57 protein-coding genes, 3 rRNA genes, 1 pseudogene and 1 riboswitch (2 of these 62 running past the window's edge) are annotated in these 56501 nt (G+C 68.9%); of the genes and pseudogenes, 54 read left to right on the top strand and 7 right to left on the bottom strand.

Going from position 1 to position 56501, the window contains the following annotated elements; all coding sequences use genetic code 11:
* On the bottom strand, positions 1 to 549 hold the 5' portion of the coding sequence (locus IE660_RS02530; protein WP_203566719.1) for a GNAT family N-acetyltransferase. Its footprint begins 3 nt before the window's first position; the window shows 549 of its 552 coding nt (coding positions 1-549); it begins with the start codon at positions 547 to 549; its stop codon lies off the left edge, out of view.
* Positions 550 to 590: 41 nt separating this feature from the next.
* On the opposite strand from IE660_RS02530, the gene IE660_RS02525 reads away from it, so the two are divergent.
* The 10 genes from IE660_RS02525 to IE660_RS02480 all read left to right on the top strand — a co-directional run bounded on the left by IE660_RS02525 (position 591) and on the right by IE660_RS02480 (position 9040).
* Positions 591 to 1340, top strand: coding sequence for an MSMEG_4193 family putative phosphomutase (locus IE660_RS02525; RefSeq protein ID WP_203566718.1), 750 nt, complete (start codon positions 591 to 593; stop codon positions 1338 to 1340).
* A gap of 10 nt (positions 1341 to 1350) precedes the next feature.
* Positions 1351 to 1944, top strand: a complete 594-nt coding sequence (locus IE660_RS02520; RefSeq protein ID WP_203566717.1) for a DUF3090 domain-containing protein — start codon at positions 1351 to 1353, stop codon at positions 1942 to 1944.
* 3 nt (positions 1945 to 1947) lie between these two features.
* Positions 1948 to 2727, top strand: coding sequence for an SCO1664 family protein (locus IE660_RS02515; RefSeq protein ID WP_328701808.1), 780 nt, complete (start codon positions 1948 to 1950; stop codon positions 2725 to 2727).
* 20 nt (positions 2728 to 2747) lie between these two features.
* Positions 2748 to 3380: a GNAT family N-acetyltransferase gene (locus IE660_RS02510; protein ID WP_203566716.1), complete on the top strand. Its 633-nt coding sequence runs from the start codon at positions 2748 to 2750 to the stop codon at positions 3378 to 3380.
* 9 nt (positions 3381 to 3389) lie between these two features.
* Entirely contained in the window at positions 3390 to 4685 is a 1296-nt protein-coding gene (mshC, locus tag IE660_RS02505; protein ID WP_203566715.1) for a cysteine--1-D-myo-inosityl 2-amino-2-deoxy-alpha-D-glucopyranoside ligase, read from the top strand.
* A 306-nt stretch (positions 4686 to 4991) separates the two neighbouring features.
* A riboswitch (FMN riboswitch) is annotated at positions 4992 to 5127 on the top strand.
* Positions 5128 to 5273: 146 nt separating this feature from the next.
* The gene (pnuC, locus tag IE660_RS02500; RefSeq protein ID WP_235996935.1) at positions 5274 to 5921 is read left to right on the top strand and encodes a nicotinamide riboside transporter PnuC; all 648 of its coding nucleotides are present in this window, start codon (positions 5274 to 5276) and stop codon (positions 5919 to 5921) included.
* Positions 5922 to 5948: 27 nt separating this feature from the next.
* A complete protein-coding gene (locus IE660_RS02495) occupies positions 5949 to 6215 on the top strand; it encodes a phosphoribosyl-ATP diphosphatase (RefSeq protein WP_203566713.1) in 267 nt (88 codons plus the stop codon).
* Positions 6216 to 6230: 15 nt separating this feature from the next.
* Positions 6231 to 7115, top strand: a complete 885-nt coding sequence (gene hisG / locus IE660_RS02490; RefSeq protein ID WP_203566712.1) for an ATP phosphoribosyltransferase — start codon at positions 6231 to 6233, stop codon at positions 7113 to 7115.
* On the top strand, positions 7103 to 7636 hold the full coding sequence (locus IE660_RS16315; protein ID WP_203566711.1) for a PH domain-containing protein: 534 nt from the start codon (positions 7103 to 7105) through the stop codon (positions 7634 to 7636). Before hisG ends, IE660_RS16315 begins: the two co-directional genes overlap by 13 nt.
* Before the next feature lie 96 nt (positions 7637 to 7732).
* Positions 7733 to 9040: a citrate synthase gene (locus IE660_RS02480; protein ID WP_203566710.1), complete on the top strand. Its 1308-nt coding sequence runs from the start codon at positions 7733 to 7735 to the stop codon at positions 9038 to 9040.
* 18 nt (positions 9041 to 9058) lie between these two features.
* Here IE660_RS02480 and IE660_RS02475 read toward each other — a convergent pair whose 3' ends face one another.
* Positions 9059 to 9571 (bottom strand): hypothetical protein, encoded by a 513-nt coding sequence (locus tag IE660_RS02475; RefSeq protein WP_203566709.1) that lies wholly within the window; start codon positions 9569 to 9571, stop codon positions 9059 to 9061.
* 100 nt (positions 9572 to 9671) lie between these two features.
* Here IE660_RS02475 and IE660_RS02470 point away from each other — a divergent pair, with 100 nt between their 5' ends.
* The 5 genes from IE660_RS02470 to IE660_RS02450 all read left to right on the top strand — a co-directional run bounded on the left by IE660_RS02470 (position 9672) and on the right by IE660_RS02450 (position 12716).
* A complete protein-coding gene (locus IE660_RS02470) occupies positions 9672 to 10181 on the top strand; it encodes an SseB family protein (RefSeq protein ID WP_203566708.1) in 510 nt (169 codons plus the stop codon).
* Between the two features lie 195 nt (positions 10182 to 10376).
* Positions 10377 to 11138, top strand: a complete 762-nt coding sequence (gene infC, locus IE660_RS02465) for a translation initiation factor IF-3 (protein WP_203566977.1) — start codon at positions 10377 to 10379, stop codon at positions 11136 to 11138.
* Positions 11139 to 11241: 103 nt separating this feature from the next.
* On the top strand, positions 11242 to 11454 hold the full coding sequence (locus IE660_RS02460; RefSeq protein ID WP_203566707.1) for a large ribosomal subunit protein bL35: 213 nt from the start codon (positions 11242 to 11244) through the stop codon (positions 11452 to 11454).
* A 70-nt stretch (positions 11455 to 11524) separates the two neighbouring features.
* Complete coding sequence (rplT, locus tag IE660_RS02455) at positions 11525 to 11893, top strand: 50S ribosomal protein L20 (RefSeq protein ID WP_203566706.1); 369 nt, start codon at positions 11525 to 11527, stop codon at positions 11891 to 11893.
* A 13-nt stretch (positions 11894 to 11906) separates the two neighbouring features.
* Positions 11907 to 12716 carry a TrmH family RNA methyltransferase gene (locus tag IE660_RS02450; RefSeq protein WP_203566705.1) on the top strand — a complete coding sequence of 270 codons (810 nt, stop codon included), beginning with the start codon at positions 11907 to 11909 and terminating at the stop codon, positions 12714 to 12716.
* Here IE660_RS02450 and IE660_RS02445 read toward each other — a convergent pair.
* The 3 genes from IE660_RS02445 to IE660_RS02435 are packed head-to-tail and all read right to left on the bottom strand — an operon-like array spanning position 12677 to position 14210.
* The gene (locus tag IE660_RS02445; RefSeq protein WP_203566704.1) at positions 12677 to 12988 is read right to left on the bottom strand and encodes an MFS transporter; all 312 of its coding nucleotides are present in this window, start codon (positions 12986 to 12988) and stop codon (positions 12677 to 12679) included. The genes IE660_RS02450 and IE660_RS02445 overlap by 40 nt on opposite strands.
* Before the next feature lie 9 nt (positions 12989 to 12997).
* A complete protein-coding gene (locus IE660_RS02440; RefSeq protein ID WP_203566703.1) occupies positions 12998 to 13477 on the bottom strand; it encodes a GNAT family N-acetyltransferase in 480 nt (159 codons plus the stop codon).
* Positions 13478 to 13523: 46 nt separating this feature from the next.
* Complete coding sequence (locus IE660_RS02435; RefSeq protein WP_203566702.1) at positions 13524 to 14210, bottom strand: Pr6Pr family membrane protein; 687 nt, start codon at positions 14208 to 14210, stop codon at positions 13524 to 13526.
* Positions 14211 to 14411: 201 nt separating this feature from the next.
* On the opposite strand from IE660_RS02435, the gene pheS reads away from it, so the two are divergent.
* From pheS to recN, 22 genes are all read left to right on the top strand, one after another.
* Complete coding sequence (pheS, locus tag IE660_RS02430) at positions 14412 to 15521, top strand: phenylalanine--tRNA ligase subunit alpha (protein WP_203566701.1); 1110 nt, start codon at positions 14412 to 14414, stop codon at positions 15519 to 15521.
* A complete protein-coding gene (pheT, locus tag IE660_RS02425) occupies positions 15518 to 18028 on the top strand; it encodes a phenylalanine--tRNA ligase subunit beta (RefSeq protein WP_203566700.1) in 2511 nt (836 codons plus the stop codon). The genes pheS and pheT overlap by 4 nt, the downstream gene beginning before the upstream one ends.
* A 175-nt stretch (positions 18029 to 18203) precedes the next feature.
* On the top strand, positions 18204 to 19238 hold the full coding sequence (argC, locus tag IE660_RS02420; protein WP_203566699.1) for an N-acetyl-gamma-glutamyl-phosphate reductase: 1035 nt from the start codon (positions 18204 to 18206) through the stop codon (positions 19236 to 19238).
* Positions 19235 to 20392, top strand: coding sequence for a bifunctional glutamate N-acetyltransferase/amino-acid acetyltransferase ArgJ (gene argJ / locus IE660_RS02415; RefSeq protein WP_203566698.1), 1158 nt, complete (start codon positions 19235 to 19237; stop codon positions 20390 to 20392). Before argC ends, argJ begins: the two co-directional genes overlap by 4 nt.
* Entirely contained in the window at positions 20389 to 21300 is a 912-nt protein-coding gene (argB, locus tag IE660_RS02410) for an acetylglutamate kinase (RefSeq protein ID WP_203566697.1), read from the top strand. Before argJ ends, argB begins: the two co-directional genes overlap by 4 nt.
* Positions 21297 to 22520: an acetylornithine transaminase gene (locus IE660_RS02405; protein ID WP_203566696.1), complete on the top strand. Its 1224-nt coding sequence runs from the start codon at positions 21297 to 21299 to the stop codon at positions 22518 to 22520. The genes argB and IE660_RS02405 overlap by 4 nt, the downstream gene beginning before the upstream one ends.
* On the top strand, positions 22513 to 23037 hold the full coding sequence (locus IE660_RS02400) for an arginine repressor (RefSeq protein ID WP_203566695.1): 525 nt from the start codon (positions 22513 to 22515) through the stop codon (positions 23035 to 23037). The genes IE660_RS02405 and IE660_RS02400 overlap by 8 nt, the downstream gene beginning before the upstream one ends.
* The gene (argH, locus tag IE660_RS02395) at positions 23034 to 24476 is read left to right on the top strand and encodes an argininosuccinate lyase (protein ID WP_407928976.1); all 1443 of its coding nucleotides are present in this window, start codon (positions 23034 to 23036) and stop codon (positions 24474 to 24476) included. Before IE660_RS02400 ends, argH begins: the two co-directional genes overlap by 4 nt.
* Before the next feature lie 10 nt (positions 24477 to 24486).
* On the top strand, positions 24487 to 25743 hold the full coding sequence (gene tyrS / locus IE660_RS02390) for a tyrosine--tRNA ligase (protein ID WP_328701807.1): 1257 nt from the start codon (positions 24487 to 24489) through the stop codon (positions 25741 to 25743).
* A gap of 655 nt (positions 25744 to 26398) precedes the next feature.
* Positions 26399 to 27915, top strand: a 16S ribosomal RNA gene (locus IE660_RS02385).
* A gap of 329 nt (positions 27916 to 28244) precedes the next feature.
* A 23S ribosomal RNA gene (locus tag IE660_RS02380) occupies positions 28245 to 31338 on the top strand.
* A gap of 103 nt (positions 31339 to 31441) precedes the next feature.
* A 5S ribosomal RNA gene (rrf, locus tag IE660_RS02375) occupies positions 31442 to 31558 on the top strand.
* Together the 16S, 23S and 5S rRNA genes form the textbook arrangement of a ribosomal RNA operon.
* A gap of 121 nt (positions 31559 to 31679) precedes the next feature.
* Positions 31680 to 32264 (top strand): hypothetical protein, encoded by a 585-nt coding sequence (locus IE660_RS02370; protein WP_203566693.1) that lies wholly within the window; start codon positions 31680 to 31682, stop codon positions 32262 to 32264.
* A gap of 29 nt (positions 32265 to 32293) precedes the next feature.
* Positions 32294 to 33124, top strand: coding sequence for a tetratricopeptide repeat protein (locus tag IE660_RS02365; RefSeq protein ID WP_203566692.1), 831 nt, complete (start codon positions 32294 to 32296; stop codon positions 33122 to 33124).
* A complete protein-coding gene (locus IE660_RS02360; protein ID WP_203566691.1) occupies positions 33121 to 34113 on the top strand; it encodes an HAD-IIA family hydrolase in 993 nt (330 codons plus the stop codon). Before IE660_RS02365 ends, IE660_RS02360 begins: the two co-directional genes overlap by 4 nt.
* 50 nt (positions 34114 to 34163) lie before the next feature.
* Positions 34164 to 34757 carry a biotin transporter BioY gene (locus tag IE660_RS02355; protein ID WP_235996713.1) on the top strand — a complete coding sequence of 198 codons (594 nt, stop codon included), beginning with the start codon at positions 34164 to 34166 and terminating at the stop codon, positions 34755 to 34757.
* A 1-nt stretch (position 34758) separates the two neighbouring features.
* A complete protein-coding gene (locus IE660_RS02350; RefSeq protein ID WP_203566690.1) occupies positions 34759 to 35463 on the top strand; it encodes an energy-coupling factor ABC transporter ATP-binding protein in 705 nt (234 codons plus the stop codon).
* Positions 35460 to 36098: an energy-coupling factor transporter transmembrane component T family protein gene (locus tag IE660_RS02345; protein ID WP_203566689.1), complete on the top strand. Its 639-nt coding sequence runs from the start codon at positions 35460 to 35462 to the stop codon at positions 36096 to 36098. The genes IE660_RS02350 and IE660_RS02345 overlap by 4 nt, the downstream gene beginning before the upstream one ends.
* Positions 36095 to 36328 carry a hypothetical protein gene (locus tag IE660_RS02340; protein ID WP_203566688.1) on the top strand — a complete coding sequence of 78 codons (234 nt, stop codon included), beginning with the start codon at positions 36095 to 36097 and terminating at the stop codon, positions 36326 to 36328. Before IE660_RS02345 ends, IE660_RS02340 begins: the two co-directional genes overlap by 4 nt.
* Before the next feature lies 1 nt (position 36329).
* A complete protein-coding gene (locus tag IE660_RS02335) occupies positions 36330 to 37055 on the top strand; it encodes a TlyA family RNA methyltransferase (protein WP_203566687.1) in 726 nt (241 codons plus the stop codon).
* A gap of 69 nt (positions 37056 to 37124) precedes the next feature.
* Positions 37125 to 38012 carry an NAD kinase gene (locus IE660_RS02330; protein ID WP_203566686.1) on the top strand — a complete coding sequence of 296 codons (888 nt, stop codon included), beginning with the start codon at positions 37125 to 37127 and terminating at the stop codon, positions 38010 to 38012.
* Positions 38009 to 39748: a DNA repair protein RecN gene (gene recN, locus IE660_RS02325; RefSeq protein WP_203566685.1), complete on the top strand. Its 1740-nt coding sequence runs from the start codon at positions 38009 to 38011 to the stop codon at positions 39746 to 39748. Before IE660_RS02330 ends, recN begins: the two co-directional genes overlap by 4 nt.
* On the opposite strand, the gene IE660_RS02320 is transcribed toward recN, so the two are convergent.
* Positions 39718 to 40743, bottom strand: a complete 1026-nt coding sequence (locus IE660_RS02320) for an ATP-dependent DNA ligase (protein ID WP_235996710.1) — start codon at positions 40741 to 40743, stop codon at positions 39718 to 39720. The genes recN and IE660_RS02320 overlap by 31 nt on opposite strands.
* Before the next feature lie 185 nt (positions 40744 to 40928).
* Between IE660_RS02320 and IE660_RS02315 the strand changes: the two genes are divergently transcribed.
* Genes IE660_RS02315 through IE660_RS02270 form a run of 10 tightly spaced genes read left to right on the top strand, consistent with a single transcriptional unit; the run spans position 40929 to position 50246 of the window.
* Positions 40929 to 42587 (top strand): CTP synthase, encoded by a 1659-nt coding sequence (locus IE660_RS02315; RefSeq protein ID WP_203566974.1) that lies wholly within the window; start codon positions 40929 to 40931, stop codon positions 42585 to 42587.
* Positions 42584 to 43270, top strand: a complete 687-nt coding sequence (locus tag IE660_RS02310; protein ID WP_203566683.1) for an NUDIX domain-containing protein — start codon at positions 42584 to 42586, stop codon at positions 43268 to 43270. The genes IE660_RS02315 and IE660_RS02310 overlap by 4 nt, the downstream gene beginning before the upstream one ends.
* Positions 43248 to 44195 (top strand): site-specific tyrosine recombinase XerD, encoded by a 948-nt coding sequence (locus tag IE660_RS02305; protein ID WP_203566682.1) that lies wholly within the window; start codon positions 43248 to 43250, stop codon positions 44193 to 44195. The genes IE660_RS02310 and IE660_RS02305 overlap by 23 nt, the downstream gene beginning before the upstream one ends.
* Positions 44196 to 44252: 57 nt before the next feature.
* Complete coding sequence (locus IE660_RS02300) at positions 44253 to 45182, top strand: ParA family protein (protein ID WP_203566681.1); 930 nt, start codon at positions 44253 to 44255, stop codon at positions 45180 to 45182.
* A complete protein-coding gene (locus IE660_RS02295; RefSeq protein ID WP_203566680.1) occupies positions 45167 to 45496 on the top strand; it encodes a hypothetical protein in 330 nt (109 codons plus the stop codon). Before IE660_RS02300 ends, IE660_RS02295 begins: the two co-directional genes overlap by 16 nt.
* Positions 45493 to 46326: a segregation and condensation protein A gene (locus IE660_RS02290; RefSeq protein WP_203566679.1), complete on the top strand. Its 834-nt coding sequence runs from the start codon at positions 45493 to 45495 to the stop codon at positions 46324 to 46326. The genes IE660_RS02295 and IE660_RS02290 overlap by 4 nt, the downstream gene beginning before the upstream one ends.
* Positions 46323 to 46964, top strand: coding sequence for an SMC-Scp complex subunit ScpB (scpB, locus tag IE660_RS02285; protein WP_203566678.1), 642 nt, complete (start codon positions 46323 to 46325; stop codon positions 46962 to 46964). Before IE660_RS02290 ends, scpB begins: the two co-directional genes overlap by 4 nt.
* Positions 46961 to 47713, top strand: a complete 753-nt coding sequence (locus tag IE660_RS02280) for a pseudouridine synthase (RefSeq protein WP_203566677.1) — start codon at positions 46961 to 46963, stop codon at positions 47711 to 47713. The genes scpB and IE660_RS02280 overlap by 4 nt, the downstream gene beginning before the upstream one ends.
* 13 nt (positions 47714 to 47726) lie before the next feature.
* Entirely contained in the window at positions 47727 to 49187 is a 1461-nt protein-coding gene (gene pafA / locus IE660_RS02275; protein ID WP_328701805.1) for a Pup--protein ligase, read from the top strand.
* A 9-nt stretch (positions 49188 to 49196) separates the two neighbouring features.
* The gene (locus tag IE660_RS02270) at positions 49197 to 50246 is read left to right on the top strand and encodes an FKBP-type peptidyl-prolyl cis-trans isomerase (RefSeq protein ID WP_203566676.1); all 1050 of its coding nucleotides are present in this window, start codon (positions 49197 to 49199) and stop codon (positions 50244 to 50246) included.
* Positions 50247 to 50249: 3 nt separating this feature from the next.
* On the opposite strand, the gene gluQRS is transcribed toward IE660_RS02270, so the two are convergent.
* Positions 50250 to 51161: a tRNA glutamyl-Q(34) synthetase GluQRS gene (gluQRS, locus tag IE660_RS02265; protein ID WP_328701804.1), complete on the bottom strand. Its 912-nt coding sequence runs from the start codon at positions 51159 to 51161 to the stop codon at positions 50250 to 50252.
* A gap of 65 nt (positions 51162 to 51226) precedes the next feature.
* Here gluQRS and IE660_RS02260 point away from each other — a divergent pair, with 65 nt between their 5' ends.
* From IE660_RS02260 to IE660_RS02230, 7 genes and pseudogenes are all read left to right on the top strand, one after another.
* Positions 51227 to 52225 (top strand): helix-turn-helix transcriptional regulator, encoded by a 999-nt coding sequence (locus IE660_RS02260; protein ID WP_203566675.1) that lies wholly within the window; start codon positions 51227 to 51229, stop codon positions 52223 to 52225.
* Complete coding sequence (locus IE660_RS16310; protein ID WP_203566674.1) at positions 52222 to 53184, top strand: helix-turn-helix transcriptional regulator; 963 nt, start codon at positions 52222 to 52224, stop codon at positions 53182 to 53184. The genes IE660_RS02260 and IE660_RS16310 overlap by 4 nt, the downstream gene beginning before the upstream one ends.
* A 10-nt stretch (positions 53185 to 53194) precedes the next feature.
* Positions 53195 to 53368, top strand: coding sequence for a hypothetical protein (locus IE660_RS02250; protein WP_203566673.1), 174 nt, complete (start codon positions 53195 to 53197; stop codon positions 53366 to 53368).
* 105 nt (positions 53369 to 53473) lie between these two features.
* Positions 53474 to 53677, top strand: a pseudogene (tatA, locus tag IE660_RS02245) (twin-arginine translocase TatA/TatE family subunit); the annotation flags it as partial.
* Positions 53678 to 53787: 110 nt separating this feature from the next.
* Positions 53788 to 54636, top strand: coding sequence for a twin-arginine translocase subunit TatC (gene tatC / locus IE660_RS02240; RefSeq protein ID WP_203566671.1), 849 nt, complete (start codon positions 53788 to 53790; stop codon positions 54634 to 54636).
* Between the two features lie 18 nt (positions 54637 to 54654).
* Positions 54655 to 55638: a diacylglycerol/lipid kinase family protein gene (locus IE660_RS02235; RefSeq protein ID WP_203566670.1), complete on the top strand. Its 984-nt coding sequence runs from the start codon at positions 54655 to 54657 to the stop codon at positions 55636 to 55638.
* Positions 55635 to 56501, top strand: the start of a protein-coding gene (locus IE660_RS02230; RefSeq protein WP_328701803.1) for a DEAD/DEAH box helicase. The gene runs 1956 nt beyond the window's last position; the window shows 867 of its 2823 coding nt (coding positions 1-867); its start codon is at positions 55635 to 55637; its stop codon lies beyond the right edge, outside the window. Before IE660_RS02235 ends, IE660_RS02230 begins: the two co-directional genes overlap by 4 nt.

The raw sequence follows: 56501 nt of genomic DNA, 5'->3' as shown, positions 1-56501 counted from the left end.
CCGAGCAGCCTCGCCGGCCCAGCGCATCCGCACATCGACCACGTCGAACCCACTGTGTCCCGAGACCTCGATCCGCTCGGTGCGCACGAGCAGGTCGTCCACAGCACCTTCGCGGGCATAGAACGCCCGGCCGCGCAGGTTGTCGCGCAGCACCCAGACCACCACCGGACGACGGCACCGTCGCAGCGCCTCGCGCAGCAGGGTCGAGCCGACCCCCTGCGACCGCACCTCGGGATCGACCCAGAGGTCCCACACTTCGTCCGCCTCGAGGCCCTGGCTGCGGGACGGAGGATCTGCTGTCGGCCCGAACCGGACGAACCCGACCACCCGGCCCTGGCCGTCGGTCGCCACCCACACCGCGGTGGCTCGCTCGCCAGCGGGTCGGGCCAGTTGGGCACGCCAGCGCTGCACGCACGCCATCGCCCGGGCGGGGTCGTCGAGCCACCAGTCGGGCAGCAGCCCGCGGTAGGCCCACCACCCCTGGATGTGCAGGGCAGCCACCGCGTCGGCGTCGCGCGCCTCGGCCTCACGAACCTGCCAGTGGGTCACGCTCCCAGCCTGCCGCATCGGGGTGCGGATAGCCTGACCGGGTGAGCAGCGTCATCGTCGTCCGCCACGGACGCAGCACCTCGAACACCGCCGGCACCCTGGCCGGGCGCACACCCGGGGTGCTGCTCGACGAGACCGGCGAGAAGCAGGCCCGAGCACTCGGTGAGCGGCTGGCCGGGATCGAACTCGCCGCCGTGGTCTGCTCACCGCTGGAACGCTGCCGCCAGACCGCCCAGCTGGCGCTCGAGGCCGCCGGCTCGTCCGCCCAGGTGGTGATCGACGAACGGATCGCCGAGACCGACTACGGCGTCTGGTCAGGACGCCTGCTCAGCGAACTGGCCAAGGAGCCGCTGTGGACGCAGGTGCAGCGCGACCCGGCCAGCGTCCAGTTCCCCGACGGCGAGACCATGGTCGGCGTCGTCGAGCGCGTGGTCGAGGCCGTCGAGTACTGGAACTCACGCCTGCCCGCCGACGCGGTCTGGCTGATGGTCAGCCACGGGGACCCGATCAACGGCTTCCTCGGTTGGGCCCTGGGCCAACCCTTCGAGAAGGTGCAGCGACTGATGGTCGACCCGGCCAGCGCCTCGGTCGTCCACCTGCCCGCCCCCGACGCCACCGAGGCCTTTCCGCGGGTGGCCTGCGTCAACTCCGTCGCCGGCCCGCTCAAGTCGTTCGCCGTCATCCCCAAGCCGACCCAAGCCAGCGTCGGCGGGGGAGTGGGCGCCACCGGCAGCGAGGACGACGCACCCCCGGCCGAGTCGCCCGACGTCCCCACCGCGGACGCCCCCTAAGCTGGTCATCATGGCGAGGCTGACCCACCGCTACCACTTCCCCGACCGCTTCGTGGCCGGCACCATCGGGCGTCCCGGTGAGCGCGTCTTCTACCTGCAGGCCCGCGACGGCAACCGGATCTCGTCGGTGCTGTGCGAGAAGGAGCAGGTGCAGATCCTCGCCGAGCACATCGCCCGGATCCTCGACGGCCTCAGCGAACTCGGCAACGAACCCCCGATCCCGCCGGTGCTCGAGGTCTCCAGCGACCTCGGCCCGCTCGACCAGCCCCTGGTCGAGGACTTCCGGGTGGGGACGATGACCCTGGCCTGGGACTCCGGGCAGCAGTGCGTCGCCCTCGAACTGTTCTCGGTCGAGACCACCGACGACGAGGACGACGACCCCGTGACCAGCGAGGACGACGACATCGACCCGTCGATCAGCCAGGCCCAGCAGTCGATGGAGGTCCGGCTCGGGCCGGTGGCCTGCCGCGAGTTCGTCGCCCGGTCACGTGCCCTGGTCGAGTCGGGACGACCCGCCTGCCCGTTCTGCTCGCAGCCGATGGACCCGGGTGGTCACGTCTGCCCCCGTGCCAACGGCTACCGCACCCCACTGTTCCTGCGGTGAGCCGTGGATGACCACTGGAGCATCGCCGAACCGCCCAGCGGAGAGTTGAACCTGGTCGGACGCCTGGTCATGGCCTCGAACGCCACCTTCCTGGCCGAGGACGAGTTGGGCGCCAAGTGGGTCTACAAGCCGGTGCGCGGGGAGGCCCCGTTGTGGGACTTCCCGACCGCGACCCTGGGCCAGCGCGAGATCGCCGCCCACGACCTGTCACGGGCCGCCGGCTGGGACGCGGTGCCATTCACCTGCCGGGTCGAGGGGCCGTTCGGCCCAGGCTCGGCACAGCGTTGGGTCGAGGAGTCCGAGGACGACCTGGCCGACCTGGTCAGGCTGCACGAGGGGCCCGAGGGCTGGGCCACCATCGTCGCCGGCGTCGACGGCGACGCCCACGAAGTGGTGCTGGTCACCGCCGATCACCCGCTGCTGCGCCGCCTGGCCCTGTTCGACGTGGTCACCAACAACGCCGACCGCAAGGCCGGGCACATCCTGCACGTGCCGGCCACCGACGCCCACCCCGAGGCCGTGCTCGGCGTTGACCACGGCCTCACCTTCCACGCGGAGCCGAAGCTGCGCACCATCCTGTGGGGGTGGGCCGGTGAGATCCTCACCGAAGACGAGCACGCGCTGCTGGAACGCACCCTTGATGCCAGCGAGGACGCGCTGGGCCCCTGGCTCGACGACGACGAGATCCAGGCCACCCAGGAGCGGATCTTCACCCTGATCGGCGACGGCTGCTTCCCGGTGCCGGGGGATGCCTGGCCCGTCATCCCCTGGCCACCGATCTGACCGAGACATCCAGGAGACAGGTGAAAACCATCGCGCCACCGCCGCACGTCGTGCTGGCCGGACGACACGTCGTCCTCGAACCGGTGACCGACGACAACATCGCCGAGATCGCGGGCGCGCTGGCCACGCCGGAGACCTTCGCCGGCGGCTGGGGCGGGGGGCCGGCGGGCACCCTCACCGACCCCGACGCGTTCACCCCCTGGGTGTGCGGCTACCTGCCCTGGCAGCGCGGTGGGCACTCCTACCTGGTGCGGCTGGCCGACGGCGACCAGGCCGGACGATGCGTCGGCACCACCTCGATCGCCGACTTCGAGCCGGACAAACAGAGTTGCCACATCGGCTGGACCGCCTACCACCACAGCGTGTGGGGCACGGCGGTCAACCCCGAGTGCAAGCTGCTGCTGCTCGGCCACCTGTTCGACCACGGCTGGGGCCGGGTGAAGCTGCAGGCCGACGCGGTCAACGCCCGATCCCGGGCGGCGATCAGCAAACTCGGCGCCACCTTCGAAGGCATCGCTCGGCGCGACCAGCGCCGTGCCGACGGCAGTTGGCGCGACGCCGCGATCTTCAGCGTCGTCGTCGACGACTGGCCCCGGGTGAGGGCTGGCCTCGAGGCGCGACTGCTGGACGATCGGGGCGTCGAAGCTGGGTAGGCTTCCCCCATGAAGGCCTGGTCGCACCCCGACGTCCCCACCTTGGCCCCGGCAAGCGGCGACGTGCCAGCGCGGCTGGTCGTCCGTGACACCGCCAGCGGCGACCTGGTCGAGGTCGGACCGCCGGCAGACTCCGAGAAGGCCGGTGCTGCCCGGCTCTACGTCTGCGGGATCACCCCCTACGACGCCACCCACATGGGGCACGCCTTCACCTACGTCACCTTCGACCTGCTCACCCGGGTCTGGCGCGACCAGGGCTGTCAGGTCACCTACGCCCAGAACGTCACCGACGTGGACGAGCCGCTGCTCGAGCGCGCCGAGCAGACCGGCGTCGACTGGCGAGACCTCGCCCAGGAGCAGACCGAACTGTTCCGCACCGACATGGAAGCCCTGCGCGTCGTCCCGCCCGACCACTACATCGGAGCGGTCGAGAGCGTGGGTCTGGTCGTCAACCTGCTCGAGTCGATGCTGCTCGACGACTCGCTGGTGGCCGACGACGGCACTCGTCCGATCTACCAGGTCGACGACCCCGAGTACCCCGACTGGTACTTCGACGTCTCGCGCTCGGCCGGCTTCGGCAGGGTCGGGCACCTGGACGAGCAGCAGGCCCTGGCCAAGTTCACCGAGATGGGCGGCGACCCCGAGCGTCCGGGCAAGCGCAACCCGCTGGACTGCCTGGTCTGGCGCCTCAACCGCGAGGGGGAGCCCACCTGGGATGGAGGCAGCCTCGGCCTGGGGCGTCCCGGTTGGCACATCGAGTGCACCGCGATCGCGCTGGAGCACCTGGGCGCCCACTTCGACGTGCAGGGCGGCGGCACCGACCTGGCCTTCCCGCACCACGAGATGTGCGCCGCGCAGGCCGAGGTGGCCACCGGTGAACCGCTGGCCGACGCCTTCGTCCACAGCTCGATGGTCGCCCTCGACGGCGAGAAGATGAGCAAGTCCAAGGGCAACCTCGAGCTGGTCTCGCGTCTGCGCAACAACGGTGCTGACCCGATGGCGATCCGACTCGCCCTGCTCGACCAGCACTACCGCGACGACTGGGAGTGGACGCCCGAGCTGCTCGAGCGGGCCAACCGGCGTCTGGAGCGTTGGCGTGACGCCGTCGGGCAGGACGCCACCCTCGGCACCGACGACCTGGTCGCCCAAGTGCGCACCGCCCTGCGCACCGACCTGGACGCGCCCGCGGCGCTGGCCGCCATGGATGCGTGGGCAGCGGCCAGCCTCGCCATGGACGGCGACGACACCGAGGGCGGCGCCCGCGCCGCCACCCTGGTCGACGCCCTGCTCGGCGTGCGCCTCTGAACGCGAAGGTCTCGTCGTCGCTCACCCTTCACGCCCGCCCGAGTGGCGGATCACTCCGCGAGTACCCGGAGCGATCCGCCATCCGAGCCTGCGTCGCAATCGATTCGTGGCGTGAATCACGTGGTCGACGGGGCGCTTCACGCCACAAACCGCTCGCGGCCGGCGGGGGGGATCGGCTCTCTTCCCGCGAACACAACCGCGAACCGGGTGCCACCCCACCCACACCTCGGGCGTCGGTGCACACCAGCTGCCGACTCTGGCAGGATGGCCAGCGGTGACCTCGTCCGAGGTCGCCATGAGCAGTTCGCAGTGTTCCGGGGTCGGTGCAAGTCCGAACCGGCGGTGACAGTCCGCGACCCGGGTGATCCCCACGAGGGAGATCTCGGCTGAACCGGTGCAATTCCGGTACCGACGGTGAAAGTCCGGATGGGAGGAACACGAGGGCGACGGTGCGTGCCTGCTGTGCACGCGACGGCGTCCCTTTCTGGTACCCCGGTGTTCTGCGACCGGACGAAAGGGACACCTCAGGTGCTCGACATCCTCTCCCGGTTGCTGGATGCCCAACTCGACGTCGGTCTCGGCAAGCCCATGTTGTGGCGCGAGATCATCGGCAACGGGTTCGGCCTGGCCTCGGCCATCCTCGGCATGCGCCGCAAGGTCGGCGCCTGGCCGATCGGCATCCTCGGCAACGTCATCCTGTTCACCGTCTTCCTCGGCGGTGTCTTCAACACCCCCCAGAACCTCGACCTGTGGGGTCAGGCCGGCCGTCAGGTGTTCTTCCTGATCACCTCGGTCTACGGCTGGGTGGTCTGGGCCGCCTACCGTCGTCACAACCCCGAGTCGGGCGTCGGCGTGGCGCCGAGGTGGGCCGGACGATCCGGGCGCATCCAACTGCTGGTGGGTGCCATCGTGCTGTGGACCGCCAGCTACTTCATCCTCAAGGCGCTCGGCTCGTGGGGTCCGGCCGCCGACGCCTGGATCCTCACCGGCTCGATCCTGGCCACCTACGGCATGGCCCGCGGCTGGACCGAGTTCTGGCTGATCTGGATCGCGGTCGACATCGTCGGCGTGCCACTGCTGTGGAAGGCGCAGTACTACCCGAGCGCACTGATGTACGTCATCTACGGCGTCTTCGTCGCGATCGGCTTCGTCACCTGGGTCAGGGTGCAACGCAGTGGCGGTGAGGTCACCGGGCCGGCGCCCGAACTGGTCGGCGCGGGCGAGGCGAGGGACTAGCCGCAAACCCCGGTAGGGTGGGGCGGCGTGAGCAAGTCCTTCGAAGACCTCTTCGCCCAACTGCAGCACACCGCCACCACCCGGCCGGAGGGCTCGGGCACGGTCAAGCGCCTCGACGCCGGCGTGCACGAGATCGGCAAGAAGATCGTCGAAGAGGCTGCCGAGGTCTGGATGGCGGCCGAGTTCCAGAGCAAGGACGATGCCGCGCTCGAGATGAGCCAACTGCTCTACCACGTGCAGGTGATGATGCTGGCGCTCGACCTCGACCTCGACGACGTGTACCGCCACCTGTGATCGACAAGGACCGAGATGACTGACACCACCCTGCCCGGCGCCGACCAGGTGCCCCTGCTCAGGGTCGCCGTACCCAACAAGGGGTCGCTGTCGGAGGCCGCGACGGTCATGCTGCGCGAGGCCGGCTACCGCCAGCGCAATGACCTCAAGGACCTCGTCCTGGTCGACGAGGCCAACGGCGTCGAGTTCTACTACCTGCGTCCCCGCGACATCGCGGTCTACGTCGGTGAGGGCACGCTCGACTTCGGCATCACCGGACGCGACATGCTGCTCGACTCCGGGGCACCCGCTGACGAGGTGACCGCCCTGGCCTTCGGACGCTCCCGGTTCCGGTTCGCCGCCCCAGTCGGCACCGCCGGTGCGGTCTCCGACCTCGAGGGTCTCCGTGTCGCCACCAGCTATCCGGGCCTGGTCGGTGCGCACCTGGCCCAGCACGGCATCAACGCCCGACTGATCAGCCTCGACGGTGCGGTGGAGTCCGCGATCCGGCTCGGCGTTGCCGACGCGATCGCCGACGTCGTCGAGACCGGGACGACCCTGCGCAAGGCAGGGCTCGAGGTCTTCGGTGAGCCGATCTGTGAGTCCGAGGCAATCCTGATCGAACGCAAGGGGCTCGAGCACACCGCCCGCGCCGAGCAGTTGTTGCGCCGCCTGTCCGGCGTGCTGGTGGCCCGCGCCTACGTGATGGTCGAGTACGACGTGTCGAGTGAGAACCTTGACGCTGCCTGCGCGATCACCCCCGGGCTCGAGGGCCCGACCATCTCGAACCTGGCCCGCGAGGGCTGGTACGCGGTGCGCTCCATGGTGCCCCAGGCCCAAGCCCACCAGATCATGGACCGACTCTGGGACGCCGGCGCTCGAGCCATCCTGGTCACCGACATCACGGCGTGCCGGCTGTGACCGCCCAGGACCACGGGACGACCGACAGCGCGTCCACCAGCAGGGCGGCCCAGCTGACCGGGGACCAGAAGGTGATCTTCCGCTCCGCGCCGGTGCTGCGCACCGCGATCTCGCTGTCGGTGCTGCTGGTGGCCAGCTCACTGTTCGGCTGGTACATGCTCGACGCCTCGATCCGGGCCAAGTTCACCGGCCTGCAGATCGCCACGCTCGCCTTCTTCGTGCTGTTCATGGTCGGCATGATGCTGAGCATCGGACTCTCGACGATCGTCGCCGATGCACGCGGGCTCACCGTCCGCAACACCGTCAGCACCAAGTTCCACCCGTGGAGCGAGGTCGAGGGCGTGACCTTCGGCTCCGGTGACGCCTGGCCCTACCTGGTGCTGCGACCCAGCGCCGACCACCCCGAGGGCAACAACCGGATGATGCTCGGCATCCAACGGGTCGAGGGCGACGCCGCCGTCGAGCGGGTCCGCCGGCTGCGCGACCTCGTCCGCCTGCACGCCCCCGCCACCGCGGAGTGAGGTTCGCCACACCCACGTGACCACGACGTGGGCACAACTCGATCAACGCTGACTCTCAGCGACAGTGGTCACCACCACCGACGTGAAGGAGTGGCCATGACCGACTACGCGACCATCACCATCGACGGGGTTGAGCACCAGTTCCCCCTCGTGACCGGCAGCGAGGGTGAACGGGCGATCGACATCTCCACGCTGCGCTCGACCACCGGTGTTGTCACCCTCGACGACGGCTACGCCAACACCGGCGCCGCCCAGTCAGCGATCACCTTCATCGACGGCGACAAGGGCATCCTGCGCTACCGCGGTGTGCCGATCGAGGACCTGGCCAAGCACTCCTCGTTCATCGAGACCGCCGAACTGCTGATCTGGGGCGAACTGCCCGACCCGGCCCAGCGCGACCGCTTCCGCCAGATGCTCAGCGACCAGGCGCCCCTGCACCGCGACATGCGCAAGCACTTCGACGGCTTCCCCTCCGACGCCCACCCGATGGCGATCCAGTCGGCGATGATCAACGCGATCCAGGCCTACGACCTGCCCGAGATCCACATCAGCGACGACCCCACCTTCGAGCGTGCCGCCGCCGCCCTGATCGCCAAGACCCGCACCATCGCCGCCGCTGCGTACAAGTCGCACATCGGCCAGCCGATGGTTTACCCGCGCCACGACCTGAACTACGTCGAGAACTTCCTGCACATGATGTTCTCGGTTCCCTACCGGCCCTACGAGGCCACACCCGAGGTCGCGCACGCGCTCAACATGTTCCTGGTGCTGCACGCCGACCACGAGCAGAACTGCTCGACCTCGACCGTGCGCATGGTCGCCTCGTCCGGCGCCAACCTGTTCACCGCGGTGTCGGCCGGCGTCAACGCCCTGTGGGGGCCGCTGCACGGCGGCGCCAACATGGCCGTGATCGACATGCTCGAAGACATCCGCGACTCCGGCACCTCACCGCAGAGCTACGTCGACAAGGCCAAGGACCGCAACTCCGGCGTCAGGCTGATGGGCTTCGGCCACCGGGTGTACCGCAACTTCGACCCGCGCGCCAAGATCCTCAAGGAGGCCGCGGACGACCTGCTCAACAAGGTGAAGGTCACCGATCCGCTGCTCGACATCGCCCGCGAGGTCGAGGCCGCAGCGCTGGCCGACGACTACTTCGTCGAGCGCAAGCTCTACCCCAACGTCGACTTCTACTCCGGCATCATCCTGCGCGCCATCGGCATCCCGCTCGACATGTTCACCGTCATGTTCGCGATCGGACGCACCCCGGGCTGGATCGCCCACTGGAAGGAAGTCCACGACAACGCCGCGCAGCGCATCCACCGTCCGCGTCAGGTCTACGTCGGTCCGACGCTGACCGAGTGGGTGCCGCGACCCGACCGCAAGGACAAGCGCAAGAAGCGCTGAGACGGGGAGTGCTGCGGCTCAGTTGATGCCGCGCCGCTTGAGGATCGCCTCGATCTCGGCGTCCTCGTCGCTGAGCCCGTCCTTGGCGGGCTTGGCGGCCGGACGAGCCACCGGCTTCTGGTCGGTGCGCCCGTCCTGGGACGAGGGGAGTGCGCGGCCGGTGCTGCCCTGCGGCGTGGCGCCCACGGGCTGGCGACGGGCCTCGCGCGCGGCGCGGGCCTCGTCCTTGGTGCGGCCCTTGACCAGCATGCCGACCACCACGAGCAGCACGGCGACGGCGACGATCGAGACGCCGATCCAACGCTGCAGGTCCATCGGGGTGCTCATCAGCCATCGGTAGCCGGCGACGGCTCCGCGCCCGAACAACTCCATCAGCCCGATCACCCACAACCCGATCGGCAACAGCACCCAGCCGATGCCTTGGAGGATCGCGCGCGGGCCTCGTCCACGCTGGTGGGCGACCAGGGTGGCGACCAGGGCCACCAGGCTGAGCGCAGCGGTCACCATGATCATGATCATCGGCAGGTCCATGCCCCAAGACTCGCACACCCCGTCGGGCCAACCGCCCAGACGACACCCTGACCCACCCCCAGACGACCCCTCGGGAGGGTCGCCGGTTACGCTTCGGCGCATGAGCCGACTGCACCAGCCCGACCAGCGCTGGGCGGACGACCACGGCGAGGCCGACCCACAGGTGCGGGCGGCCCTGGCCGCCCAGGCAGCCCCGTTGGGCTACCTGCGGGCGATCGTCGCGCTGGGCGGAGCGCGGTTGCTGATGCCGATCGTGGCCACCGGTGACGACCACGCTGACGGGCCCGACCCTGACCGGCAGGCCGAGATGGCGGCGGTGACCATGACCAACGCGGCGGGACAGAGTGCACTCCTCGCCTTCACCGGCTTGGACGCGCTGCAGGCCTGGGACCGGTCGGCCAGGCCCGTCCCCTGCACACTGGACGAACTGGCGGCCACCGTCGGGGAGGCGGGGGCCACGGTGCTGCTGGTCGACGTGGCCGGCCCACAGGCGTGCGTCGTCGGCGCCGACGTGGTCGAGCAGTTGGCCCAGGGGCGACGTCTGGTCGAACTCGAACCCGAGGCTGACGGTGCACCCCAGTTCGGATGGATGCAGCAGCGGCCGGGCTGACTCGACCGTTGCCGCACGATTTCGTCTGATCGGTCCGGGCCGGTAGAATCACTGAGTGCGTGACCAGTTCGTCTGGTCCGATGAAGTGGGGGCCTGACCTCCCACCTGCCCGGCACTGTCGGTCAGGTCAGTTCCGACGGGGCGTTCGTCGTCCCCGGTGCACCGTCAGGCCTTCGCGACCCCGCGAGGGCCTTTCTGCTTGTCAGAGGCTCTTCCAGGGCATCGGGGCGGTCGAGGTGGGCACGCCACCACCACAACCTTGGAGGAACAATCAGCACCGAACAACACCGCATCAATGAGCGGATCCGCGTCCCGGAGGTCCGCCTGGTCGGACCCGCCGGCGAGCAGGTGGGCGTCGTCCCCGTGCAGCAGGCCCTGCAGTTGGCTCGCGAGCACGACCTCGACCTGGTCGAGGTGGCGCCGATGGCTCGTCCGCCCGTGGCCAAGCTCATGGACTACGGCAAGTTCAAGTACGAGAACGCCCAGAAGGCCCGCGACGCACGTCGCAACCAGACCAACACCGTGATCAAGGAGATGAAGCTTCGGCCGAAGATCGACGATCACGACTACGAGACCAAGAAGGGCCACGTCGTCCGGTTCCTCAAGGCCGGTGACAAGGTCAAGATCACCATCATGTTCCGTGGACGTGAGCAGTCGCGTCCCGAACTGGGGGTGAACCTGCTGGGCAAGCTGGCCGAGGACGTCGCCGAGTTCGGCTACGTCGAGTCCGCCCCCAAGCTGGACGGTCGCAACATGCTGATGGTTCTCGGGCCGACCCGCAAGAAGACCGAGGCCCGTGCCGACGTCAAGGCCGAGCGCGACGCCCGGATGGCTGCCCGCAAGGCCAACCAGGACGCCGAGCGCGAGGAGGAGGCCCGGCTGCGGGCCGCCCACGTGCCGCACGAGAAGAAGAAGCGCGGCCCGGCCGACAACCTGGACCCAGACATCGACCTCTGAGTCCACCCAGACCACTGGCGGGTCTCCCGCCACCCCTGAACCGGTCCGCCGGTTCACCCGCCGCGGCTGGCCGCGACGGCACTACCACGAAGGAGCGGCAACCATGCCGAAGATGAAGACCCACTCGGGCGCCAAGAAGCGCTACAAGCTGACCGGCACCGGCAAGCTGCGTCGCATGCAGGCCGGGCGCAAGTCCGGCGCTGCGTTCGCGTCGGCCCCGACCACCGGCAGCCGCAACAAGCACCGCCTCAAGGGCGGCATGGTCGAGGTGTCGGCCGCCGACCGCAAGTCGGCCAAGAAGCTTCTCGGTCTCTGACCAGTCCCCACCGCCCGTCGGTGGTCGCGACGCAACGAGACCACCACCCCGAATCACAAGGAGAAAGACCATGGCACGCGTCAAGCGTTCTGTGAATGCGCACAAGAAGCGCCGCGAAGTGCTCGAGCTGGCCTCGGGCTACCGCGGGCAGCGCTCGCGGCTGTACCGCAAGGCCAAGGAGCAGATGCTCCACTCGATGACCTACGCCTACCGCGACCGTCGCGCCAAGAAGGGCGACTTCCGCAGCCTGTGGATCCAGCGGATCAACGCAGCCTGCCGCGCCGAGGGCATGACCTACAACCGCTTCATCAACGGCCTGAAGACCGCTGGTGTCGAGGTCGACCGCAAGATCCTGGCCGAGCTGGCCGTCAACGACCCCACCGCGTTCTCCGCGCTGGTCAAGGTCGCCCAGGACAACCAGCCCGCCGCCGCTGCCTGATCGGCAGCACCCAGTGACCGACGAGCCGATCGTCAGCCGGACCCTCTCCAGGGCCCAGCTGCGGTCGGCTCGTCAGTTGCTGACCAAGAAGTTCCGCGACCAGAGCGGCCAGTTCTTGGTCGAGGGCACCCAGGCCGTGCGCGAGGCGCTGGCCGACCCCGACCGGGTGGACTGGGTGCTGGTCGACGACCCCGAGGCCCACGCCGAGATCGTCGCCCTGACACCGCCCGACCGGCTGCTGCTGGCCACCACCGATGACGTGCGGCAACTGTCCGACACCGTCGCCAGCCAGGGTGTGTTCGCCCTGTGCCGACAGCTGCGTTCCGGCTGGGACGACCTACCGGCCACCCTGCGACTGGTGGTGGTCTGCGCCCAGGTGCGAGACCCCGGCAACGCCGGCACCGTGATCCGCTGCGCCGACGCGTTCGGCGCCGACGCAGTGGTGCTCACCGCAGGCTCGGTCGACCTGCACAACCCCAAGCTGGTGCGCGCCTCAGTCGGATCGGTCTTCCACCTGCCGGTGGTCACCGGGGTCAGTCTGGACGAGGCCGTCGCCCACCTGCGCGGGCATGGCCTGCAGGTGCTGGCCGCCGACGGTGGCGGCTCGTCCCTGGACGACCTGGCCGCCGAGGGAGCGCTGGCTCGTCCCACCGCGTGGGTGATGGGCAACGAGGCCTGGGGCCTGCCCGAGCACGAACGGTCCCTGGCCGACAGGGTGGTCGGAGTGCCGATGTGGGGACGAGCCGAGTCACTCAACCTGTCGACCGCCGCCGCGGTCTGTCTCTACGCCACCGCCAGCGCACAGCGCGTCAGCGGTCTGTAGGGCGAGACAACTGGTCGAGAAAGCCCAACAGCAACGCCTCGCGAACCCCGGGTGGGGCCGCGTCGAGCAGGGCATTGACGTGCGCCATCCGGGTTCAGGATCACGTCCCAGGCCTTGGGCAGGAACACGACCAGTCCGGCCAGCGCGGCAGTCACGCCGAGGCGATCGGTGAGGTAGGGCAGCAGCAGCAGGCCGGGCACCGTGCCGAACGACCCGGTCGCCACCGATCCCAGTCCGTAACCCCTCCGCGCCGAGGGTTCGAGCCCCGCCATGGCGTGACCCTACTGGAACCCCAGCCGCCGGTAGAGCGCGAATGCCGCTGGCGAGCTGCCCTCACCCACCCGCAGCGACAGTTGGTTGTCGCCTGCGCGGATGCAGGCGTCCATCGCCGCCCGCACCAGGGCGGCGCCGAAGCCTCGTCCCTTCTGGTCGGCGTGGACGAACAGGTCGATGATGAACGGGCCCTCCAGACCCTCGTCCCAGATCGAGCGCTCGGTCACCATCACCGCCCCGACCACCCGTGGGCCGTCGAGGGCGACGAAGGACGCATCGTCGCGCAGCACGCCGTACTGACCGGCGAAGGTGGCATCCATCTCGGTCAGCGCCTCAGCGTGGTTGGCGGCACCGATCTCGGGTGGGTAGGCCGACTGGTAGGCGGCGGCCAGGTCGTCGCGATCGCTGGAGCGCATGGTGCGCAGCCGTGTGTCGCCGTCGGTGGTCGGCAGGTCGCCCAGTGGGCAGGTCAACAGGTCTTGGGGCATGACGGATCCGTTCGTGAACAGGACTGGTGGGCGACGATGAACAGCGTCAGGAACGGGTCATGGACGACGAAGCTACCACCCGGCGGCCGAGCAGTCGGTCGAGGCCGGCGAATGCCGCGGCGATCACCAGGCCGAGCGCGAAGATCACTGCCACCAGGGCGAGCACCGTGACGTAGCCGTGCAGGCCTACATTGGTGAAGCCGTAGGGATAGGTGCCCCCGATCGCTCCGCGGACCAGCATGTAACCCACCCAGACCAGCGGCACCACCAGCGCTGCCGGCACCGTCCGCCACGTGATACACCCCCGCGGCCCCCACACCAGCCAGACCAGCACCGTGAGCGCCGGCACGATGACATGGGTCAACGGGTTGGTCAGGTGCCCCCAACCGCTCACCTCGACATACGGCGACAGCAGCACCCAGTAGACGATCGCGGTGATGGTGATCATCAGCAGCCCCGACAACCGCAGTGCCCGGCGCCAGGGCGTGACACCGTTCGGCTGCAGGGCCAACGACGTGGTCGAGACCGCCACCACGATGTTCGACCAGATCGTGAAGTAGCTCAGCGAATCGAGCAGGCGCACCATCGCCCCCGACCAGCCCGGCGCGGAGTTGCCGTACAACCCGGGCTCTATCGCCACCCGGGCATACCCGTCGACCGTCGAGATGACCACGGTCGCCACCACACCGAGCCAGGCCAGCGCAGCGGTGACGGCGTGGGCGACTCGATCCATGGGTCCAGCCTCTCAGAGCCAGTGAGGCCATCCCCGCAGGGGCTGATACAGTCGCCAGCGTGTGTGGACGGCGATTTCAGTGCCCCCGGCCGGCAGGCCTCGGGGGACGACGCGTCGCGTCCTGATTCCTGAGGTGACCGGTCGGGGGAGCACCGACCAGCACGTCGTCCCCCCATCTGGAACCGAGAGGAACCACCACCCATGAGTGGGCCCAACACCAATTACGACCCTGTGCAGGTCGCTGCCCTCGACGAGGCCGCGATCGCCGAGATGGTCGACCAGGCCGTCACCGCCATCCGTGCGGCCGACAGCATCGCCGGCCTCAAGCAGGCCCGCCTCGACCACCTCGGCGACCGCTCGCCGATCGCCCTGGCCAACCGTGAGATCGGTGCGCTGCCGCCCGAGGCCCGCCGGGTCGCCGGCCAGCGCATCGGCCAGGCCCGCGGCCGGATCACCGAGGTGTTCCGCGAGCGCGAGGCCGAGGTCACCGCCGCCGAACTCGAGGCCACGTTGCGTGCCGAACGCCTCGACATGACACTGCCGGTCGAACTGCACCCCCAGGGTGCGGTGCACCCGGTCACCGCCCTGATCGACCAGCTCAACGACGTCTTCACCGCGATGGGCTGGGAGGTCGCCGAGGGCCCCGAGCTCGAGGGGGAGTGGCTGAACTTCGACGCCCTCAACATCGGGCCCGACCATCCCTCGCGCGGCACCACCGACACCCTGTTCGTCGACCCGATCGACCACGGCCTGGTGATGCGCACCCACACCTCACCGGTGCAGATCCGCGCGCTGCTCAACCGCGACCTGCCGGTCTACGTGGTCTGCCCCGGTCGCACCTACCGCGCCGACGAGTACGATCCGACCCACCTGCCGGTCTTCCACCAGATCGAGGGGCTGTGCGTCGACAAGGGCATCACCATGGCCCACCTGAAGGGCACCCTCGACCACTTCGCCCGTGAACTGTTCGGTGACGTGCGCACCCGGCTTCGTCCGCACTACTTCCCGTTCACCGAGCCCAGCGCCGAGATGGACCTGGAGTGCTTCGTCTGCCGCGGCGAGTCGGTCGGCAACCCCGACCGGCCGTGCCGCACCTGCAGGTCCGAGGGCTGGATCGAGTGGGGCGGCTGCGGTGTGGTCAACCCGCGGGTGCTGGCCGCGGTCGGCATCGACGCCGACGTCTACTCCGGCTTCGCCTTCGGCATGGGCATCGAGCGCACGCTGATGTTCCGCAACGGCGCCGAAGACATGCGCGAGATGGTCGAGGGTGACGTCCGCTACAGCCGCACACTGCGTGGAGGTGCACGATGAGGGCCCCGATGAGCTGGCTGCGCGACTGGGCGCAGCTGGGTGACGACGTCACCGTCGACCAGGTCGCCGAGCAGTTCACCCGGCTCGGTCTGACCGTCGAGCGGATCGAGCGGGTCGAGCCCGGCTGGAGTGGTCCGGTCGTGGTCGGACGAGTGCTGGAGTGCGCCCGCGAACCGCAGAAGAACGGCCGCACCATCTCGTGGTGCCTGGTCGACGTCGGCCACCACAACGCCGACAGCGCCGAGGGTGTCGACACTCACCGCGGCATCGTCTGCGGGGCGCCCAACGTCGATGCCGGCCAGTTGGTCGTCGTGGCGCTGCCCGGTGCCGTGCTGCCCGGTGACTTCGCGATCAGTGCCCGCAAGACCTATGGCCACGTCTCCGACGGCATGATCTGCGCCGAGGACGAACTCGGCGTGGGCACCGACCACACCGGCATCATGGTGCTGCCCGAGACCGTCGACGGCCGGGCCCTGGTGCCCGGCGAGGACGCGACCCCGCTGCTGGTCAGCCCTGACACCGTGTTCGACATCGACGTCACCCCCGACCTGAGCCACTGCATGTCGATCCGTGGCCTGGCCCGAGAACTGGCCGGGGCCCTCGGGGCGCCGTTCACCGACCCGGTCTCACTGACCACGCCCGACCCGGTGGCCGAGGGGTACCCGGTGCGCCTGCTCGACGCGGCCTGCCCGCTGTTCGTCGCGGTCACCGTCGACGACCTCAACCCAACGGCCCAGACCCCGGCCTGGATGAAGCGGCGCCTCGAACTGGCGGGCATGCGCTCGATCTCGCTGGCCGTCGACGTCACCAACTACGTGATGCTCGAGACCGGGCAGCCGCTGCACGCCTACGACGGCGACCGACTGCAGGGATCGATCGTCGTCCGCAAGGCCCACGACGGTGAGGTGCTGACCACCCTGGACGAGCAGGAGCGCACCCTCGACCCCGACGACCTGCTGATCACCGATGACTCCGGACCGATCGGTGTCGCGGGCGTCATGGGCGGGGCCAGCGCCGAGGTCACCGAGACCACCCGCACCATCGTACTCGAGGCCGCCCACTTCGACGCTGCCACCATCTCGCGGGGCATGCGTCGCCACAAGCTGCCCAGCGAGGCGTCCAAGCGGTTCGAGCGTGGCGTCGACCCGGGTGCGGCCTACTCGGCTGCCCACCGCGCCGCTGACCTGCTGGTCAGCCTGGGTGGCGCGCGCAAGCGCACGACCGAGACCGTCACCGGGAAGGTGCCGGTCATGCCCACGCAGACGATCGCTGCGAGCCTGGCCGGTGACGTGCTGGGCGTCGAGGTGCCCACCGAGCAGGTGGTGTCGATCCTGCAGTCCTCGGGTGTGCAGGTCGATGTCGCCGGCGACCGGTTGCACCTGGTGCCGCCCACCTGGCGTCCCGACCTGGTCGACCCCTACGACTACGTCGAGGAGGTCGGCTGCAAGGTCGGCTACGACCACATCCCCTCGGTGGTGCCGCGGGCGCCGGTCGGACGAGGCCTGACCCGTAGTCAGAGGCTGCGCCGGGCGATCAACACCGCCGTGGCCGGTCAGGGACTGGTCGAACTGATCACCATGCCCTTCATCAACGACCGTGATCTTGATCGGATGGGTCTTCCCGCCGAGGATCCGCGCCGTCGGGTGGTGCGGCTGGCCAACCCGCTGGCTGACACCGCGCCCTACCTGCGCACCTCGCTGCTGCCGGGGCTGTTCGCGGCGATCAGCCGCAACACCTCCCGCGGGAACGACGACCTGGCGCTCTACGAGGCGGGCTCGGTCTTCCTCGCCCGTGAGGGCGCCCCGACCGCGCCCAGCCCCTCGGTGGACGCTCGTCCCAGCGACGACGAGTTGGCCCAGTTCGCCGCCGCGCTGCCCGAGCAGCCCCGGCTGTTGGCCGCCGTCTCGTGCGGGGCGTGGACTCGTCCGGGTTGGCGCGGCGCGGGGCTGCCGGCCGACTGGACGACGGTGGTGGCCGCGGCCGACGCCGCCGCCGAGGCCGTGGGGGTGACGCTGGTCCGCCGTCAGGCCGAGGTGGCCCCGTGGCACCCCGGACGCTGCGCCGAACTCCTGGTCGACGGTCAGGTGGTCGGTGTCGCCGGCGAACTGCACCCCAGCGTCTGCCAGGCCTTCGGGTTGCCGGCGCGGACTGCGGCGATGGAACTCGACCTCGATGACCTGATCGCGGCCGACCCCGGACGAGGTGTGCTCGCCCCGCTGTCGTCGCACCCGGTTGCCAAGGAGGACGTGGCCCTGGTGGTCGACGCCGACGTGGCCGCCGAGGAGGTTCGCCAGGCCCTGGTCGAGGGCGGGGGAGCGATGGTCGAGTCGGTCACCCTGTTCGACGTCTACACCGGGCCGCAGGTCGGCGAGGGCAAGAAGTCGTTGGCGTTCGCGTTGCGCATCCGTGCTGCTGACCACACCCTCAAGGACGCCGAGGCCGCCCAGGTGCGGGACGCGGCTGTGGCGGTGGCGGTCGAGCGGTTCGGGGCGGTGCTCCGCGACTGAGGCCCCTCCCGACTGAGGCCCCCTCCCGACTGAGGCCCCTCCCGACTGAGGCCCCTCCCGACTGAGGCACACCTTGTTGGCTGAAGCACAGGCAATTGCCTGTGCCTCACGCAACACCCTGTGCCTCAGCGGGGGCTGGTCGGAATAACTATTCCGGGTATGGCATAGTTATGCCATGACCTACTCCGTGGCCGTCGCCGGGTGCACCGGCTATGCCGGCGGTGAGGTGCTCCGACTGCTGCTGGGACATCCCGACGTCAGCATCGGCGCCCTCACCGCCAACGCCTCCGCAGGAACGCTGCTCGGCGCCCACCAACCCCACCTGGTGCCGCTGGCCGACCGTCCGGTGCTGCCCACCAGCGCCGAGACCCTGCGAGGCCACGACGTGGTCTTCCTCTGCCTGCCCCCCGGCGCCTCGGCCGAGGTCGCCGAGCAGTTGGGTGACGAGGTGCTGGTGGTCGACGCCGGCGCCGACTTTCGTCTGGCCGACCCCGAACTGTGGACGAAGTTCTACGGTACCCCGCACGCCGGCACCTGGCCCTACGGCCTGCCCGAGCTGCCCGGGGCGCGGGACGAACTGCGCTCCACCCGACGGATCGCCGTTCCCGGCTGCTACCCGACCACGGCCACGCTGGCGCTGTTGCCCGCGGTCGTCGCCGGCCTGGTCGACGGCCACGACGTCACCGTGGCGGCGGCCAGCGGATCGTCCGGGGCGGGCAAGGCCGCCAAGCCCAACCTGATCGGCGCCGAGCTGTTCGGCTCGGCCTCGGCCTACGGTGTGGGCGGTGTGCACCGGCACACCCCCGAGATGCTGCAGAACCTGCGCCGCCTGGGTGCCGACGATCCCTCGATCAGCTTCACCCCGATGCTGGTGCCGATGAGTCGCGGCATCCTCGCCGTGGTCACCGCACCGCTGGTCGATCCGGCGACCACCAGCGAGCAGGCCCACGCCGCCTATGCCGACAGCTACGCCGACGAACCGTTCGTCCACCTGCTGCCCCCGGGGCAGTGGCCGCAGAGCCAGCACGTGGTCGGCAGCAACGCCGTGCACGTGCAGGTCACGGTCGACGCCTCGGCAGGCCGGCTGGTCGCGGTCGCCTGCCTCGACAACCTGACCAAGGGCACCGCCGGCGGCGCCGTCCAGTCGATGAACCTCGCCCTCGGCCTGCCCGAGACCACCGGCCTGAGCACCCTGGGAGTTGCCCCATGAGCGTCACCACCCCGAAGGGGTTCACCGCCACCGGTATCGCCGCCGGTATCAAGGCGTCCGGTCGTCCCGATCTCGCGCTGGTCGTCAACGACGGACCGATGCACGCCGCCGCAGGCGTCTTCACCAGCAATCGCGTCCATGCCGCCCCGGTGGCCTGGAGCCGCAAGGCCGTCGCCGACGGCACCCTGCGCGCGGTCGTCCTCAACTCCGGCGGAGCGAACGCCTGCACCGGGGCCGAGGGCTACGCTGACACCGTCGCCACCGCCGAGGCCGTCGCAGCCCAACTCGACGGCGCGAGCGCCGGCGACGTCGCGGTCTGCTCCACCGGGCTGATCGGCGTCCGGTTGCCGATGGACGCGCTGCTGGCCGGCGTGGCGCAGGCAGCCACCCAGCTCGCCGACGACGGGGGAGACGCGGCCGCCGCCGCGATCATGACCACCGACACGGTGCCCAAGCAGGCCGCCGTCACCACCGACGCCGGCTGGAGCGTGGGTGGCATGGCCAAGGGCGCCGGCATGCTCGCCCCGGGCCTGGCCACCATGCTGGTCGTGGTCACCACCGACGCGGTCGCCGAGCCAGCCGTGCTCAACCGCGCACTCAAGCACGGCACCGCCCGCACCCTCGACCGGCTCGACTCCGACGGGTGCATGTCGACCAACGACACCGTGCTGCTGATGGCCTCGGGCGCCAGTGGTGTCGCCCCCAGCGAGGCTGACCTCGCGGCCGCGCTGGTCGGCGTGCTCGACGACCTGGGTCGCCAACTGCTCGCCGACGCCGAAGGTGCCTCGCACGAGATCGAGGTCGTGGTCACCGGTGCCCACAGCGTCGCCGACGCCCTCGAGGTCGGACGAAGCATCGCCCGCAACAACCTGTTCAAGTGCGCCATCTACGGCAACGACCCCAACTGGGGACGCGTGCTGGCCGCGATCGGCACCACCCGCGCCGTCTTCGACGCCGACCAACTCGACGTCAGCTTCAACGGCGTCATGGTCTGCCGGGGCGGCGCCATCGGAGAGCCACGCGACCTGGTCGACCTCACCCCCCGTGCGGTCGAGTTACTGGTCGACCTGCACGCCGGCTCGGCCCAGGCCACCATCCTCACCAACGACCTCACCCACGCCTACGTCACCGAGAACGCGGAGTACTCCTCATGAGCACCATCCGGAGCAGCGACACCGAGGCCCTGCAGGCCAAGGCGTCGACACTGATCGAGGCCCTGCCCTGGCTCGCCCAGTACGCCGGCAAGACCGTGGTGATCAAGTACGGCGGCAACGCCATGGTCAACGACGACCTCAAGCGGGCATTCGCCGAAGACATCGTCTTCCTGCGCCGCTGCGGCGTGCACCCGGTCGTGGTGCACGGCGGCGGGCCGCAGATTTCGTCGATGCTCAAGCGGCTGGAGATCCCCAGCGAGTTCCGCGGCGGCTTCCGGGTCACCTCGGCCGAGGCGATGGACGTCGTGCGGATGGTGCTGGTCGGCCAGGTCGGACGAGAACTGGTCGGCCTGATCAACGCCCACGGACCGTTCGCAGTCGGCCTGTCCGGCGAGGACGGCGGGCTGTTCACCGCCATCCGCCGCGGCGCCCACGTCGACGGCGAAGAGGTCGACCTCGGACTGGTCGGCGACGTCGACAGCGTCCGCCCCGAGTCGATCCGCGACCTGATCGAAGCCGGACGCATCCCCGTGGTCGCCTCGGTCGCCCCTGACGCCGAAGGCCAGGTGCACAACCTCAACGCCGACACCGCAGCCGCCGCGCTGGCCACCGCCCTCGGCGCAGAACGCTTGGTCATGCTCACTGACGTCGCCGGCCTCTACGCCAACTGGCCCGACAGCGACGAGGTCGTGACCCAGATCAGCGCCGACGAACTGCGGGCGATGCTGCCCGCGCTGGAGTCGGGGATGATCCCCAAGATGGAGGCCTGCCTGCAGGCGGTCACCCACGGCGTGCCGCGGGCCACGATCATCGACGGCCGCGTCGAACACTGCCTGCTGCTCGAGATCTTCACCGATGACGGCATCGGCACCCTCGTCCACGACGGAAGCCAGGAGACCAGCTCATGAGCCAACCCGATGCCGCAGCTCTGGTCGGCCCCAGCCACCGCTCGCAGCCCGAGCTCACCAGCCGCTACGGGCAGGTGATGATGAACACCTTCGGCGCACCGAAGCGGGTCTTCGTGCGCGGCGAGGGCGTCCACGTCTGGGACGCCGACCAGAACAGGTACCTCGACCTGCTGTCCGGCCTGGCCGTCAACGGCCTGGGCCACGCCCACCCCGCGGTGCTGTCGGCGATCACCTCGCAGTTGTCGACGTTGGGCCACGTGTCGAACTTCTTCGCCACTCCCGCCCAGATCGCGCTGGCCGAGCGGCTGGTCGACCTCACCGGCCGGGGACGAACCGACCACGCCAAGGTGTTCTTCACCAACTCCGGCACCGAGGCCAACGAGGCCGCTCTCAAGGCCACCCGGCTCACCGGGCGCTCCCGGGTCATCGCCATGGAGGGCAGCTTCCACGGCCGCACCATGGGGGCGCTCTCGCTCACCCACAACCCTGCCTACCGCACTCCCTTCGAACCCCTTCCCGGTGGGGTCACCTTCGTCCCCTACGGCGACGCCGACGCGCTCGCAGACGTGCTGGACGACACCGTGGCCGCAGTCGTGGTCGAGCCGATCCAGGGCGAGAACGGTGTGGTCAGCCCGCCCCAGGGCTACCTGCAGCGGGTGCGCGAACTCACCCGTGAGCACGGTGCCCTGTTGTGGTTCGACGAGGTGCAGACCGGCATGGGGCGCACCGGCCGATGGCTGGCCAGCGAGGGCGTCGAGGCCGACCTGGTCACGCTGGCCAAGGGCTTGGGCAACGGGTTTCCGATCGGTGCCTGCCTGGCCTTCGGGGCGGCGGGGCAACTGCTCAAGCCCGGCCACCACGGCACCACCTTCGGCGGCAACCCGGTCGCGGCCATCGCAGGACTGGCCGTCATTGGCGTCATCGAGCGTGACGGCCTGCTGGCCAACGCCACCGCGGTCGGGGAACACCTGGCCAACTCGGTCGAGTCGCTGCGCCATCCGCTGGTCACCACGGTGCGGGGGGAAGGGCTGCTGCGAGGCATCGTCCTGGCCGTCGACATCGCACCCAAGGTGAGCGACCTGTTGCTCGACGCGGGCTTCATCACCAATGCCCCACGCCCGAACGTGCTGCGGATCGCCCCGCCACTGCTGATCACCCGCGAGCAGATCGACGCGTTCGTCGCCGCCCTGCCCCAGGCGCTGGGGGCCGCCCGTGACTGACGAGGCGCGCACCCCGTCACGCACGGCCCGGCAGGCGCTTGTTCGGCAGTTGCTCGAGAGCAACGAGGTGACCTCGCAGGCCGAGCTCAGCGAACTGCTGGCCGAACGTGGAGTGCACGTCACGCAGGGAACGGTCTCGAAGGACCTGGTCGAGGTGGGCGCGGTGCGGTCGCGGTCGAGCGCCGGGACGATCAGCTACGTGCTGACCAGCGACGAGGCCACCCCCGGCCAGGGGGTGGCCGCCAGCCGGCTGGCCAGGCTGTGCGTCGAGATGATGATCGACGCCGAGGCCTCGGCGAACCTGGTGGTGGCGCGCACCCCACCGGGCGCAGCCCAGTACTTCGCCTCGGCCATCGACAAGGCGGCCTGGCCAGAGCTGCTCGGTACGATCGCGGGCGACGACGCGGTGCTGCTGATCACCCGCGACCCGCTCGGCGGTGAAGCGGTGGCAGAGCGCCTGCGCGGGCTGGCCGACGGTCGGTCAACCCAGACCACGCACGAGACGGAGCAGAAGTGACTCACGACCCCCAGCTCGCCGAGCAGGTCGACGACGCCGGCGATGGACGGCTGTGGGGCGGGCGGTTCGCCGGCGGCCCTGCCGAAGCGATGGCAGCGCTGAGCCGATCGACCCACTTCGACTGGCGGCTGGCCCGCCACGACCTGGCCGGGTCGCGCGCCCATGCCGGCGCCCTGCACACCGCGGGACTGCTCACCGACGACGAACACGCCGCGATGGTGGCTGCCCTGGCCCAGATCGAGGACGACGTGGTCGCCGGGCGGGTGCTGCCGGCAGCGTCGGACGAGGACGTGCACGGGGCCCTCGAGCGGGTGCTGGTCGAGCGAGTGGGCGCCGACCTCGGCGGACGACTGCGCGCCGGCCGGTCGCGCAACGACCAGATCGCCACCCTGATCCGCCGCTACCTTCGCGAGGAACTGCGGCTGCTGGCGGCCGACGTCGCCGACGTGGTCGAGGCGTTGCACGGGCAGGCGACGCGTCACCTGGGTGCCACGATGCCCGGGCGGACCCACCTGCAGTCGGCCCAGCCGGTGCTGCTCAGCCACCACCTGATGGCGCACGCCTGGCCGTTGGTGCGCGACCTGCAGCGGATGGGCGACCTCGACCGGCGCCTCGCGGTCAGTCCCTACGGGTCGGGCGCCCTGGCCGGCACCTCGCTCGGCCTGGACCCCGAGCAGGTGGCGCGCGAGCTGGGCTTCTCGTCCTCGACAGCCAACTCGATCGACGGCACCGCCGCCCGCGACCTGGTCAGTGAGGCGGCCTACGTGCTGGCCCAGGTCGGTGTCGACCTGTCGCGGCTGGCCGAGGACGTCATCCTGTGGTGCACCCACGAGTTCGGCTTCGCCACGCTCGACGACGCCTGGTCGACCGGCTCGAGCATCATGCCCCAGAAGAAGAACCCGGACGTCGCCGAGCTGGCCCGCGGCAAGGCGGGACGACTGGTCGGCAACCTGGCCGGGTTGATGACCACCTTCAAGGGCTTGGCCCTGGCCTACAACCGTGACCTGCAGGAGGACAAGGAGCCGCTGTTCGATGGCATCGACCAGTTGCTCGTGCTGTTGCCGGCCGTGGCGGGCATGGTGGGCACGCTCACCTTCCACCCCGACCGGATGGCCGACCTCGCCCCACGTGGTTTCTCGCTGGCCACCGACATGGCCGACTGGCTGGTGCGCCGCCGGGTGCCGTTCGCCCAGGCCCACGAGATCACCGGCGAGGCGGTGCGCTTCTGTGAGGCCAACGGGCTCGAACTGGCCGACCTGACCCAGGCGCAGCTGGCGTCCATCTCCGACCACCTGGACGAGTCGGTGCTCGAGGTGCTCACGGTCGACGGTTCGGTTGCCTCGCGTGATGGACGTGGCGGGACGGCCCCGGTCCGGGTCGCCGAGCAGGCCGACGAGCTGCGCCGGGCACTGCAGGAGGCCCTCGCCTTCGCCCACTAGGCTGACCGGCGTGAACGTCTTCGATGAGCTGACCTGGCGAGGCCTGATCGCCCACTCCACCGACCCCGAAGGACTGAGGGCACACCTGGGTGGCGAGCCGATCTCGTTCTACGTCGGCTTCGACCCGACGGCTCCGAGCCTGCACCATGGTCACCTCATCCAGTTGCTCACCGCCCGGCGCCTGCAGCAGGCGGGTCACCGCCCGGTGCTGCTGGTCGGTGGGGCCACCGGCCTGATCGGTGACCCGCGCGAGGTGGGGGAGCGAGTGATGAACTCACCCGAGGTGGTGGCCGGCTGGGTCGAGCGGCTGCGCGACCAGGTGGGGCAGTACGTGGACTTCACGGGTCCGGCTGCGGCCACGATCGTCAACAACCTCGACTGGACCTCGCAGATCAACGTCATCGAGTTCCTGCGCGACATCGGCAAGCACTTCCCGGTCAACCGGATGCTCGCGCGCGACGTCGTGGCCAGGCGGCTGGAGTCGGGGATCTCCTACACCGAGTTCAGCTACGTGCTGCTGCAGTCGATGGACTACCTCAACCTGTTCCGCCGCAACGGGGTCACCCTGCAGACCGGTGGATCGGACCAGTGGGGCAACATCACCGCCGGAGTGGAACTGATCCGCAGGGCCGATGGTGAGCGAGTGCATGCGCTGGCCACTCCGCTGTTGACCAAGGCCGACGGCACCAAGTTCGGCAAGAGCGAGGGCGGTGCGGTCTGGCTCGACCCCACCATGACCTCGCCCTACGCCCTGCACCAGTTCTTGCTCAATGCCGAGGACGCCAAGGTGGTCGAGTACCTCAAGGTGTTCAGCTTCCGTGGCCGCGACGAGATCGACGAACTCGGACGACTCACCGCCGAGGAACCCTGGAAGCGCGCCGCCCAGCGTGCGTTGGCCGACGACGTCACCGACATGGTGCACTCGGTGGCCGAGCGCGAGGCCGCGGTGGCCGCCGCCGACGCCCTGTTCGGAAGAGGCGACCTGCAGGCACTGCCGGCAGCCACGATCGACGCGGTGGTCCAGGAGGTCGGTGGCACCGCGTGGACGGGAACCGAGCTGCCCACGATGGTCGAGGCGCTCGAGACCAGCGGCGTGGTCAGCTCACGCTCGGCCGCCCGTCGGGCGATCGACGAGGGTGGCGCCTACCTGAACAACCAGCGGATCACCGACGCCGAGGCACAGCTGCAGCGCGACGACCTGCTCGCCGGGCGACACGCCCTGCTCAGGCGTGGCAAGCGCACCATCGGGGCGGTGACCGTGTCCTGAGCAGGGCAGATGGGCTGTGACCAAGCTCACACGAGGCTGATTTGCGCAGGCCCCGAGTGCTGGGTAATGTAGTCCGAGCCTTGACGGTGACACGGACGAGGAAGCAGCCCGCAAGGGCCGGCTCCAGGACGGACCTCAGGCCACTCCAGCCCTCGACTTCAGGGAATCGGTGTGTGTTCAGAGAGAGCCCACCGAACGCCCTGCAGCTGCGTCGCGGAGTGAGCGGAGAAGCGCGACAGTCGGTTTGACTGGGACGAGATCCGCAAGGTAGAGTAGGAACTCGCTCGAAAGAGCACCCAACTCCTCCTGACTAGGAAAGACACCTCGGTGTCGGCACCTGGAAGGGGGCTGAGGGAGCGGGACACGAGGATTTGACTCCGAGGGTCTGGCTCACTAGAGTTGGTCGAGTTGCCCCAAGCGGCGGCCCCCAAGGCCAAGGCGCGGGACGCACCCGAAACTTGAGAACTCAACAGCGTGCTTAAAGTCAATGCCAAATTATGCACAAAATATGTCCCGTGCGAGGCAGGACGCCAGGCAACTGGTAGCCGGCCGAGCATAGGATTCCTTTGATGAAATTGATTGATCCAGCAATGGATTGCGTCAGGTCATCAAACTCGTTGACGACAACCCGGCTTCGGTCGGACGTCGATATTTTTCAACGGAGAGTTTGATCCTGGCTCAGGACGAACGCTGGCGGCGTGCTTAACACATGCAAGTCGAGCGGTAAGGCCCTTCGGGGTACACGAGCGGCGAACGGGTGAGTAACACGTGAGTAACCTGCCCCAGACTCTGGGATAACAGCTGGAAACAGCTGCTAATACCGGATACGAACACAGCAGGCATCTGCCGAGTTGGAAAGCTCCGGCGGTCTGGGATGGACTCGCGGCCTATCAGCTAGTTGGTGAGGTAACGGCCCACCAAGGCTTCGACGGGTAGCCGGCCTGAGAGGGCGACCGGCCACACTGGGACTGAGACACGGCCCAGACTCCTACGGGAGGCAGCAGTGGGGAATATTGCACAATGGGCGCAAGCCTGATGCAGCAACGCCGCGTGCGGGATGACGGCCTTCGGGTCGTAAACCGCTTTCAGCAGGGACGAAGCGAAAGTGACGGTACCTGCAGAAGAAGCACCGGCCAACTACGTGCCAGCAGCCGCGGTGATACGTAGGGTGCGAGCGTTGTCCGGAATTATTGGGCGTAAAGAGCTTGTAGGCGGTTTGTCGCGTCGTAAGTGAAAACTCAGGGCTCAACCCTGAGCCTGCTTGCGATACGGGCTGACTTGAGGAAGGTAGGGGAGAACGGAATTCCTGGTGGAGCGGTGGAATGCGCAGATATCAGGAGGAACACCGGTGGCGAAGGCGGTTCTCTGGACCTTTCCTGACGCTGAGAAGCGAAAGCGTGGGGAGCAAACAGGCTTAGATACCCTGGTAGTCCACGCCGTAAACGGTGGGTACTAGGTGTGGGGGACATTCCACGTTCTCCGTGCCGCAGCTAACGCATTAAGTACCCCGCCTGGGGAGTACGGCCGCAAGGCTAAAACTCAAAGGAATTGACGGGGCCCCGCACAAGCGGCGGAGCATGTTCATTAATTCGATGCAACGCGAAGAACCTTACCTGGGTTTGACATATACCGGAAACATCTGGAGACAGGTGCCCCTTTTTGGTCGGTATACAGGTGGTGCATGGCTGTCGTCAGCTCGTGTCGTGAGATGTTGGGTTAAGTCCCGCAACGAGCGCAACCCTCGTCCAATGTTGCCAGCACGTAATGGTGGGGACTCATTGGAGACCGCCGGGGCCAACTCGGAGGAAGGTGGGGATGAGGTCAAGTCATCATGCCCCTTATGTCCAGGGCTTGAAACATGCTACAATGGCTGGTACAAAGGGCTGCAATACTGCAAAGTTGAGCGAATCCCAAAAAGCCAGTCTCAGTTCGGATTGGGGTCTGCAACTCGACCCCATGAAGTCGGAGTCGCTAGTAATCGCAGATCAGCAATGCTGCGGTGAATACGTTCCCGGGGCTTGTACACACCGCCCGTCAAGTCATGAAAGTCGGTAACACCCGAAGCCGGTGGCCCAACCCTTGTGGAGGGAGCCGTCGAAGGTGGGACTGGTAATTAGGACTAAGTCGTAACAAGGTAGCCGTACCGGAAGGTGCGGCTGGATCACCTCCTTTCTAAGGAGCCATTGGCCAGGCAGTCACAACTGACCTGGTCCAGCGCTGTGTTCCAAGGCGATCGTCCTTGGCGCAGCAGGCAACCGGAACAGTGGAACATTGACCTGAAGCTCGTGGCGCACGCCTCGTCAGTACAACCCGCAAGGGAGTGGAACATCGAGGGGCAGCGAACGAGCCCGAGCACGCTGTTGGGTCCTGAAGGGTCGGTTGCGATGCAACCTCTCTTCGACGCGGACCAGCTACTGCGAACCGGCTGTACGCCGGCACGTGGTCCTGGGCCCGCCCGTATCTTGAGAACTACACAGTGGACGCGAGCATCTTTGTAGTAACAACAAGCTACTAAGTGCGATCGGTGGATGCCTTGGCACCAAGAGCCGATGAAGGACGTTGTAACCTGCGATAAGCCCTGGGGAGCTGGTAAACAAGCTTTGATCCGGGGATCTCCGAATAGGGAAACCTCGAAGATACCGGAGTCATGTCCGGCGACCTCTGCCTGAACACATAGGGCAGTTGGAGGGAACGTGGGGAAGTGAAACATCTCAGTACCCACAGGAAAAGAAAACAACCGTGATTCCGTAAGTAGTGGCGAGCGAACGCGGAAGAGGCCAAACCGTATGTGTGTGATAGCTGACAGGCGTTGCATATACGGGGTAGTGGGACCGCTCAGAGTTGACTGTCATCAACTCAGAGAGTCAAAAATGATCTGTGAAGTCGAAGAACCTGGGAAGGTTCGGCAAAGAAGGTGAGACCCCTGTAGACGTAAGCACATCACTCTCGAGCGTCATCCCAAGTAACGCGGAACCCCTGAAATTCCGCGTGAATCTGGCGGGACCACCCGTTAAGCCTAAATACTCCTTGGTGACCGATAGCGGACAAGTACCGTGAGGGAAAGGTGAAAAGTACCCCGGGAGGGGAGTGAAATAGTACCTGAAACCGATCGCATACAATCCGTCGGAGCCCTTCGGGGTGACGGCGTGCCTTTTGAAGAATGAGCCTGCGAGTTAGTGGTGTGTGGCGAGGTTAACCCGTGTGGGGAAGCCGTAGCGAAAGCAAGTCCGAACAGGGCGTTGAGTCGCATGCTCTAGACCCGAAGCGTAGTGATCTATCCATGGCCAGGGTGAAGCGACGGTAAGACGTCGTGGAGGCCCGAACCCACTTGGGTTGAAAACCGAGGGGATGAGCTGTGGATAGGGGTGAAAGGCCAATCAAACTACGTGATAGCTGGTTCTCCCCGAAATGCATATAGGTGCAGCGTTGCGTGTTTCTTCCCGGAGGTAGAGCACTGGATGGTCTAGGGGGCCCACAAGCTTACCGAAATCAACCAAACTCCGAATGCCGGCAAGTGAGAGCGCAGCAGTGAGACTGCGGGCGATAAGGTTCGTAGTCGAGAGGGAAACAGCCCAGATCACCAGCTAAGGCCCCTAAGCGATAACTAAGTGGAAAAGGATGTGGAGTTGCGGAGACAACCAGGAGGTTGGCTTGGAAGCAGCCACCCTTGAAAGAGTGCGTAATAGCTCACTGGTCAAGTGATTCTGCGCCGACAATTTAGCGGGGCTCAAGTTATCCGCCGAAGCTGTGGCATTCACGCGTGTACCTGACTTCGGTCCAGGTGCGTGGATGGGTAGGGGAGCGTCGTGTGCACGGAGAAGCGGCGGGGTGACCCAGCCGTGGAGAGCACACGAGTGAGAATGCAGGCATGAGTAGCGAAAGACGGGTGAGAAACCCGTCCGCCGAATATCCAAGGGTTCCAGGGTCAAGCTAATCTGCCCTGGGTGAGTCGGGACCTAAGGCGAGGCCGACAGGCGTAGTCGATGGACAACGGGTTGATATTCCCGTACCGGCGAAATATGGCCCATGCCGAACCAGGTAATGCTAAGCACGCGAGGTGGTGGATGCCTTCGGGCGGAAACCACTGAGTCTGCGATCCAAACCTGTATTAGGCAAGCTGCGGAGGGACGCAGGAAGGTAGCTCAACCCCGGCGATGGTAGTCCGGGGACAAGCGTGTAGGGCGAGGTGTAGGCAAATCCGCACCTCATGTGCCTGAGACGTGACGTCGTGATTGGATTTTTCCAAGAGTGAGTGATCCTATGCTGCCTAGAAAAGCTTCGTGAGCGACATATTAGCCGCCCGTACCCCAAACCGACACAGGTGGATAGGTAGAGAATACCAAGGCGATCGAGATAATCATGGTGAAGGAACTCGGCAAAATACCCCCGTAACTTCGGGATAAGGGGGACCGGACGCGTGTAGGAACTTGCTTCTGAAGCGCTGAAGGTCGCAGAGACCAGGCCCAAGCGACTGTTTACTAAAAACACAGGTCCGTGCCAAGTTGAAAGACGATGTATACGGACTGACTCCTGCCCGGTGCTGGAAGGTTAACGGGAAGTGTCAGCGCAAGCGAAGCACTGAACTTAAGCCCCAGTAAACGGCGGTGGTAACTATAACCATCCTAAGGTAGCGAAATTCCTTGTCGGGTAAGTTCCGACCTGCACGAATGGAGTAACGATTTGGGCGCTGTCTCCACCATGAACTCGGCGAAATTGCATTACGAGTAAAGATGCTCGTTACGCGCAGCAGGACGGAAAGACCCCGGGACCTTTACTATAGTTTGGTATTGGTGTTTGGTGCGACTTGTGTAGGATAGGTGGGAGACTTTGAAGCTTGGACGCCAGTTCAGGTGGAGTCAACGGTGAAATACCACTCTGGTCGTTCTGGATATCTAACCTAGGTCCATCATCTGGATCAGGGACAGTGCCTGATGGGTAGTTTGACTGGGGCGGTCGCCTCCCAAAAGGTAACGGAGGCGCCCAAAGGTTCCCTCAGCCTGGTTGGCAATCAGGTGTTGAGTGTAAGTGCACAAGGGAGCTTGACTGTGAGAGGGACACCTCGAGCAGGGACGAAAGTCGGGACTAGTGATCTGGCGGTGGCATGTGGAAGCGCCGTCACTCAACGGATAAAAGGTACCCCGGGGATAACAGGCTGATCTTGCCCGAGCGCTCACAGCGACGGCATGGTTTGGCACCTCGATGTCGGCTCGTCGCATCCTGGGGCTGTAGCCGGTCCCAAGGGTTGGGCTGTTCGCCCATTAAAGCGGCACGCGAGCTGGGTTTAGAACGTCGTGAGACAGTTCGGTCCCTATCCGCTGCGCGCGTAGGAGTCTTGAGAAGAGCTGTCCTTAGTACGAGAGGACCGGGACGGACCAACCTCTGGTGTGCCAGTTGTTCTGCCAAGAGCACGGCTGGTTGGCTACGTTGGGAAGTGATAACCGCTGAAAGCATCTAAGCGGGAAGCATACTTCAAGATGAGGGCTCCCACAGAATAATCTGGTAAGGCCCCCGGCAGACCACCGGGTGATAGGTCGGATGTGGAAGTGCTGCAAGGCATGGAGCTGACCGATACTAATAGGCCGAGGGCTTGTTTACTACAAAGATGCTACGCGTCCACTGTGTGGTTCCCGAGATACGGTCGGGAACCTGGCTGAGTCACTCTCGTGACTCGTCGGAATCCGACACATCTCCATAGTGTTTCGGTGACCATGGCGAAAGGGAAACACCCGGCTCCATTCCGAACCCGGAAGTTAAGCCTTTCAGCGCCGATGGTACTGCAGGGGGGACCCTGTGGGAGACTAGGACGTCGCCGGACTTACACACACCTCTGCCGGACCTGAACAATCAGGTCCGGCAGGGGTGTTTTTCATTTGTGCTAGTCGCCTGTGGTGGCCTTTGCTCCGGCCGGTCACGGTGCGGCAGGATGGAGCCCATGAGTGACTCGCGTCGAGAAGATGATCGTCGTGGTGGACGAGGCGACGGCGCGCGTCCAGGGGGCCGAAGCGGACGAGCTGGCTCCGACCGCCAAGGGTTTGGCGGTCGACGAAGCGATGGTGATCGCCGGCCTCGCCAGGAGGGCTCGGAGCGTCCCCGCAGGGATGACCGATCTCGTGGAGAGCGACCGCAGCGCGATGACAAGCCCCGCCGTGACGACCGGCCCCGCGGTGAACGTCCGCAGCGCGACGACCGGTTCGCCCGCGATGACCGACCGAGGCGCGATGACCGACCGAGGCGCGACGCCGCACCCCGCGGTGAGCGTGACAGCCGATACAGCCGTGATGACCGCCCACGCGGTGAGCGTCCGCAGCGCGACGATCGGTTTGCGCGTGACGACCGGCCGAGGCGTGATGACCGAGCACGCGGCGAGCGGCCGCAGCGTGACAGTCGCTACAGCCGGGACGACCGTCCCCGCACTGAGCGTCCCCGTGGTGAGCGTCCGCAGCGGGATGACCGGCCCCGCCGCGACGACGCGGGTCGCCCCGGGCGCTTCCAGCGTGATCGCGATCGGGACCCAGGGCTGACCCGCGAACAGGTCCGTGAGCAGGAACGGGTGCAGCGTCCCGGTCTCGCCCCGAAGGCCAACGAGCCCGAGACCCCAGTCGAGTACGACGAGAAGGCCCTGCCCCGCGCCGTGCGCGCCGAACTGCGAGGGCTTCCCGTCGACCTGGCCCGCATCGTCGGCGCCCACCTGTGGGCCGCCGGTGAGGCACTCGACTCCGATCCTGAGCTCGCCCTGGCCCACGCGCAGGCCGCGAGGCGTCGCGCAGCTCGACTCCCGGTCGTCCGCGAGGCGACGGCCGAGACCGCGCATGCCGCAGGTGAGTGGGCCGTGGCCCTCACCGAGTACCGGGCCCTGCACCGGATGACCGGATCGCCCGACTACCTGCCGGTGATGGCCGACTGCGAGCGGGCGCTGGGTCGTCCACGTGAAGCACTCAAGTTGGCCAAGCAGGCCGGTGAACGCGGACTGTCACCAGAACAGTGGCTCGAGATGGTCATCGTCGAAGCGGGTGCCCGCGCTGACCTGGGCCAGGCCGACGAGGGAGTCCGGGTGCTGAAGCAGGCGATCAGCTCCCGCCGAGGCCCCAAGCTCTCACAGGCGCGACTGCGCTACGCCCTGGCCGACCTCGCCATCCAGGACGGCGACACCGACCTGGCCGGGCGGATGTTCGCCGAGGCCGACCGACTCGACACCGACCACGACCTCGACGCCGACGAGCGGCTCGCCGAGCTCGAGGGACGCCCCGTGGTGCCCCGGGAGGACGAGGACGTCGCGCTCGTCCAGTGGGGGATCCCGGAGCAGGACGACGACGAGGACGAGGGCGACGAGGCCAGCGCAGATGCCGAGGCCCAGGACTCCGGCGAGGAGGAGCAGCCGTGAGCAAGCCCTTGGTGGACGGCTACGACGCAGCCCTGTTCGACCTCGACGGGGTCGTCTACCTCGGACCGGTCGTCGTCGAGGGGGCCGGCGACGGTATCGCCGCCCTGCGCGCGCTCGGGGTGCACATCGGGTTCGTCACGAACAACGCCGCCCGCAGTCCCCAGCACGTGGCTGACCACTTGAACGAACTCGGCGTCGCGGCCCAGGTCGCTGACGTGGTGACCAGTGCCCAGGCCTGCGCGCGGCTGATGGCCTCCGAGCTCGAGCCTGGGGCCAAGGTCCTGGTGGTCGGCACCGAGGCGTTCGCGGCCGAGATCGCCGCCGTGGGCCTGGTGCCGGTCTCGTCCCATCGTGACCAGCCGACCGCGGTCGCGCAGGGCTACCACCCGGCGCTGCCGTGGTCACTGGTCGACGAGGCATGCTTCGCCATCCAGCGGGGCGCCCGGTGGTACGTCAGCAACACCGACTCGACCCGACCCACCGACCTCGGGCTGGTGCCCGGCGCCGGGTCGCAGATCCAGGCTGTCCGCAACGTCGTCGGTGTCGATCCCGTGGTCGCCGGCAAGCCCTACACGCCGCTGATGCACGAGACGGTCCGCCGCTTGGCCGCTGAGCGCCCGATCTTCGTCGGTGATCGCATCGACACCGACATCATGGGCGCGGTCGCGGTGGGCATGGACTCGCTGTTCGTGTTCACCGGCGCCCACGGCAAGCACGATCTGGTCGCCGCCGACCACACCGGACGCCCCACCCACCTGGGTTGGGACCTGCGCGCCCTGTTGGCCCCTGAGCGTCAGCTCGTGGTCCACGGCACAGGCACCACCTGTGGCGACGCCACGGTTCGTCTGGCCGCCGGCGAGGTAGTCCTCGACGAGGTGCCCACCGATCGCGAGGGCCAACTGGATGCACTGTGGGCGTTGCTGCACGTGGTGTGGACCCACGGGGCCCGCGCCGATCGCGCACTCGAGGAGCTCGCGCTGCTGCACTGAGGCAACCGCGCGATAGGGTCGAGGCTGTGTCGTCGACCAGGAGGCCCCCGTTGAACCGATCTGATCGGAACCCCATGATGGACGTGGCCCTGGTGGCCGTGTTCGCCGCGCTGATCGCCGCGTTCTCCCTCGTCCCGGGCATCAACCTGGTGGTCGTCCCGATCACCCTGCAGACCCTGGCCGTCGGCCTCACCGCGATGGTGATCGGGCCCTGGCGCGCCTTCGCCGCCACCAGCCTCTACCTGCTGGTCGGTTTCGCCGGCCTTCCGGTGTTCGCGAACGGCGCCGCTGGCATCGGGGTGTTGGCTCGAGGTTCGGCTGGCTACCTGCTCAGCTTCCCGCTCTACGCGCTGCTGGTCGGCCTGCTGGCCCAGGCCGTGGTGCGTCGCGGCTGGCGCCAGCGCTGGCTGCGGCTGTTCCTGGCTGGGTTGGTGGGCTCGTTCACCCTCGTCCACCCGATGGGCATCGCGGGCATGATGGTCAACGTCAACCTTCCGCTGGCCAAGGCGTTCACCCTCGACATGACCTTCTGGGTCGGTGACCTGATCAAGACCGCCATCGCCGCGGGCGTGGCCGTGGCGGTGCACAAGGCCTTCCCGGCACTGCTGGCCACCCGGCGGGTGCCTGGCCCCGTCACCGCCTGACGTGATCCGGCTCGAAGGGGCCGGCGTCACCGTCGCCGGGTTCAGCCAGGGCCGGCCCGTCGATCACACCATCCTGCACCCGATCACCCTTGACCTCGACACCCCCCGCACCGCTGTCATCGGCGCCAACGGGTCGGGCAAGTCCACCCTGCTGCGCCTGCTCAACGGCCTGACCCTGCCCAGCCAGGGCCGGGTGCTGGTCGACGATCTCGACACCGCCCGCGACGGAGCGGCCGTGAGGCGTCGTGTGGGTTTCGTCTTCACCGAACCGCTGGCGCAGTTGGTGATGTCGACCCCGGCCGACGACGTCGAACTCAGCCTGCGCCGCCGCCATCGTGACCGCAGCCAGCGTCGTGCCCTGGCCCGCCACCTGCTGACCGAGCAGGGGCTCGCCGACCTCGCCGACTCCTCGGTGCACGACCTGTCCGGCGGTGAGCGGCAACTGGTGGCGCTCACCTCGGTGCTGGCCGTCGAGCCGAGTGTCATCGTCGCCGACGAACCCACCACCCTGCTCGACCTGCGCAACCGCAACCGGGTGCAGACCGCCCTGCTGGCACTGCCCCAGCAATTGGTGGTGGCCACCCACGACCTCGAGTTCGCTGCCGCGTGCGACCGGGCCATCGTCGTCGACGAGGGACGCGTGGTGGCCGACGACCTGCCCGGCCGGGCGATCGACTCCTACCGACGCCTGATGGGTGCCACGTGAGAGCCGGCGCCCAACTGTTCGGTCAGCACCTGCCCACCGGGTCATGGGTGCACCGACTCGGCATCGGCACCAAGTACGCCCTCGTCCTGCTGCCGAGCCTGGCCAGCCTGGTCGTGCGGCAGTGGTGGCTCGCCCTGGCCCTGGTCGCCCTCGGTGCAGGTCTGCTGCTGGCCTCGCGGATCCCTGCCCGCTGGTCGCTGCGACTGCCCTGGTACTTCGTGGTCATGGCCGTGCTGGTCTCGCTGTACGGGTTCATCGCCGTCAGCTGGCAGGCCGGCACCACCACGTTGGCCAACATCATCGGGGCCCTGCTGGTGTCGAGGGTGCTCACCATGACCACACCGGCGGCTGACCTTGTCGACGCCCTGGTCGGTGTCGCCCGACCGCTCGACCGGTTCGTCCCGCAGGCCTCGGAGCGGTTCGGGCTGGCAGTGGCCCTGATGCTGCGCTCAATCCCCCACCTGGTCGACTCGTTCGGGCAGGTGCGCCAGGCTGCCCGTGCCCGCGGACTCCAACGGCGGGTGGCCGGGCTGCTCACCCCCGTGGTGATCATGGCGGTCGCGCACGCCCAACGCAGCGGCGAGGCCCTCACCGCCCGCGGGCTGGGCGACCCCGACGATAGGATCGAGCGGTGAGCGACCAGCACTCCGAGGCGAGCGACAGCGAGCAGACCAGCCCTCCACCGACGACGGGCAACCGGCTGGTCGACGCCGCACTGGCCGAGTTCGGTGACCTCTCCCAGCACCCGCCAACCGAGCACCACGACCGGCTCTCGCAAGTGGCCGACGTGTTGTCGTCGGTGCTGGAGAACTCCCGTGACGGGGTGCAGACCCCGATACCCGGCCTGCCACCGCAGCGAGGCTGACGTGGCCGAGCGCCTCGACCTGGCCCTGGTGCGCCTGGGTCTGGCCCGGTCACGATCCGCCGCCCAGGGGCTCGTCCGAGAGGGCCGGGTGCGGGTCAACGGGACGACGACCACGCGCTCGTCCCACCAGGTGAACCAGACCGACCGGGTCGACGCCGATGTCGACCCGTGGGTCAGCCGGGCCGCCCACAAGCTGATCGGTGCGCTGGACGACCTGCACGTCGACGTCCCCGCCACCTGCCTCGACGCCGGAGCCTCGACCGGTGGCTTCACACAGGTGCTGCTCAGCCGCGGCGCCACCCTCGTCCACGCCTTCGACGTCGGTCACGCCCAACTCGCCCCGGTGCTGCGCGACGACCCCCGGGTGCGCTCCCGGGAGGGATTCAACCTGCGCGAACTCGGCCTCGCCGACCTCGGCGACACGACGGTCGACCTCGTCGTGGCCGACCTGTCGTTCATCTCGCTCACCCTGGTGGTCGAGCCGCTGCTGTCGGTGCTCGACCCGAACGGCACCGCCCTGCTGATGGTCAAGCCGCAGTTCGAGGTGGGTCGCGAGGCACTCGGCGCCGGGGGAGTGGTGGACGACCCGGTGCTGCGGCGCCAGGCCATCGAGCAGGTGGTCATGGCGGTCGAGGCCCAGGGGTGGAGGGTCGTCGACCAGGCCCCCAGCCGCCTGCCCGGACCCTCGGGCAACCTGGAACACTTCCTGCTCTGCCGCCATCCCTGACACCGGGCACTGATGGCTAGGCTGGGAGGCAGTGTCGGCCCCACCGGCGCCACTGACGAGAGGCATTCCATGGAGACCAGGCCGACCTCGCTGGGCATCCTGCTGCACCCGACCCGCACCGAGGCTCGCGAGACCGCCAGCCAGTTCGTGGCCGGTGTCAGCGAGCGTGGCCTGCGCTGTCACCTGGTGCCGGCCCAACAGGAGCTCCTGCCGGTCGCCTCCGAACCGCTCGACCTCGACAACCCACCCGACCTCGACCTGCTCGTGGTCTTCGGTGGTGACGGCACGATCCTCAAGGCCGCAGAACTCGCCCAGCGGCTCGACATCCCCCTGCTCGGGGTCAACCTCGGCCACGTCGGCTTCCTGGCCGAACTCGAGGCCCACGAGGTGGAGTCGCTGGTCGAGGCGATCTCGACCGGTGACTACAGCGTCGAGCCCCGGCTCACCCTGCGCGTTGACGTGCACGACCCTGACGGCACCAAGGTGTGGTCGTCGTTCGCGATGAACGAGGTCTCGCTCGAGAAGGCTGCCCGCGAGCGCATGGTCGAGGTGCTGGTCAGCATCGATGGCCGTCCACTGTCGCAGTGGGGCTGTGACGGGGTGCTGGTCTCGACCCCGACCGGGTCGACCGCCTACGCCTTCAGTGCCGGCGGCCCGGTGATGTGGCCCGACGTGCAGGCCATCATCGTCGTGCCGCTGTCGGCCCACGCCCTGTTCGCCCGACCGCTGGTGCTCAGTCCGCTGGCCGCGGTCGACCTGGACGTGCAGCCTGCCCCCTTCGGCGCCGCTGTGGTGTGGTGCGACGGGCGGCGCAGCGTCGACATCGAACCCGGCAGCCGGATCACCGTCAACCGAGGGGACACCGATATTCGCCTGGTGCGGTTGCAGCCGCAACCGTTCGCTGATCGGCTGGTGAAGAAGTTCGGGCTGCCGGTGCAGGGGTGGCGCGCGCGATGAGCCTGCGCGAGCTCAGCATCACCGGGCTCGGGGTGATCGACCAGGCCACCGTGGAGTTCTCCAGCGGCCTCACCGCGCTCACCGGCGAGACCGGCGCCGGCAAGACCATGGTCACCACCGGTATCGGACTGCTGCTGGGCGAGCGAGCCGACCCCGGCGTCGTCCGTCGTGGCGCCCGCTCGGCCCGGGTCGAAGGACGCTTCGCCGGGGACGACCTGGCCGCCGGCACCCCTGTCGGGACGTTGGTCGATGACGCCGGCGGTGAACTCGACGACGAGGAGCTCTTGGTCGCCCGCCAGGTCAACGAGCAGGGACGATCACGGGCGTGGGTCGGTGGGGCGCAGACCTCGGCCACCTCCCTGGCCGGGGTCACCAGCGAGCTGGTCACCATCCACGGCCAGTCCGAGCAGGTGAGGCTGGGCAGCCCTGAGCGGCAACGCCTGTTGCTCGACCGCTCCTGCGGCCCCGAGCACGTCGCAGCGGTGGCCGCCCACCAGCAGTTGTACGCCGAACGCCAACGCCTCGTGGCTGAGCTGGACGACCTGCGCCGCAGCAGCCAGGAACGTGCCCGCGAGGCCGACCTGCTGCGGTTCGGCTGCGACGAGGTCTCCGCCGTCGCACCACAGCCCGGCGAGGACGACCAGCTGCGCGAGGAGGCCCGTCGGTTGCAGTCGCTGGACGAGCTGCGACTGGAGGCCGGCCGGCTCACCGCCGCCCTCAGTGGTGACCCCGACGGCAGTGGCTACGACGACCACGCCAGCCTCGGCGCCTCAGGTCTGCTCGGCCTGGCCCGCCGCAGCGCCACCGCACTGGCCCGCCTCGACGACCAGGCTGGCGGCCTCAACGAACGCGTGCACGACCTGGCCGGCCAGATCGACGACCTGGCTGCCGACGTCGCCCGCTACACCGACGACCTGGCTGCCGATCCCGCTCGGCTCGACGCGGTGATGGCCCGCCAGGCCGACCTGGCCAGGCTCACCCGCAAGTACGGCACCACCATTGACGAGGTGCTCGCCTGGGCCGACGACGCGACCACCCGGCTGGCCGACCTCGACGGCTCGGACGAGCGGATCGCCGACCTCGAGCACCGCCTCACCGCACTCGACACCGACTTGGCGCGAAGCGCTGCCGCGATCACCGAGCGCCGTGCCACCGGCGCACGCGTCCTCGAGCAGGCCGCCGGGGCCGAACTCGCTGCGCTCGCGCTGCCCGACGCCCAGATCGTCTTCCACCTCGAACCGCGAACCCAGGTGGGGCCGTACGGGGCCGAGCAGGTGAGCCTGCTGTTCAGCGCCAACCCCGGCAGCATGCCCGGCCCACTGTCACGGGTGGCGTCCGGCGGCGAACTGTCCCGGGTGAGGCTCGCCCTCGAGGTGGTGCTCGCCGACGACGACCCCGGCCACACCTTCGTCTTCGACGAGGTGGACGCCGGGATCGGCGGTGCGGTCGCCCTCGAGGTCGGACGACGCCTGGCCCAGCTGGCCCGGCGCTCCCAGGTGATCGTGGTCACCCACCTCGCCCAGGTCGCCGCCTTCGCCGACCGTCAGGTCGTGGTCGCCAAGTCGTCCGACGGACAGGTGACCACCAGTGGCTTGCGGGTGGTCGAGGGCACCGAACGCGAGCAGGAACTCGCCCGGATGATGGGCGGGCTGGAGTCGGCCGACTCGGCCCGAGCCCATGCCCGCGACCTGCTGGACGAGGCTGGTCAGCGGCTGAGCACCCGGCCCAGGTCGTAGCCCGCGGCCACCTCGACCTGGTCGAGGGTGCACGAGCGGGGATCGCGGTCCGGGCGCCACCGCACTAGGGTGACCGCGTGGCGGAAGCGTCGTCCCTCGAGTTGGTCGAACTCCACCTCGGCCACCAGTTCGGGGCGAAGCGCGACGTACTGGGCTTCGGCGTCGACCAGCCGCACCCGACCGTTGCTCGCCGGCAGGGCCACACCCTCCCCCTCGGGCGCCACCAGCGGCTCGAGTTCGGCCAGTAGAGCCTCACGCATCGACTGGCTGAAGGCGCCGATGCCACCGACGTTGACCAGCCGGCCGCGCTCGTCATACATCCCCAGCAGGACTGAACCGACGCCTGAGCCGCGGGCGTGGTGGCGGTAGCCGATCACCACAGCCTCGGCGGTGCGGCGGTGCTTGACCTTGAGCATGCTGCGCCGGCCCGGCTCGTAGCGGGCGCCGAGATCCTTGACCATCACGCCATCCAGACCGGCCCCCTCGAAGGTGGTGAACCACTCGCGGGCCAGGTCGGCGTCGGTGGTCATCGTGGTCAGGTGCACCCCGTAGTCCGGATCGACCTGCTCGAAGACCTGCTCCAGACGCTGACGGCGCTCCCGGAACGGCAACGGCATCAGGTTCTCGTCGTCCAGGCTGAGCAGGTCGAAGCAGACCAGTTCGGCCGGGGTGTCGACCGCCAGTTGCGCGACCCGGCGGGTGGCCGGGTGGATCCGCTGGCTGAGCCCGTCCCAGTCGAGCCGCTCCGCCCCCGGCTCGCCGGTGCGCAGGATGATCTCGGAGTCGACCACGCAGCGTTCGGGAAGCACCGAGACGATCCTGGCCACCACTTCGGGGAAGTAGCGGGTCAACGACTTGTTCATCCGACTGGACAGTTCGATCTGGTCGCCGTCGCGCAGGATCACGCAACGGAAGCCGTCCCACTTCGGTTCGTAGGCGTGGCCGGCCGGCACGGCGTCGTGGGCCGGCACCTCGTCCACGATGCGCGCGAGCATGGGTGCCACAGGCAACTCCATTGGTACGCGCATGTGCCCATCATGACAGCCCTGACCAGCGCGAACGCTGCCGGAGGGTGCATTGGGTGAATAGGCTCGACGTTACATCTGCGTGACGAGTGCGCCGTCGGTTCGCCAGCCACCGTGTGGGCGTGTCAGGATCGGAGTCCGTGGACGACTCCAGGATGAAGAGGGCCCGGGCCCAGACCAAGCACGTGTTCGTGACCGGAGGCGTGGTCTCGTCCCTGGGCAAGGGGCTCACCGCGTCGAGCCTGGGCAGCCTGCTGGTGGCGCGCGGACTGCGGGTGACGATGCAGAAGCTCGACCCGTACCTCAATGTCGACCCCGGCACGATGAACCCGTTCCAGCACGGCGAGGTGTTCGTGACCGAGGACGGGGCTGAGACCGACCTCGACATCGGCCACTACGAGCGCTTTCTCGACGTCGACCTGGGCCGCGACGCCAACGTCACCACCGGACAGGTCTACTCCACCGTGATCGCCCGTGAGCGGCGCGGTGACTACCTCGGTGACACCGTGCAGGTGATCCCTCACATCACCAACGAACTGGTCGACCGGATGCTGTCGATGGCCGGCGACGACGTCGACGTGGTGATCCACGAGGTCGGCGGCACCGTCGGCGACATCGAGTCGTTGCCCTTCCTCGAGGCCGCCCGGCAGGTGCGCCAGCGCGTGGGCCGCGCCAATGTCTTCTTCCTGCACGTCTCGCTGGTGCCCTTCATCGGGCCGGCGGCGGAGATGAAGACCAAGCCGACCCAGCATTCGGTGGCAGCCCTGCGTCAGGTCGGCATCCAGCCCGACGCCATCGTCTGCCGCGCCAACCGCCCGCTGGCCAACAGCATCAAGCGCAAGATCGCGCTGATGTGCGACGTGGACGAGGAGGCCGTCATCCCCTGCGTGGACGCCTCCTCGATCTACGCCATTCCCCGGGTGCTGCACCAGGAGGGACTGGACGCCTACCTGGTCCGTCGACTGAACCTGGCCTTCCGTGACGTCGACTGGACCGTGTGGAACGACCTGCTCGACCGGGTCGAGAACCCCACCGACGAGGTCACCATCGCCCTGGTCGGCAAGTACATCGACCTGCCCGACGCCTACCTCAGCGTCACCGAGGCACTGCGTGCCGGTGGCTTCGCCCACCGCACCAGGGTCAACCTGCGCTGGGTCGCCTCCGACGACTGCGAGACCCCGCAGGGAGCCGAAGAGCACCTCGGTGACGTCCACGGCATCTGCGTGCCCGGAGGGTTCGGCATCCGCGGGGTCGAGGGCAAGCTCGGCGCGATCAGCTACGCCCGTGAGCAGCGCATCCCGCTGCTCGGGCTGTGCCTGGGCCTGCAGTGCATGGTGATCGAGGCCGCACGCAACCTGGCCGGCGTCGGCGATGCCGCCTCGACCGAGTTCGACCCCGACACCGAGCACCCTGTGGTCGCCACCATGGCCGAACAACTGGCGATCGTCGGTGGCGGCGGCGACCTGGGCGGCTCGATGCGGCTGGGCTCCTACCCGGCCACCCTGGTCGAGGGGTCGCTGGCCGCCGAGCTGTACGGCAGCACCTCGGTCACCGAGCGGCACCGCCACCGCTACGAGGTCAACAACGCCTACCGCGACCAACTCGAGCAGGCCGGTCTGGTGTTCAGCGGCACCTCACCCGAACCCGGCCCCAACGGGCACCTGGTCGAGTTCGTCGAACTCTCCCGCGACGTGCACCCGTTCTTCATCGGCACCCAGGCCCATCCCGAGCTCAAGAGCCGACCCACCCGCCCCCATCCGCTGTTCGCGGGGCTCGTCCGGGCCGCCCTCGACCGCCACCAAGGACGCGGATGAGCCACGTTCCCGCCCCGGCCGACCAGGTCACCGAGGTCGATCGGCACGACCACCAGGTGCTCGCCGCAGGTGCCATCTCGACCTTCGTCCAGGACGAGTTCAGCCTCACCGTCGACGGCCACACCGAGACGATGCGCCGCCAGTACATGGGCCACCCCGGGGCGGTGGCGATCATCGCCATCGACGCCGACGACCGGGTGGCCTGCGTGCACCAGTACCGCCACCCGGCCGGGATGACCATGGTCGAGCCGCCGGCCGGACTGCTCGACCGTCCCGACGAGGACCCGTGGGCTGCGGCCCGGCGCGAACTCGCCGAGGAGGCCGAACTGGCCGCCGACCACTGGGCGGTGCTGGCCGACGTGGCCCTGTCGCCGGGCGGAAGCATGGAACAGATCCGGGTCTTCCTGGCCACGGGCCTGCAACCCACTGCCCGCCCCGAGGGGTTCGTGCTCGAGGGCGAGGAACGACTGATGGGCCTGGCCTGGCACCACCTCGACGACCTGGTCGCCGGCATCCTGGGCGGACGACTCTCCAGCCCTTCGCTGATCGCCGGGGTGCTCGCGGTGAAGGCTGCCCGATCCAGCGGCACCACGCTGCTGCCCCCCGACTCGCCGTGGCCGGCTCGCGCGGCACAGCGGCCGCGTCTGGTGGAGTTGCTCGATGAGCTCGCCCGCCGCGAATGAACTGACCCGCTGGGTGCGGGCGTGCCTGGACCACCTGCAGGTCGAGCGCGGGCTGTCGTCCAACACCATCAGCAACTACCGTCGCGACCTCGACCGCTACCTGACCCACCTCGCCGGCCGCGGACGCACGCGGGTCTGTGACGTCACCACCGACGACGTGGTCAGCTTCGCCCGTTGGCTGGCCGAGGGGGACGAGCAGCACCCCGCGTTGGCGCCGGCCAGCACCAACCGCGCGGTGGTCGCGGTGCGCACCCTGCACCGGTTCGCCGTCGACGACGGTTTCCGCGAGGACGACCCCGCCGCCGAGGTGCGGGTGCCCTCACTGCAGCAGCGCCTGCCCAAGGCGCTCACCCTCGACCAGGTCACCCGGCTGCTGCAGGCCCCCGACACCAGCGAGGTCGACGGGCTGCGTGACGCCGCGCTGCTCGAGCTGCTCTACGGCACCGGGGCGCGGATCAGCGAGGTCTGCGCCCTCGACGTCGACGAGGTCACCCGCACTCTGGCCGACGACGACCTGGGGCTGCGGCTGCTCGGCAAGGGCGACAAGCAGCGCGTCGTCCCGCTGGGCAGTTATGCCCGGCAGGCCGTGGACGCATGGCTGGTACGTGGCCGTCCCGGCTGGGCGTCGCGCGCGGCACGGGCCACCCCGGCACTGCTGCTCAACTCTCGCGGGGGCCGGCTGTCACGCCAGAGCGCGTGGGCGGTGCTGCAACGCCACGCGACCGCCGCCGCGCTCGAGGTCGAGGTCAGCCCGCACAGCCTGCGGCACACCTTCGCCACCCACCTGCTCGACGGGGGAGCCGACATCCGGGTGGTGCAGGAGTTGCTCGGCCACGCCTCGGTGACCACCACCCAGATCTACACCAAGGTGACCGTCGAGCATCTTCGTGAGGTCTACCTGACCTCTCACCCGCGCGCATACTAGGCTGACCGCGAGCCGGACGGCCGCCATGACTGGGCGGCCGACCCAGGAAGGAATGTCGTGGAGACACCCCACCCCGAGGGCACCGAGGTGCTGTTCACCGTGCCCACCCCGCTGGACGAGATCGACGAGGCGACGCCTGCCGACCAACTGGGCCCCACCGGTCGTCCGCTGCCCGGCCTGCCCGACCCGCAGCCTCCGGCCTCCGGACCCAAACGGGCCACCATCATCGCGATGTGCAACCAGAAGGGCGGTGTGGGCAAGACCACCACCACCATCAACCTGGGCGCGGCCCTGGTCGAGACCGGCCGGCGGGTGCTGCTGGTCGACTTCGACCCCCAGGGCTCGCTGTCGGTCGGGCTGGGGGTCAACCCGCACACGCTCGAGACCTCGATCTACAACCTGCTGATGTCGCGCAACACCCAGATCGACGACGTGATCTCGCCGACCAGCGTCGACGGCCTCGACATCCTGCCCTCGAACATCGACCTGTCGGCTGCCGAGGTGCAGCTGGTCAGCGAGGTGGCCCGCGAACAGATCCTGGGACGCGTCCTCGACCGGGTCCGCGACCGCTACGACGTGATCCTGATCGACTGCGCGCCGTCGCTGGGCCTGTTGACGGTCAACGCGCTGACGGCCTCCGACAAGGTGATCATCCCGCTGGAGTGCGAGTTCTTCGCCCTGCGCGGGGTGGCGCTGCTCACCGACACGATCAGCAAGGTGCAGGACCGGCTCAACCCCGACCTGGAACTGCTCGGCATCCTCGGCACCATGTTCGACTCACGCACCCTGCACTCGCGCGAGGTGCTCGAGCGGGTGGTGCAGGCCTTCGGCGACGTGGTCTTCCACACCGTGATCCGGCGCACGATCAAGTTCCCCGAGACCACCGTCGCCGGGGAGCCGATCACCACCTACGCGCCCAGCTCGCCCGGGGCGCACGCGTTCCGCGACCTCGCCAAGGAGGTGCTGTTCCGATGCCGAGGCGAGTGAACCTGCCCGGCGCCTCGGAACTGTTCCGTGGCGAGCAGGCCAAACCGACAACCCGGGCCCGGTCGAGTGCGCCTGACCCGGACGCCGAGCCCACCGGCCCGACCCGTCGAGTGCGCCACGACGAGAAGATCACCGTCTACGTCTCCTCTGCAGAACTGCTCGGACTAGAGCAGGCCCGCCTCGACCTGCGCGGTCAGCACGGCATCGCCGTCGACCGCGGACGACTCGTCCGCGAGGCGATCGACATGGCCTTGGCCGACCTCGCCGAGCACGGGGACTCCTCGGAGCTGGTGCGCCGGCTGAGCCAGCCGTGACCACCCCCGCCGCACCGACCGACCTGGCGGGCGAGGCGGTCGGCGGCTTCGTCCTTCGACTCGACAACTTCGAAGGGCCCTTCGACCTGCTGCTGCAGCTGATCAGCCGGCACAAGCTCGACGTCACCGAGGTCGCCCTGTCGAGGGTCACCGACGAGTTCATCGCCCACGTCAAGGCCGCCGGCCCGGTGTGGGACCTGGAACAGACCAGCTCGTTCCTGGTGGTGGCGGCCACCCTGCTCGACCTCAAGGCCGCAAGGCTGCTGCCCCAGGGGGAGGTCGAGGACCCCGAGGACCTCGCCCTGCTCGAGGCCCGCGACCTGCTGTTCGCGCGCCTGCTGCAGTACCGCGCGTTCAAGCAGGTCTCGGCCTGGTTCGCCGCCCGCCTCGGCGAGGAGGCCGCGCGAATGGCCCGCCCCGGCGGACTCGAGCCACAGTTCGCCGCCCTCATGCCCGAAGTGACCCTGGTCAGCCCCGAGCGGCTCGCCGAGATCGCCGCCCGGGCCCTGACCCCGCAGCCGGTGGCCACCGTCGCGCTCGAGCACCTGCACGTCAGCGCGGTCAGCGTGCAGGAGGAGGGAAGGTGGCTGGTCGGCCAGCTGCGCCGACTGGGCACCACCACCTTCCGGGCGCTGGTGCACGACGCCGACGTGGTCACCACCGTCGCCCGGTTCCTGGCCCTGCTGGAACTGTTCCGCGAGTCGGTGGTGGCCTTCGAACAACTCACCCCCCTGGGGGAACTCACCATCCGCTGGAGCGGCGACGACGAGACCGAGCTGACCATCTCGGACGAGTTCGACCAGCCCGTCCTGGCCGAGGAGGCACGATGAACGAGTCGAAGGCGATCGAACCGGCCGTCGAGGCATTGCTGCTGATGGCCACCGAAGCCACCGCCAGCATCACCCTGGCCGAGGCCCTGCAGGTGCCGGTCGAGGTGGTCGACCAGGCCTGCAGCAGCCTCGCAGACTTCTACACCGAGACCGGACGAGGCTTCGAGTTGCGCCATGTCGGCGGCGGCTGGAGGTTGTGGACCCGCCCCGAGCACGCCGACCTGATCGGCACCTGGGTGTTGTCGGGCCAGCACGCCCGACTGTCGCAGGCCGCACTCGAGACCCTGGCCGTGATCGCCTACCTGCAACCGATCGCGCGCTCCCGGGTCTCGGCGGTGCGTGGCGTGAACGTCGACGGCGTCGTCCGCACGTTGCTCGCCCGCGGTCTGGTCGAGGAGGCCGGCCAGGACGAGCGCGGTCAAGCGGCTGTGCTGCGCACCACCGACCTGTTCCTGGAGCGGATGGGTCTGGAGTCGCTGACCGAACTGCCCGAACTCGCCCCGCACCTACCCGATGCCACCGACCTCGAGGAGGAACTCGGCCGAGTGGCCGCAGCCTCGAGGCCGAGCGACCAGACCGACCAGAGCCAGACCGACGAGCCCCAGACCGACCAGAGCGCACCGGAGGACCCGCGATGACCGATCACGAACTGCACGACCAGGCCGAGGGGGTGCGCCTGCAGAAGGTGCTCGCCCAGGCCGGTCTCGCCTCACGCCGGGCCAGCGAGGCACTGATCTGCGAGGGCCGGGTCGAGGTCAACGGCCAGGTGGTGGTCGAGATGGGCATGCGGGTCGACCCCGAGAAGGACGTCATCCGGGTCGACGGGTCACGGATCCCGACCGCGCGACGCCACCAGTACCTGGTGCTCAACAAGCCCCGCGGCGTGGTCTCGACCATGGACGACCCCGAAGGTCGTCCCACGCTCAGCGACTACCTCGGCCGTCGCAAGGACCGGCTGTTCCACGTCGGGCGCCTCGACACCGACACCGAGGGGCTGATCCTGCTCACCAACGACGGGGAGTTCGCCCACCGGATGGCCCACCCCAGCTACGAGGTGCCCAAGACCTACCTGGCTGAGGTCGAGGGCGTCGTCGACGCCAAGGTGGTGCGCCGCCTCGAGAAGGGCGTCACCCTCGACGACGGACCGGTGCGCCCCGACAAGGTCAAGGTCGTCCAGCGGGGCGAGTCGCGCACCCTGCTGCAGATCACCCTGCACGAGGGCCGCAACCGGATCGTCCGCCGGATGATGGACGCGGTCGCCCACCCGGTGCGCAAGCTCAGCCGCACCGCGGTCGGCCCGGTCAGGATCGGCCAACTCAAGGTGGGGGAGACCCGCGAACTCACCCGCGAAGAACTGGGAGCCCTGCTCGACCTCGTCCAGCAGTGAGGCCGGTGACCTCGTGACCCAGTGGCTGCCCAGGCGGGTGCGTGGCATCGAGACCGAGTACGGACTCTCGCTCACGCTGCTCAGCGACGACCCGGCAGCCCGGCCGCGGCGGGTCGGCCCGGACGAGGCTGCCCGACTGCTGTTCCGCCCGGTCACCACCACCACGGCGACCACCAACGTGTTCCTGCGCAACGGTGGCCGGCTCTACCTCGACGTCGGCTCCCATCCCGAGTACGCCACCGCCGAGTGCGACTCGATCCTCGACCTGGTCGCCCACGACCGGGCCGGCGACGCGATCATGTCGCAACTGGCCGACCGCTGCGTCGAGCAACTGGCCGCCGACGGCAGCAGCGCCAGGGTGCAACTGCACAAGAACAACCTGGACTCCCACGGCAACTCCTACGGCAGCCACGAGAACTACCAGGTCAGCCGCGACACCCCACTGCGCGACCACGCCGCAGCGTTGACCCCGTTCCTGGTGGTGCGGCAACTGCTGTGCGGAGCCGGGGTCTGGGTACGTGCTCGCGACGGTCGTCCCGGCGGGTTCTGGCTCAGCCAGCGCGCCGCCCACATGTGGGACCCGCTGTCGTCGACCACCACCCGGTCCCGGCCGATGATCAACACCCGCGACGAACCGCACGCCGACCCTCAGCGTTTCCGCCGGCTGCACGTGATCGTCGGTGACTCCACGCTCAGCCAGTCCACACTGCTCCTGCGACTCGGCGCCACCGAACTGGTGCTGCGCGCCATCGAGGCCGGCGAGCGGTTCACCGACTTGGCCCTGGCCGACCCCCCGGCCGCGATCCGCGAGGTGGCCCAGGGTCGCAGCGGACGAGCCGTGGTCGTCCTGGACACCGGCGCCGAACTGAGTGCACTCGACCTGCTGGCTCGGATCCGCGACCGGGTCGCCCACTGCGCCGACGACCCGACCCTGGCGGACGCCCTGGCGCGGTGGGACCAGGTCGTCGAAGCGTTGGCCGACGACCGCCTCGAACTGATCGACACCCGGATCGACTGGGCAGTCAAGTGGAGGCTGCTCCGCCGCTACGCCGAACGCCACGACCTGTCCGACGACGACCCGCGGCTGGCCCAGGTCGACCTTGCCTTCTCAGACATCCGCCCTGGGCAGGGGCTGTTCACCCGTCTCGAGCAGGCCGGTGAGGTCGAGCGGCTGCTCGACGACGAGGTCGTGGCCCACGCCGTCGACCACCCGCCTTCGACCACCCGCGCTGCCCTGCGAGGACGCCTGATCACCGCCGCACAACGCCACCGGCGAAGCCACACCGTCGACTGGATGACCTTCTCGGTGCGCGACCTGACCGACGGCACCGTGGTGATGCCAGACCCGCTGCGTGCCGAGGACGAACGGGTCGAGGCCTTGATCGAGCGGATGGCCGACGAACCGCGGCTGCCCACCTCGTCCGCCTTCACTGGCCTGCCCGCCCGTTTCGACCGTCGCGATGGCGGCAGGTAACCTTGCGGGGTGACCCGCCGTACCTTCGACGCCCGGCTCAGCCGCCGTGGCCTCACCCTCGCCGCCCTCAGCGCCGCCGCCCTCGGGGTGGCCGGCTGCTCGGACGACACCCCTGCCCAGCCGCCCGCCTCAGCCAGCGTGGGTGCCCCGCAGGGGTCGGGCAGCGCCGTTCCGAGCACCACGACGAGCGCCAGCGCGTCGGCGACGAGCAGGGCGACTGTGGTCAAGAACCTCAACGGCATCACCGTGACCGGCGGGTTCGGCACGATGCCGACGGTCAAGGCCTCGTGGCCGATCTCGATCGAGCAGACCCAGTCGAAGGTGCTGGTCGCCGGCAAGGGCGACCTGGTGCGCGACGAGTCGGTCACCGTCGAGGTGCACTACTCGGGCTACAACGCCCGCACCGGCCAGCGCTTCGATGACTCCTTCACCCGCAAGTCCACCTCGGCGTTCCCGCTCAACCAGGTGGTGACCGGCTTCGCCAAGGGCCTGGTCGGCAAGAGGGTCGGCGACCGGGTGCTGGTGATGATGCCCTCCAAGGACGGCTACGCCGAGGGCAACCCCGAGATCGGCGTCGAGCCCGGCGACTCGCTCATCTTCGTCGTCGACCTGGTGCAGGTCAGCCACAAGGCGCCCGCAGGCGAGACGGTCGCCCCGAAGGATGGTCTGCCGAAGGTCACCGACAACGGCAGCAAGGCCCCGACCATCGCCATCGGCGACGCCACGAAGCCGTCCGACCTGGTCGTCCAGCCGCTGATCAAGGGCAAGGGTCGCGCCATCGTCGCCGACGACATCGTCATGGTCAACTACACGATGGTCGACTGGAACGGCAAGGTGCTGGCCGAGAGCTACAGCACCGGCCCGGAGACCGGCGCCCTGTCGGGCCTGATCGAAGGCTGGAAACAGGGTCTGGTCAAGCAGACCATCGGCAGCCGGGTGCTGCTGCTGGTGCCCCCGGCCCTGGGTTACCCCAAGGGGAACGAGGAGCGGGGCCTGCCGGCCGGCGAGAGCCTGGCCTTCGTGGTCGACATCCTGTTCGCCCAGACGCCCGCCTCCTGAGGCTCAGAGCACCCAGTCGCGCGCCGCTGCGGCCAGCAGTCGCTGCCAGGGCACCTCGTCCATCGACAGCAACTGCTGCGCCGAGGTGAGCAGTTCCGCCTCCCATGAGGCCGCCAGCATCGCGAACACCTCGCTCGGCCCGACCCCGGTCGCGGCGAGATCGGCCAGGCTGACCGCCCCGTCGCGCTTGGCCAGACGTCGGCCTTCCTTGTTGAGCGCCAGGCCCAGGTGCACCCAGGTGTCTGGCCCGCCACCGCCCAGCTGCTGCGCCAACCAGGCCTGCCGAGGTGCCGACTCCAGCAGGTCACGGCCACGCGTGACGTGCTGCACGCCCTGGGCCAGGTCGTCGACCACCACCGCGAGGTTGTAGGCCGGGGTGCCGTCACCACGCACCACCACGAAGTCGTCCACCTCGCCGGTCACCTCACCCGCGAACAGGTCGAACACCTGCTGCGATGCGCCTGCGGCTCGCACCCGCAGCGCCGGTGGCCGGGTCAGCCGCCGGACAGCCCGTTCGTCGTCGGTCAGGTCGCGGCAGGTGCCCGGGTAGGGGCGGTGACCGTCGTGGGGGGCCTGCGACGCCTCGGCGATGTCGCGCCGGGTGCAGAAGCACTCATAGGTGTCCAGACGCGCGACGGCCTCGGTGTAGGCCTCCAGCCGGCGGCTCTGCACCATCGGTTCGCCGTCCCAGTCCAGGCCGATCGCGGTCAGGTCGTCCAGTTGCCGCTGGGCGACGGCAGGGGCGGCAGCCACCCGCTGCTGGTCGAGGTTCTCGACCCGCAGGACGAACCCAGTCCCGCTCCGGCGGGCGAGCGCCCAAGCGATCACCGCGGTGCGCAGGTTGCCCAGGTGCAGGTCTGACGTGGGGGTCGGGGCGTAGCGGCCGGGCCCGGTGACCCGGGTCTGCGATGGCACCAGCGCGCCCCTTCCGTCGGGTCTGAGCAGCGCTGCTAGCCTTCCCCCACGGAGGGGTGGTGGAGATGTCGCAACGCAAGTCAGAACGTATCGTCAACCTCACCATCATGCTGCTCGGGTCGCGCCAGTTCCTCACCCGCGAGCGGATCCGGACCACTGTCGAGGGCTACCGCGACCTCAGTGATGCCGCCTTCGAACGCACCTTCGAGCGCGACAAGGACGACCTGCGCGCCATGGGGGTGCCGATCGAGACTGGCAGCCACGAGTCCTTCCACGGTGATGCGGTCGGCTACCGGATCCCACGCAGTGACTTCGAACTCCCAGCCATGGAGTTCAGCCCGGCTGAGGCGGCTGTGCTCGGGCTGGCCGCCCAGGTATGGCAGCAGGCCAGTTCGGCCGAGTCGACCCGGATGGCGTTGACCAAGCTGCGCGCGGCGGGTGTCGACCCCGACTCGTCACGCCTGGCGGCGCTGCAACCGGTGGTTAACGCTCCCGACCCGGCCTTCGAGGTGGTCAAGGACGCGTTCCTGGCCCAGCAGGCGGTCGCGTTCCGTTACCGCGGCGGCGACGAGGTGCGCACCGTCGAACCGTGGGCCATGCCGTTGCGCTCGGGTGCCTGGTACCTGATCGGCTTCGACCGCGGACGCGGCGAGCGGCGCACCTTCAAGATCAGCCGGATCACCTCCGCACCCCAACTCGTCGGCAAGCCCGGGGCCTTCACCGTTCCCGAGCAGGTCGACACCAGGGTCGCTGTCGACGACCAGGAGCAGTCAGGGCAGGCCCTGGTCGCGATCCGCGGCGAGCACGCCCCGGGTCTTCGCCGGCGCGGACGAGCCGTCTCGGCCGACGATGTGCCCGAGAGCCTCGCGGCACGGTTGCCCGAGGGCTTCGAGCTGTGGTGGGTGCCCTACGTGCGCACCCACGCCATGGTGCAGGAGTTGGCTGCCGCCGCGCCGCACGTGGCCGTGGTCGAACCCGACCACCTGGTGCGGGCCCACGCCGAGCACCTGCAGCGGGTGCTCGAGGCGCACCCGGCGCAGGCCGACGAGGGGAGCTCCTCGTGAAGTCGTTCGACCAGGTCGCCCGGGTGCTCAACCTGATTCCCTACCTCCAGGCCCATCCCGGCAGCCGGATGGCCGACGTGGCCGCCCACCTTCAGGTCAGCGAGGCCGAACTGCTGCGTGACCTCAAGGTCGCCTGGATGTGCGGGCTTCCCGGGGGACTGCCCGGCGACCTGATCGAGGTCGACATGGAGTTGGTCGAGTCCGAGGGCGTGATCAACCTGACCAACGCCGAGTACCTGTCACGACCGATGCGGTTCACCGCCGACGAGGTGTTCAGCCTGCGGGTGGCGGTCTCGGTGCTGGCAGAACTCGCCACCGGCGACCAGCGCCAGGTGGTGGCCTCCACCCTGGCCAAGCTCGAGCAACTGGCCGGTGAGAACGCCGCCGCGCCGGTGGCTGTCGGCATCACCGGCGGCCCCGAGGCGGTGCGCGACCAGTTGCAGCAGGCCATCGAGGCGCGCCGACGGGTCAGGCTCACCTACGACGGGCTCAACCGGGGGCAGACCACCCGACCCGAGGTCGACCCGGCCGCCATCGTGCTGCGTGACGGTGTGGCCTACCTGCGCGGGTGGAGCCTGGCTCGCAGCGACTGGCGCACCTTCCGGCTGGACAGGGTTGCCGAGGTCGAGGTGCTGGACGAGGCCGCCGACGACCACAAAGAGCTGCCGCCGATGGCCACCGGCTGGTTCGACGACGTGGTCGGCGCCAGTGACGTCACCCTGGAACTGGCCCCTGAGGCGGCGTGGGTGGTCGAGTACGACCCCACCGAATCGGTCCGGCGCACCGACGACGGCACCGTGGTCGCCAGCTTCCGGGTGGTCGACCCGCAGTGGGTGACCCGCCAGCTGCTGACCCTGGCTGAGGGGGTCAGGCGCACCGAGCCGCCCGAGGCCGCGGCCATGGCCCGTGAACTGGCCACCGAGGCGCTGGCCCTGCAGCAGGGCGTGGCGGGGCTGTAGGGTCGTCGCCATGGTGTGGGTCTTCATCTTCCTCGGCATCGCCGTGGGCGGGCTGATCATGGTGATCAGCTATGCAGTCTGGTTGGCCCACAAGGCAGCCGACCTGGGCTCGGAGATCGAGATGCTGGGCAAGCGCGCCGAGGAACTGCAGGAACTGCTCGCCCAGCTCGAGACGCCACGCTGACGAGGCCCTGGCGTACTTTGCTGGGCAACGTACGATGACCATGACGGTCGCACGACCGCCGAAGAACTGTTGGCCGGACCCCCGGCCGGGGAAAGTGAGCTGGACATGTTTGGACTCGGATGGCCTGAGCTGCTGATCATCCTTGCCGTGGCGCTGTTGCTGTTCGGCGGCAGCCGCCTCGCGGGTGTCGGCAAGGGCACCGGACGCGCGATCCGCGAGTTCAAGGAGGAGACCCGCGGGCTGCGTGAGGCTGACAAGGCTGACAAGGCCGCCAAGGACGCTGCTGCTGCCGAGGCTGAGGCGGCCGAGGCCGCCCGCGCCGCTGACCGGGTCGAGGCCCCCCGCGCCGACGCGCCCGCTCGTCCGGTCGGCGAGGTCGACCCCGACGGCAACGCCAAGATCTGAGGCTGGTCGTCCCGATGGCCCTCAGGCTGCACCAGCTCAAGTTGGGGTGGTTGACCCCGCCGGCGCCGACTGTCGACGGCACCATGGCGTTGGTCGACCACCTCAAGGAGCTGCGCTACCGGGTCGTCATCTCGGCGATCGCCATCGTGCTGATGACGGCGATCGGCTTGGTCTTCCACAAGGACCTGACCAAGGTCGTGATGTGGCCGATCGACACCGCGATCGAGTCCTACAAGAGATCCAATCCGGGCGCCCAGTCCGAGGTGATCATCAAGGAACTGACCGGCGGCTTCATGTTCATGCTGAAGATCGCCGGCGTGGCGGGCCTGATCGCCTCCTGCCCGGTGTGGCTCTACCAGTTCTGGGCCTTCATCGTGCCCGGCCTGTTGGCCAACGAGAAGAAGTACGCCGTGCGCTTCCTGGGCTCGGCGATCCCGCTGTTCCTGATGGGCGTGGCGCTGGGCTACATCGTCACCCCCAAGGGTTTCGCAGTACTCCTCAACTTCAACCCTGAGGGCATCCTCAACCTCAACGACCTCAACACCTTCCTGGCGTTCGAACTGCGCATGCTGCTGGTGTTCGGGTTGTCGTTCCTGCTGCCGGTGGTGCTGGTGGCGCTCAACATGATCGGCGTGGTCAAGGCCACCCAGTTGGCCCGTGCGCGCAGCGTGGCTGTGTTCTCGTGCTTCGTGTTCGCTGCGATCGCCACGCCCTCGGTCGACCCGTTCGCCATGCTGGCCCTGGCGTTGCCGATGGTGCTGATGTACTTGGTCTCGGAACTGATCTGCAAGGCCCACGACAAGGCCGTGGCCAGCCGGAGTGACGAGATCGTGCTGGCCGACGACCGCGTCAGCGTCGACTGAGCCAGTCGGCCACACGCCATGCGCAGCCAGGAGGCCACCGGCATCACGTTGGTCGTGAACCCCGCCGCCGGACGAGGCCGTGCCGGCCGGGCGCTGTCACGCATCGTCGCCCAACTGCGCCAAGTGGCCCCGCAGGCTCCGATCACCGTCGAGCGCACTGCCAGCTATGACGAGTCCGTCGCGCGTTGTCGTGCCGCTGTCGAAAGGGCCATGGCCAAGCCCGACCTGTACGGCGACGGGATCTCGCGCGACCTGCTCGTGGTCGTCGGTGGCGACGGCATGGCCCACATCGGCATCAACGCCTGCGCGGCCACCCCGGTGCCCCTGGCCATCATCCCGGCCGGCACCGGCAACGACTTCTGCCGAGGGCTGGGCATCCCGCTCAACCTGCGCCGGGCCCCGCACACCGCCGCCCACGGCACCATCGACACCGTCGACCTCAACCGGGTCACCGGTGACCTCGCCGACGGGGTCGAGCAGGCCTGGGTCGGCTGCACGGTCAGCACCGGCTACGACGCCGTCGTCAGCCAGGCCGTGCGCCAGTCGGTGGCCCAACTCGGCACACTGACCTACGTCTGGCACGCGCTGCATGAACTGGCCAGGTTCTCACCGATGCGCTACCAGCTCACGATCGACGGCCAGACCTCGACTCAGCAGGCGATGGTCGTGGCGGTCTCGAACTCGGTGTACTTCGGTGGCGGCATGCGCATCGCCCCGAACGCCGACGTGCACGACGGACTGCTCGACATCACCCTGGTCAGCCCGGTCACTCGCGGCACCCTGCTGCGGTTGCTGCCCCGGCTGTTCGACGGCTCGTTCGTCCGGCACCCCGCGGTGCGCCAAATCCGGGCCCACAGCATCCGGATCGACGGCGAGGGCATGCTCGGTGAGGGCGACGGCGAGGTGCTCGGGGTGCCACCGCTGACCATCGAGGCCGTCCCCGGCGCGCTGCACGTCGTCCGCCCGCGCCCGCTGGTCCCTGAGCGGGTGCGGCCAGCGTGAGCGAGACCACGTCCGGCCACGGGCCGCTGCTGGCTGCGTTCGTCACCGGCTACGAGTTCGAACTCGACGACTACCAACTCGCGGCCTGCCGGCTGGTCGAGGACGGTGCGGGGGTGTTGGTCGCCGCCCCGACCGGCGCCGGCAAGACGGTGGTGGGGGAGTTCGCGGTCTGGTGTGCCCTGCAGTTGGGCCGCAAGTGCTTCTACACCACCCCGATCAAGGCGCTGTCGAACCAGAAGTTCCACGACCTGGTCGAGCGCCACGGGCCCGACCGGGTCGGGCTGCTGACTGGTGACACCTCGATCAACGGTGACGCGCAGGTGGTGGTGATGACCACCGAGGTGCTGCGCAACATGATCCACGCCGAGTCGACCACGCTGGGCAACCTCGGCTACGTGGTGATGGACGAGGTGCACTACCTGGCCGACCGGTTCCGCGGTGCGGTCTGGGAAGAGGTCATCCTCGGTCTGGCCCCCGAGGTGCAGGTGATCAGCCTGTCGGCCACGGTCAGCAACGCCGAGGAGTTCGGAGACTGGTTGGCCGAGGTGCGTGGCCGGGTCGAGGTCGTGCTCTCCGAACGCCGCCCGGTGCCGCTGTACCAGCACGTGATGGCCGGGCGGCGGCTGCTCGACCTGTTCGACGGCCAGGCGCCCACCGAGATGGCGCTCCCGGCGACGCGCGCCCCCGACGTCAACCCCGAACTGCTCACCCTGTCGAAGCAGGAGACCCGTGCCGTCCGAGACGACGCCCGACGCCCACGCGGTCGCAGCGGGCGGGGTCGTCGCGAGGTGCACCACGGCTCGGGCCGCTTCGGCGGTGCCCACCACGACCGTGGTCGTGACGGTGGACGAGGCCGTGACGAG

The sequence above is a fragment of the Aestuariimicrobium ganziense genome, assembly GCF_015352975.1.
GTDB classification, from domain to species: Bacteria; Actinomycetota; Actinomycetes; order Propionibacteriales; family Propionibacteriaceae; genus Aestuariimicrobium; species Aestuariimicrobium ganziense.
The sequence above is the reverse complement of the archived record's forward strand: the minus strand, read 5'-3'. Positions and strand labels throughout refer to the sequence as shown.

What these genes read in the sequence shown, in the direction of transcription:
- IE660_RS02520 (WP_203566717.1), top strand. Translation starts at nt 1,351, where the DNA reads ATGGCGAGGCTGACCCACCGCTACCACTTCCCCGACCGCTTCGTGGCC.
- scpB (WP_203566678.1), top strand. Translation starts at nt 46,323, where the DNA reads ATGAACGAGTCGAAGGCGATCGAACCGGCCGTCGAGGCATTGCTGCTG.
- argB (WP_203566697.1), top strand. Translation starts at nt 20,389, where the DNA reads ATGAGCACCATCCGGAGCAGCGACACCGAGGCCCTGCAGGCCAAGGCG.
- recN (WP_203566685.1), top strand. Translation starts at nt 38,009, where the DNA reads ATGAGCCTGCGCGAGCTCAGCATCACCGGGCTCGGGGTGATCGACCAG.
- IE660_RS02280 (WP_203566677.1), top strand. Translation starts at nt 46,961, where the DNA reads ATGACCGATCACGAACTGCACGACCAGGCCGAGGGGGTGCGCCTGCAG.
- pheS (WP_203566701.1), top strand. Translation starts at nt 14,412, where the DNA reads ATGAGTGGGCCCAACACCAATTACGACCCTGTGCAGGTCGCTGCCCTC.
- IE660_RS02330 (WP_203566686.1), top strand. Translation starts at nt 37,125, where the DNA reads ATGGAGACCAGGCCGACCTCGCTGGGCATCCTGCTGCACCCGACCCGC.
- IE660_RS02480 (WP_203566710.1), top strand. Translation starts at nt 7,733, where the DNA reads ATGACCGACTACGCGACCATCACCATCGACGGGGTTGAGCACCAGTTC.
- hisG (WP_203566712.1), top strand. Translation starts at nt 6,231, where the DNA reads ATGACTGACACCACCCTGCCCGGCGCCGACCAGGTGCCCCTGCTCAGG.
- IE660_RS02310 (WP_203566683.1), top strand. Translation starts at nt 42,584, where the DNA reads ATGAGCCACGTTCCCGCCCCGGCCGACCAGGTCACCGAGGTCGATCGG.
- IE660_RS02435 (WP_203566702.1), bottom strand. Translation starts at nt 14,210, where the DNA reads ATGGATCGAGTCGCCCACGCCGTCACCGCTGCGCTGGCCTGGCTCGGT.
- IE660_RS02440 (WP_203566703.1), bottom strand. Translation starts at nt 13,477, where the DNA reads ATGCCCCAAGACCTGTTGACCTGCCCACTGGGCGACCTGCCGACCACC.
- IE660_RS02320 (WP_235996710.1), bottom strand. Translation starts at nt 40,743, where the DNA reads ATGCTCGCGCGCATCGTGGACGAGGTGCCGGCCCACGACGCCGTGCCG.
- IE660_RS02235 (WP_203566670.1), top strand. Translation starts at nt 54,655, where the DNA reads ATGCGCAGCCAGGAGGCCACCGGCATCACGTTGGTCGTGAACCCCGCC.
- IE660_RS02475 (WP_203566709.1), bottom strand. Translation starts at nt 9,571, where the DNA reads ATGGACCTGCCGATGATCATGATCATGGTGACCGCTGCGCTCAGCCTG.
- IE660_RS02250 (WP_203566673.1), top strand. Translation starts at nt 53,195, where the DNA reads ATGGTGTGGGTCTTCATCTTCCTCGGCATCGCCGTGGGCGGGCTGATC.
- IE660_RS02295 (WP_203566680.1), top strand. Translation starts at nt 45,167, where the DNA reads ATGCCGAGGCGAGTGAACCTGCCCGGCGCCTCGGAACTGTTCCGTGGC.
- IE660_RS02445 (WP_203566704.1), bottom strand. Translation starts at nt 12,988, where the DNA reads ATGGCGGGGCTCGAACCCTCGGCGCGGAGGGGTTACGGACTGGGATCG.
- argC (WP_203566699.1), top strand. Translation starts at nt 18,204, where the DNA reads ATGACCTACTCCGTGGCCGTCGCCGGGTGCACCGGCTATGCCGGCGGT.
- pnuC (WP_235996935.1), top strand. Translation starts at nt 5,274, where the DNA reads ATGTTGTGGCGCGAGATCATCGGCAACGGGTTCGGCCTGGCCTCGGCC.
- pheT (WP_203566700.1), top strand. Translation starts at nt 15,518, where the DNA reads ATGAGGGCCCCGATGAGCTGGCTGCGCGACTGGGCGCAGCTGGGTGAC.
- rplT (WP_203566706.1), top strand. Translation starts at nt 11,525, where the DNA reads ATGGCACGCGTCAAGCGTTCTGTGAATGCGCACAAGAAGCGCCGCGAA.
- IE660_RS02470 (WP_203566708.1), top strand. Translation starts at nt 9,672, where the DNA reads ATGAGCCGACTGCACCAGCCCGACCAGCGCTGGGCGGACGACCACGGC.
- argJ (WP_203566698.1), top strand. Translation starts at nt 19,235, where the DNA reads ATGAGCGTCACCACCCCGAAGGGGTTCACCGCCACCGGTATCGCCGCC.
- IE660_RS02305 (WP_203566682.1), top strand. Translation starts at nt 43,248, where the DNA reads ATGAGCTCGCCCGCCGCGAATGAACTGACCCGCTGGGTGCGGGCGTGC.
- IE660_RS02460 (WP_203566707.1), top strand. Translation starts at nt 11,242, where the DNA reads ATGCCGAAGATGAAGACCCACTCGGGCGCCAAGAAGCGCTACAAGCTG.
- IE660_RS02260 (WP_203566675.1), top strand. Translation starts at nt 51,227, where the DNA reads ATGTCGCAACGCAAGTCAGAACGTATCGTCAACCTCACCATCATGCTG.
- tatC (WP_203566671.1), top strand. Translation starts at nt 53,788, where the DNA reads ATGGCCCTCAGGCTGCACCAGCTCAAGTTGGGGTGGTTGACCCCGCCG.
- mshC (WP_203566715.1), top strand. Translation starts at nt 3,390, where the DNA reads ATGAAGGCCTGGTCGCACCCCGACGTCCCCACCTTGGCCCCGGCAAGC.
- IE660_RS02315 (WP_203566974.1), top strand. Translation starts at nt 40,929, where the DNA reads ATGAAGAGGGCCCGGGCCCAGACCAAGCACGTGTTCGTGACCGGAGGC.
- IE660_RS02405 (WP_203566696.1), top strand. Translation starts at nt 21,297, where the DNA reads ATGAGCCAACCCGATGCCGCAGCTCTGGTCGGCCCCAGCCACCGCTCG.